This window comes from Reyranella sp. (assembly GCF_004297405.1).
Taxonomy (GTDB): domain Bacteria; phylum Pseudomonadota; class Alphaproteobacteria; order Reyranellales; family Reyranellaceae; genus Reyranella.
The window spans coordinates 111,932-168,405 of record NZ_SCVC01000021.1 but is presented as its reverse complement, the minus strand read 5'-3'; the positions used below and the strand labels follow the sequence as shown (position 1 = coordinate 168,405).

At 64.5% G+C, this 56,474-nt stretch carries 54 protein-coding genes (2 of these 54 running past the window's edge); 32 read left to right on the top strand and 22 right to left on the bottom strand.

Annotated elements, in window-relative coordinates; genetic code table 11:
* The 8 genes from EPO50_RS14445 to EPO50_RS14410 all read left to right on the top strand — a co-directional run.
* On the top strand, nt 1–3,383 hold the 3' portion of the coding sequence (locus EPO50_RS14445; RefSeq protein ID WP_296345145.1) for a Calx-beta domain-containing protein. 109 nt of this gene lie to the left of the window's left edge; only the last 3,383 of its 3,492 coding nucleotides appear in the window; its start codon lies beyond the left edge, outside the window; the stop codon is at nt 3,381–3,383.
* Between the two features lie 78 nt (nt 3,384–3,461).
* The gene (locus tag EPO50_RS14440) at nt 3,462–4,592 is read left to right on the top strand and encodes an acyl-CoA dehydrogenase family protein (protein ID WP_296345143.1); all 1,131 of its coding nucleotides are present in this window, start codon (nt 3,462–3,464) and stop codon (nt 4,590–4,592) included.
* Between the two features lie 13 nt (nt 4,593–4,605).
* Nucleotides 4,606–5,862: an acyl-CoA dehydrogenase family protein gene (locus tag EPO50_RS14435; RefSeq protein WP_296345142.1), complete on the top strand. Its 1,257-nt coding sequence runs from the start codon at nt 4,606–4,608 to the stop codon at nt 5,860–5,862.
* Between the two features lie 96 nt (nt 5,863–5,958).
* Nucleotides 5,959–6,747, top strand: coding sequence for a class I SAM-dependent methyltransferase (locus tag EPO50_RS14430; protein WP_296345140.1), 789 nt, complete (start codon nt 5,959–5,961; stop codon nt 6,745–6,747).
* Nucleotides 6,748–6,799: 52 nt separating this feature from the next.
* Nucleotides 6,800–7,570: a TorF family putative porin gene (locus tag EPO50_RS14425; protein WP_296345138.1), complete on the top strand. Its 771-nt coding sequence runs from the start codon at nt 6,800–6,802 to the stop codon at nt 7,568–7,570.
* 4 nt (nt 7,571–7,574) lie between these two features.
* Complete coding sequence (locus tag EPO50_RS14420) at nt 7,575–9,224, top strand: amidohydrolase (protein WP_296345135.1); 1,650 nt, start codon at nt 7,575–7,577, stop codon at nt 9,222–9,224.
* The gene (locus tag EPO50_RS14415; RefSeq protein ID WP_296345133.1) at nt 9,221–10,168 is read left to right on the top strand and encodes a GTP-binding protein; all 948 of its coding nucleotides are present in this window, start codon (nt 9,221–9,223) and stop codon (nt 10,166–10,168) included. The genes EPO50_RS14420 and EPO50_RS14415 overlap by 4 nt, the downstream gene beginning before the upstream one ends.
* The gene (locus EPO50_RS14410) at nt 10,162–10,749 is read left to right on the top strand and encodes a glutathione S-transferase family protein (RefSeq protein WP_296345131.1); all 588 of its coding nucleotides are present in this window, start codon (nt 10,162–10,164) and stop codon (nt 10,747–10,749) included. Before EPO50_RS14415 ends, EPO50_RS14410 begins: the two co-directional genes overlap by 7 nt.
* Nucleotides 10,750–10,764: 15 nt before the next feature.
* On the opposite strand, the gene EPO50_RS14405 is transcribed toward EPO50_RS14410, so the two are convergent.
* Genes EPO50_RS14405 through EPO50_RS14395 form a run of 3 tightly spaced genes read right to left on the bottom strand, consistent with a single transcriptional unit; the run spans nt 10,765 to nt 14,968 of the window.
* Nucleotides 10,765–13,104, bottom strand: a complete 2,340-nt coding sequence (locus EPO50_RS14405) for a xanthine dehydrogenase family protein molybdopterin-binding subunit (protein WP_296345129.1) — start codon at nt 13,102–13,104, stop codon at nt 10,765–10,767.
* A gap of 31 nt (nt 13,105–13,135) precedes the next feature.
* Entirely contained in the window at nt 13,136–13,774 is a 639-nt protein-coding gene (locus EPO50_RS14400; RefSeq protein WP_296345128.1) for an NIPSNAP family protein, read from the bottom strand.
* 9 nt (nt 13,775–13,783) lie between these two features.
* Nucleotides 13,784–14,968, bottom strand: a complete 1,185-nt coding sequence (locus tag EPO50_RS14395; RefSeq protein ID WP_296345126.1) for a mandelate racemase/muconate lactonizing enzyme family protein — start codon at nt 14,966–14,968, stop codon at nt 13,784–13,786.
* A gap of 61 nt (nt 14,969–15,029) precedes the next feature.
* Here EPO50_RS14395 and EPO50_RS14390 point away from each other — a divergent pair, with 61 nt between their 5' ends.
* The 6 genes from EPO50_RS14390 to EPO50_RS14365 all read left to right on the top strand — a co-directional run bounded on the left by EPO50_RS14390 (nt 15,030) and on the right by EPO50_RS14365 (nt 21,329).
* Nucleotides 15,030–15,707 carry a DUF4286 family protein gene (locus EPO50_RS14390; protein WP_296345123.1) on the top strand — a complete coding sequence of 226 codons (678 nt, stop codon included), beginning with the start codon at nt 15,030–15,032 and terminating at the stop codon, nt 15,705–15,707.
* Nucleotides 15,708–15,761: 54 nt separating this feature from the next.
* Complete coding sequence (locus tag EPO50_RS14385; protein ID WP_296345121.1) at nt 15,762–16,619, top strand: ferric reductase-like transmembrane domain-containing protein; 858 nt, start codon at nt 15,762–15,764, stop codon at nt 16,617–16,619.
* Between the two features lie 12 nt (nt 16,620–16,631).
* Entirely contained in the window at nt 16,632–17,318 is a 687-nt protein-coding gene (modB, locus tag EPO50_RS14380; RefSeq protein WP_296345119.1) for a molybdate ABC transporter permease subunit, read from the top strand.
* The gene (modC, locus tag EPO50_RS14375; RefSeq protein WP_296345117.1) at nt 17,315–18,376 is read left to right on the top strand and encodes a molybdenum ABC transporter ATP-binding protein; all 1,062 of its coding nucleotides are present in this window, start codon (nt 17,315–17,317) and stop codon (nt 18,374–18,376) included. The genes modB and modC overlap by 4 nt, the downstream gene beginning before the upstream one ends.
* Nucleotides 18,377–18,408: 32 nt before the next feature.
* Complete coding sequence (locus tag EPO50_RS14370; RefSeq protein ID WP_296345115.1) at nt 18,409–20,028, top strand: FMN-binding glutamate synthase family protein; 1,620 nt, start codon at nt 18,409–18,411, stop codon at nt 20,026–20,028.
* 68 nt (nt 20,029–20,096) lie between these two features.
* Nucleotides 20,097–21,329: a PLP-dependent aminotransferase family protein gene (locus EPO50_RS14365; protein ID WP_296345113.1), complete on the top strand. Its 1,233-nt coding sequence runs from the start codon at nt 20,097–20,099 to the stop codon at nt 21,327–21,329.
* A 12-nt stretch (nt 21,330–21,341) separates the two neighbouring features.
* Here EPO50_RS14365 and EPO50_RS14360 read toward each other — a convergent pair whose 3' ends face one another.
* From EPO50_RS14360 to EPO50_RS14345, 4 genes are read right to left on the bottom strand one after another with little or no spacing between them, the layout of a single operon-like run.
* On the bottom strand, nt 21,342–21,755 hold the full coding sequence (locus EPO50_RS14360) for a VOC family protein (protein WP_296345111.1): 414 nt from the start codon (nt 21,753–21,755) through the stop codon (nt 21,342–21,344).
* A gap of 15 nt (nt 21,756–21,770) precedes the next feature.
* Nucleotides 21,771–22,967, bottom strand: coding sequence for a serine hydrolase (locus tag EPO50_RS14355; protein WP_296345109.1), 1,197 nt, complete (start codon nt 22,965–22,967; stop codon nt 21,771–21,773).
* Nucleotides 22,968–23,618, bottom strand: coding sequence for a YceI family protein (locus EPO50_RS14350; RefSeq protein WP_296345107.1), 651 nt, complete (start codon nt 23,616–23,618; stop codon nt 22,968–22,970).
* 25 nt (nt 23,619–23,643) lie between these two features.
* Nucleotides 23,644–24,180: an SRPBCC family protein gene (locus tag EPO50_RS14345; protein ID WP_296345105.1), complete on the bottom strand. Its 537-nt coding sequence runs from the start codon at nt 24,178–24,180 to the stop codon at nt 23,644–23,646.
* A gap of 106 nt (nt 24,181–24,286) precedes the next feature.
* On the opposite strand from EPO50_RS14345, the gene EPO50_RS14340 reads away from it, so the two are divergent.
* From EPO50_RS14340 to ychF, 7 genes are all read left to right on the top strand, one after another.
* Nucleotides 24,287–25,924 (top strand): acyl-CoA dehydrogenase family protein, encoded by a 1,638-nt coding sequence (locus tag EPO50_RS14340; protein ID WP_296345104.1) that lies wholly within the window; start codon nt 24,287–24,289, stop codon nt 25,922–25,924.
* 96 nt (nt 25,925–26,020) lie between these two features.
* Nucleotides 26,021–27,490 carry a M81 family metallopeptidase gene (locus EPO50_RS14335; RefSeq protein ID WP_296345102.1) on the top strand — a complete coding sequence of 490 codons (1,470 nt, stop codon included), beginning with the start codon at nt 26,021–26,023 and terminating at the stop codon, nt 27,488–27,490.
* The gene (locus EPO50_RS14330) at nt 27,487–27,972 is read left to right on the top strand and encodes a RidA family protein (RefSeq protein ID WP_296345100.1); all 486 of its coding nucleotides are present in this window, start codon (nt 27,487–27,489) and stop codon (nt 27,970–27,972) included. The genes EPO50_RS14335 and EPO50_RS14330 overlap by 4 nt, the downstream gene beginning before the upstream one ends.
* Nucleotides 27,973–28,120: 148 nt before the next feature.
* The gene (locus tag EPO50_RS14325; RefSeq protein ID WP_296345098.1) at nt 28,121–29,053 is read left to right on the top strand and encodes a ribose-phosphate pyrophosphokinase; all 933 of its coding nucleotides are present in this window, start codon (nt 28,121–28,123) and stop codon (nt 29,051–29,053) included.
* A gap of 87 nt (nt 29,054–29,140) precedes the next feature.
* A complete protein-coding gene (locus EPO50_RS14320; RefSeq protein ID WP_296345097.1) occupies nt 29,141–29,833 on the top strand; it encodes a 50S ribosomal protein L25/general stress protein Ctc in 693 nt (230 codons plus the stop codon).
* 27 nt (nt 29,834–29,860) lie between these two features.
* Nucleotides 29,861–30,484, top strand: coding sequence for an aminoacyl-tRNA hydrolase (gene pth, locus EPO50_RS14315; RefSeq protein WP_296345095.1), 624 nt, complete (start codon nt 29,861–29,863; stop codon nt 30,482–30,484).
* A 3-nt stretch (nt 30,485–30,487) separates the two neighbouring features.
* Nucleotides 30,488–31,585, top strand: a complete 1,098-nt coding sequence (gene ychF, locus EPO50_RS14310; protein WP_296345093.1) for a redox-regulated ATPase YchF — start codon at nt 30,488–30,490, stop codon at nt 31,583–31,585.
* 3 nt (nt 31,586–31,588) lie between these two features.
* Here ychF and EPO50_RS14305 read toward each other — a convergent pair whose 3' ends face one another.
* Complete coding sequence (locus tag EPO50_RS14305) at nt 31,589–33,520, bottom strand: PhoX family phosphatase (RefSeq protein WP_296345091.1); 1,932 nt, start codon at nt 33,518–33,520, stop codon at nt 31,589–31,591.
* Nucleotides 33,521–33,675: 155 nt separating this feature from the next.
* Here EPO50_RS14305 and EPO50_RS14300 point away from each other — a divergent pair, with 155 nt between their 5' ends.
* Entirely contained in the window at nt 33,676–35,046 is a 1,371-nt protein-coding gene (locus tag EPO50_RS14300) for an esterase-like activity of phytase family protein (RefSeq protein WP_296345089.1), read from the top strand.
* Here the strand turns inward: EPO50_RS14300 and EPO50_RS14295 are convergent, their stop codons facing one another.
* The 5 genes from EPO50_RS14295 to EPO50_RS14275 form a co-directional block, all read right to left on the bottom strand.
* Complete coding sequence (locus EPO50_RS14295) at nt 35,047–36,555, bottom strand: tripartite tricarboxylate transporter permease (protein WP_296345087.1); 1,509 nt, start codon at nt 36,553–36,555, stop codon at nt 35,047–35,049. It abuts the gene before it with no gap.
* Nucleotides 36,556–36,559: 4 nt separating this feature from the next.
* A complete protein-coding gene (locus EPO50_RS14290) occupies nt 36,560–37,033 on the bottom strand; it encodes a tripartite tricarboxylate transporter TctB family protein (RefSeq protein ID WP_296345085.1) in 474 nt (157 codons plus the stop codon).
* A gap of 30 nt (nt 37,034–37,063) precedes the next feature.
* A complete protein-coding gene (locus tag EPO50_RS14285; protein ID WP_296345083.1) occupies nt 37,064–38,044 on the bottom strand; it encodes a tripartite tricarboxylate transporter substrate binding protein in 981 nt (326 codons plus the stop codon).
* Nucleotides 38,045–38,120: 76 nt separating this feature from the next.
* Nucleotides 38,121–39,047, bottom strand: a complete 927-nt coding sequence (locus EPO50_RS14280) for a tripartite tricarboxylate transporter substrate binding protein (RefSeq protein WP_296345804.1) — start codon at nt 39,045–39,047, stop codon at nt 38,121–38,123.
* A gap of 143 nt (nt 39,048–39,190) precedes the next feature.
* Nucleotides 39,191–39,814, bottom strand: coding sequence for an FMN-binding negative transcriptional regulator (locus tag EPO50_RS14275; protein WP_296345081.1), 624 nt, complete (start codon nt 39,812–39,814; stop codon nt 39,191–39,193).
* A gap of 87 nt (nt 39,815–39,901) precedes the next feature.
* On the opposite strand from EPO50_RS14275, the gene EPO50_RS14270 reads away from it, so the two are divergent.
* The 3 genes from EPO50_RS14270 to EPO50_RS14260 are packed head-to-tail and all read left to right on the top strand — an operon-like array spanning nt 39,902 to nt 42,700.
* On the top strand, nt 39,902–40,570 hold the full coding sequence (locus EPO50_RS14270; protein ID WP_296345080.1) for a dienelactone hydrolase family protein: 669 nt from the start codon (nt 39,902–39,904) through the stop codon (nt 40,568–40,570).
* Nucleotides 40,563–41,798 (top strand): CaiB/BaiF CoA-transferase family protein, encoded by a 1,236-nt coding sequence (locus EPO50_RS14265; protein WP_296345078.1) that lies wholly within the window; start codon nt 40,563–40,565, stop codon nt 41,796–41,798. Before EPO50_RS14270 ends, EPO50_RS14265 begins: the two co-directional genes overlap by 8 nt.
* Nucleotides 41,795–42,700 (top strand): CoA ester lyase, encoded by a 906-nt coding sequence (locus tag EPO50_RS14260; RefSeq protein WP_296345076.1) that lies wholly within the window; start codon nt 41,795–41,797, stop codon nt 42,698–42,700. Before EPO50_RS14265 ends, EPO50_RS14260 begins: the two co-directional genes overlap by 4 nt.
* Before the next feature lie 30 nt (nt 42,701–42,730).
* On the opposite strand, the gene EPO50_RS14255 is transcribed toward EPO50_RS14260, so the two are convergent.
* The 4 genes from EPO50_RS14255 to petA all read right to left on the bottom strand — a co-directional run bounded on the left by EPO50_RS14255 (nt 42,731) and on the right by petA (nt 45,953).
* Nucleotides 42,731–43,132, bottom strand: coding sequence for a hypothetical protein (locus tag EPO50_RS14255; protein WP_296345074.1), 402 nt, complete (start codon nt 43,130–43,132; stop codon nt 42,731–42,733).
* Between the two features lie 186 nt (nt 43,133–43,318).
* On the bottom strand, nt 43,319–44,101 hold the full coding sequence (locus EPO50_RS14250; RefSeq protein WP_296345072.1) for a cytochrome c1: 783 nt from the start codon (nt 44,099–44,101) through the stop codon (nt 43,319–43,321).
* A 5-nt stretch (nt 44,102–44,106) separates the two neighbouring features.
* Nucleotides 44,107–45,342 carry a cytochrome b N-terminal domain-containing protein gene (locus tag EPO50_RS14245; protein ID WP_296345069.1) on the bottom strand — a complete coding sequence of 412 codons (1,236 nt, stop codon included), beginning with the start codon at nt 45,340–45,342 and terminating at the stop codon, nt 44,107–44,109.
* A 44-nt stretch (nt 45,343–45,386) separates the two neighbouring features.
* Nucleotides 45,387–45,953 (bottom strand): ubiquinol-cytochrome c reductase iron-sulfur subunit, encoded by a 567-nt coding sequence (gene petA, locus EPO50_RS14240; protein WP_296345067.1) that lies wholly within the window; start codon nt 45,951–45,953, stop codon nt 45,387–45,389.
* Between the two features lie 154 nt (nt 45,954–46,107).
* Between petA and EPO50_RS14235 the strand changes: the two genes are divergently transcribed.
* From EPO50_RS14235 to EPO50_RS14220, 4 genes are all read left to right on the top strand, one after another.
* Nucleotides 46,108–46,566, top strand: coding sequence for a tRNA (cytidine(34)-2'-O)-methyltransferase (locus tag EPO50_RS14235; protein WP_296345064.1), 459 nt, complete (start codon nt 46,108–46,110; stop codon nt 46,564–46,566).
* A complete protein-coding gene (hemF, locus tag EPO50_RS14230; RefSeq protein WP_296345062.1) occupies nt 46,563–47,486 on the top strand; it encodes an oxygen-dependent coproporphyrinogen oxidase in 924 nt (307 codons plus the stop codon). Before EPO50_RS14235 ends, hemF begins: the two co-directional genes overlap by 4 nt.
* 119 nt (nt 47,487–47,605) lie before the next feature.
* Nucleotides 47,606–48,610, top strand: a complete 1,005-nt coding sequence (locus EPO50_RS14225; protein WP_296345060.1) for a tripartite tricarboxylate transporter substrate binding protein — start codon at nt 47,606–47,608, stop codon at nt 48,608–48,610.
* Between the two features lie 23 nt (nt 48,611–48,633).
* Complete coding sequence (locus EPO50_RS14220) at nt 48,634–49,407, top strand: crotonase/enoyl-CoA hydratase family protein (RefSeq protein WP_296345058.1); 774 nt, start codon at nt 48,634–48,636, stop codon at nt 49,405–49,407.
* 3 nt (nt 49,408–49,410) lie between these two features.
* Here the strand turns inward: EPO50_RS14220 and EPO50_RS14215 are convergent, their stop codons facing one another.
* The 5 genes from EPO50_RS14215 to EPO50_RS14195 are packed head-to-tail and all read right to left on the bottom strand — an operon-like array spanning nt 49,411 to nt 53,069.
* Nucleotides 49,411–50,565, bottom strand: a complete 1,155-nt coding sequence (locus EPO50_RS14215; RefSeq protein ID WP_296345803.1) for an AAA family ATPase — start codon at nt 50,563–50,565, stop codon at nt 49,411–49,413.
* 2 nt (nt 50,566–50,567) lie between these two features.
* Nucleotides 50,568–50,972, bottom strand: coding sequence for a hypothetical protein (locus EPO50_RS14210; RefSeq protein WP_296345056.1), 405 nt, complete (start codon nt 50,970–50,972; stop codon nt 50,568–50,570).
* Nucleotides 50,969–52,171 (bottom strand): CCA tRNA nucleotidyltransferase, encoded by a 1,203-nt coding sequence (locus EPO50_RS14205; RefSeq protein ID WP_296345054.1) that lies wholly within the window; start codon nt 52,169–52,171, stop codon nt 50,969–50,971. Before EPO50_RS14205 ends, EPO50_RS14210 begins: the two co-directional genes overlap by 4 nt.
* A gap of 19 nt (nt 52,172–52,190) precedes the next feature.
* On the bottom strand, nt 52,191–52,424 hold the full coding sequence (locus tag EPO50_RS14200; protein WP_296345052.1) for a hypothetical protein: 234 nt from the start codon (nt 52,422–52,424) through the stop codon (nt 52,191–52,193).
* An 18-nt stretch (nt 52,425–52,442) separates the two neighbouring features.
* Complete coding sequence (locus EPO50_RS14195) at nt 52,443–53,069, bottom strand: CoA pyrophosphatase (protein ID WP_296345051.1); 627 nt, start codon at nt 53,067–53,069, stop codon at nt 52,443–52,445.
* Nucleotides 53,070–53,136: 67 nt separating this feature from the next.
* Here EPO50_RS14195 and EPO50_RS14190 point away from each other — a divergent pair, with 67 nt between their 5' ends.
* The 3 genes in view from EPO50_RS14190 to EPO50_RS14180 are tightly spaced (at most 31 nt apart) and all read left to right on the top strand, a layout consistent with a single transcriptional unit that may run on beyond the window.
* A complete protein-coding gene (locus EPO50_RS14190) occupies nt 53,137–54,150 on the top strand; it encodes a MoxR family ATPase (protein WP_296345049.1) in 1,014 nt (337 codons plus the stop codon).
* Between the two features lie 31 nt (nt 54,151–54,181).
* On the top strand, nt 54,182–55,078 hold the full coding sequence (locus EPO50_RS14185; protein WP_296345047.1) for a DUF58 domain-containing protein: 897 nt from the start codon (nt 54,182–54,184) through the stop codon (nt 55,076–55,078).
* A gap of 3 nt (nt 55,079–55,081) precedes the next feature.
* Nucleotides 55,082–56,474, top strand: the 5' end (the start) of a protein-coding gene (locus tag EPO50_RS14180) for a DUF4159 domain-containing protein (RefSeq protein ID WP_296345045.1). The gene runs 1,397 nt beyond the window's last position; 1,393 of the gene's 2,790 nt are visible here — the first part of the coding sequence; its start codon is at nt 55,082–55,084; its stop codon lies beyond the right edge, outside the window.

Sequence of the window (56,474 nt, the reverse complement as noted above, 5' to 3'; positions counted from 1 at the left end):
ACGCGGCTTTCGACATCTCCAATCTTTGGGGCGCGGAGATCGTGAGTCGTGTCGGGAACCACTATGTAGTGCGTAATGCTGCCTGGAACGCCGATGTGCCGGCCGGTGGGACCGTCGCATTCGGCTTCCAGGCCACGCCGGGCAGTAGTGGCGGGACGACGGCCACCGGCCTCAGCTTGAACGGCGGGGGCACGGCACCCGTCTTGCCGACGTTCTCGGTCAGCGATGCCACGGTCATTGAAGGTCAAGCCGGCACGGCACAGCTCTCCTTTACGGTGAGCCTGTCGCAGGCGACCGCCGGACCGGTGACGGTCGACTACGCCACCGCCAACGGCACCGCGACGGCGGGCCAGGACTACACTGCGAAGACCGGCACGATCACCTTCGCCGCCGGCGAGACGACCAAGACCATTCAGATCGTGGTCACCGGCGACACGGCCGTCGAAGCCAACGAAACCCTGACGCTCGCGCTTTCCAATGCGGCGGGCGCGACCATCGCCGACGGCTCTGCCACCGGCACGATCGTCAACGACGATGTCACGACGCCGACACCGGGCAGCGTGTCGCTCGACTACGCCGTCACCAGCAACTGGGGTTCGGGCTTCACCGGCGCCATGACCATCGAGGCCGGGTCCACCGCGCTCAATGGCTGGACCGCCGAGTTCAACGCCTCCTTCACCATCACCAACATCTGGAACGCCGAGATCGTGAGCCATGTTGGCGATCACTATGTGATTCGCAACGTCGCCTGGAATGGAAAGGTCGGCGCAGGTGACGACGTGTCGTTCGGCTTCCAGGCGACGCCGGGCAGCACCGGCACCACGGCCTCCGGCTTCACCATCAACGGCGTCGTGACAGGCGGGCCGACTCCAGTCCTTCCCTCGCTCTCGGTGAGCGACGCGACGGTCGTCGAAGGCAATAGCGGCGTTCGCGACCTCGCCTTCATCGTCTCCCTCTCGGCAGCGGCGACCGGACCGGTCACGGTGGCCTATGCCACGGCCAACGGTACGGCCACGGCGGGCAGCGACTATGCCGCCCTCTCCGGCATCCTCACGTTTGCCGCCGGTGAGACCTCGAAGGTGGTCCATGTGCAGGTGTCGGGAGACAGTGCCATCGAGGCCAACGAACAACTGACGCTCGCTCTGTCTTCGCCGAGCGGCGCCACCATTGCCGACGGCTCGGCAGTCGGCACCATCACCAATGACGACGTCGCGCCGGTTCTTCCAACGCTCTCGGTGGGCGATGCCAGTGTCGCCGAAGGCAATGGCGGCCTGCAGGACCTCGCTTTCACCGTGACCCTCTCCGCGCCCGCGACCGGCAACGTCACAGTGGCCTATGCGACGGGCAACGGCACGGCGACGGCTGGCAGTGACTATGCCGCCCTTACCGGCACGCTCACCTTCGCCGCCGGCGAGACCTCGAAGGTGGTCCATGTGCAGGTCTCGGGTGACATCACCGTCGAAGCCAACGGAACGCTGACGCTCACCCTGTCCTCACCGACAGGCGCCACCATCGCCGACGGTTCGGCAATCGGCACCATCATCAACGACGATGTCGTCGCCCCGACGCTGCCGACGCTCAGTGTCGCGGATACTTCGGTGATCGAAGGTGATCCAGGCCACAGTGGCGGCGGGGCGGGTTGGCTCAGCACCTCGGGCAACCAGATCATCGATTCGGCCGGTCACTCGGTGCAGATCGCAGGCGTCAACTGGTTCGGCTTCGAGACCGCCCTGGGGGTGCCGCACGGCCTCTATACACGCGGCTACCAGGACATGATGAACCAGATGGTGGACCTCGGCTTCAACACCATCCGCCTGCCCTACTCCAGCGACATGCTGCATTCGACGGCAACGTCCTTCAACATCAACTACAGCAAGAGCCCGGACCTGCAGGGCCTCACCGCGCTGCAGATCATGGACAAGATCGTCGACTACGCCGGCCAGATCGGCCTCAAGATCATTCTCGATCATCATCGCAGCACACCCGGCGACGGCCCGTCGTCCAACGGCCTCTGGTATGATGCCCAGCACAGCGAGGCGAGTTGGATCGCCGACTGGAAGATGCTGGCAACGCGCTATGGCGACGATCCGACCGTGATCGGCGCCGACCTTCACAACGAACCCTACAATGGCGTCTGGGGCGGCGGTGGCGCCAACGACTGGGCTGCGGCCGCCGAGCGTGCCGGCAACGCCATCGGCGACGTCAATCCCAACTGGCTGATCTTCGTCGAGGGTGTCGGCAGCTATCAGGGTCAGCCTTACTGGTGGGGCGGCAACCTGATGGGCGTCCGCGACCGGCCGGTCGAACTCGACGTCGCTAACAAGCTGGTCTACTCGCCGCACGACTATCCCAACTCGGTCTATGCGCAGCCCTGGTTCCAGGGGCCGGATTTCCCAGCCAACCTGCCGGCCAAGTTCGACCAGATGTGGGGCTACATCTTCAAGGAAGGCATTGCCCCCATCTACATCGGCGAGTTCGGCACCGGCCTCACCGATCCCAAGGACGCTCCCTGGTTCGAGGCCATCACCTCCTATCTCAGTGGCGACCTCGACAATAACGGGACGTCGGACCTAGCCGCCGGCCAGAAAGGCGCGAGCTGGACTTTCTGGTCATGGAATCCCAACTCCGGCGACACCGGGGGCATCCTGAACAACGACTGGAGCACTCCGAACCAAGCGAAGCTTGCCTATCTGACGCCGATCCAGTTCGAGTTCCACGACGACGAGGCAGGCGGCGGCGAGGGTGGGCCCGCAACGACCAACCATGCGTCCTTCCTGGTGAGTCTGTCGGAACCCACGACGCATGCCGTGACGGTGGACTATCACACCGAGATCGGTGATGCGGGCGCCGCCGACTTCACCGGATCGAGCGGCTCCATCACCTTCGCCGTCGGCGAGCAGAGCAAGACGATCTCGATCCCGATCACGCCCGATACGCTCGACGAGGCCAACGAGCACTTCAGCCTCGTGCTGACCAACGCGCAGGGCGCCACGATCGCGCGGGCCACCGCGACCGCCACCATTGTCGATGACGACACGACGGCGACGCCCCCGCCTCCGCCGCCCCCTCCGCCACCGTCTGGCGATGGCGATCTCGAGGCGCTGTTCGCCGTCGTCAATTCGTGGAGCGGCGGATTTCAAGGCGGTGTCACTCTCGACAATGACGGCGCCGGCGCAACGTCCGGCTGGCAGGTCAGAATCGACATGACGAACGAGATCACGGACATCTGGAATGCCGAGATCGTCTCGCACGACGCCAACGGCTACGTGGTCAAGAACACCGCCTGGAATGGCACGATCGCCCATGACGGCGAGACGAGCTTCGGCTTCGTTACCGCAGGCCCGATGAATCCTCTCGCCGTGCACGTCGATCTCTACGCCTAAAGCGCGTCTCGCCCTGCAATCCCCTGCGCTTCCAGCCTTTCCTCCCTGCGCCTAAAATCGGCGCCGGGAGGAATGTCGATGAAGTTCAGCTTCTCCAGCGAGCAGGAAGAGTTCAGGTCCAATCTCCGCCGTTTCCTGGCGGAACGGTCGCCGACCAAGGAAGTGCGGCGGTTGATGGAGACCGACGCCGGTTGGGAACGTGATGCCTGGCGCAAGCTCAATGCGGAACTAGGGCTCACGGCCGTCCGCATCCCGGAAGCCTATAGCGGCCAGGGATTCGGCTTCGGCGAACTGGGTATCGTGCTGGAAGAAGCAGGCCGCGCCTTGCTCTGCGCACCGCTCTTCTCCACCGCCGTGCTGGCGACGGGCGCCATTCTGAATGCCGGTACGGAAGCCCAGAAGCAGGCGCTGCTGCCGGGTATCGCCGCTGGCGACACGATCGCCACTCTGGCCTGGGTCGAGGATCCCGCGCACTGGGACGCCGCCGCCACGGCAATGACGGCAAAAAAATCAGGAAAGCGATACAGACTCGAAGGCTTCAAGAGCTACGTGATCGACGGCCACACTGCCGACCTCATTGTCGTGCTGGCTCGCCGGCCTGGCAGCAAGGGTGAGAATGGCCTGTCGCTGTTCACCGTCGCCGGAAATGCCGAAGGCCTCTCGCGCCACGCGCTCAAGACCATGGATACGACACGCAAGCTGGCGCGCCTCGAATTCAAGGACGTGGAAGCGACCTTGCTTGGCACCGCTGGCGCCGCTGCGGTTCCCTTTGCTCGCACCATGACCGAAGCCGCGATCTGCCTGGCCAACGAAATGGCCGGCGTCGCGGACCGGCTGCGCGAGGATGCGCTGGCCTACGCCAAGATGCGCATGCAATTCGGCCGACCCATCGCCTCCTTCCAGTCGATGAAGCATAAGCAGGCCGACATGCTGATCGACGTCGAACTCGCAAAGTCGGCTGCCTACTACGCCGCGGCGGCGCTAGACGACGGCGACGACGACGTAGCTGCGGTCGCCTCGCTCGCCAAGGCGGCTGCCAGCGAGGCCTGCCTGCAGACGGCGATCCACGCCATCCAGATCCATGGCGGCATCGGCTTCACCTGGGACAACGACACCCATCTCTGGTTCAAGCGCGCCAAGAGCTCGGAGGTGCTGCTGGGCGATGCTCATCATCACCGCGAGCTCATGATGCAGCGCTGGGCGGCTTGAGGGAGGACGGGACATGAGCGAACTGAACGAAGAAAACGTCCGCGCCGAAGTCCGTGCCTGGCTCGAGGCGAACTGGAATCCCGAACTCGGCCTCGTGGAGTGGCGCAACAAGCTGGCTGATTCCGGCTGGGGTGTGCCGACCTGGCCCAAGCAATGGTACGGCCGCGACCTGCCGCAGGCATTGCAGCCGGTCGTCGATGAGGAATTTGCCCGCATCGGCGCGATCGGCGTCGCCAAGGCCGGTATCCGCACGCTCGCCGCCGCGACGATCCTGGCGCACGGCACCGATCTCCATAAGGAGAAGTTCCTACGCCGCATCCTCACCGGCGAGGACACCTGGTGCCAGCTCTTCAGCGAGCCGGGCTCTGGGTCGGACGTGGCCGGCGCGGTGACGCGCGCCGAGATGCGCGGCAACAAGTGGGTGGTGAACGGCCAGAAGGTCTGGACCACCAGCGCTCATCACGCCCATTGGGGCCTGCTGCTGGCACGCACCGACTGGGACCTGACCAAGCACAAGGGCCTCTCCTACTTCATCATCGACATGCACCAGCCCGGCGTGAAGGTGCAGCCGTTAAAGCAGATGAACGGCCATGCCTCGTTCAATCAGGTGTTCATGACCGACGCCGAAGTGCAGCCGGAGTTCCTGGTCGCCAATGTCGGCGATGGCTGGGCAGTGACCACCACGACGTTGATGCACGAGCGCCGCGGCGCCGACGGCCTGCGCACCTGGGCGATGGGCTCCGATCGCAAGGGGCGCATCTACGAGGAAGAGCGGGCCGAGATCGCCACCACGATGGAGCCCTACAAGTGGTATCCGCAGCGCGCCGGCCGCGTCGACCTGATCCTGCAGCGCGCCAAGGAAACCGGGCATCTTACCGATCCCGTGGTGCGGCAGGAGATCGCCAAGCTCCTGACCATGTCCAAGGCGGCGGAATGGACGGCCCGCCGCGCCCGTGCAGCGCAGGAACAGGGCCGGCCGCAGGGACCGGAAGGGTCACTGGGCAAGCTGGTGTCGAGCCATGTCGCCCGCGCCGCGGCTCGGGTGCACACCCAGCTCTCGGGTGCTGATGCGCTCCTCACTGGGGCTGACAGCCCTATGGGCGGCACGATCGCGGAGATCCTCGTTTCCGTACCAGCGACCTCGATCGCCGGCGGCACCGACGAGATTCAGCGCAACATCATCTCCGAACGCGTGCTCAAGATGCCCAAGGAACCGAGCATCGACACCACGAAGCCGTTCCGCGACGTGCCACGCAATACCGTGGGCTGACGGCAGGGAACGCGCAAATAAAGCCAGGTGGCCGCTGGACCGGCGGGGCGAGCGTCTTCTAGGCTCGCCTCGCTTCGTTCACCAGAGACCATCCAGATGGCCGACGTTCAGACTGCGCCCACCCGATCGATCAACTCGGCGACCAACTGGCCCCTCGCCCGTATCGGTATCGACGGAAGTTGCTACACCCATAGCGATCCCGGCTTGTCCGTAGACATGCAGGGCTGGCATTCGGATCACCCTGTCTTCGAGGAAGTCTTCAAGCGGCACCGCCCGAAACTCGTCGCCGAGATCGGCACCTGGAAGGGCGCCTCGGTGCTGCACATGCATCGGATTGCTCAATCGCTCAATCTCGACACGCATTTCATCTGCATCGACACGTGGTTGGGCTCGAACGACACCCTGTGGATCGAGGACGAGCTGCGCCAGCACCTGCGCCTCGACCGTGGCTATCCGAACATGTTCCGGCAGTTCGTCCACAATGTCCGGACTGCGGGCGCGCAGGATCACATCTCGCCCTTTCCCATCACCTCGACCGCAGCCGCCCGGGTCTTCCGCAAGCTCGGGATCACGATCGACGCCCTTTACGTCGATGCCGGACACGAGGAGGAAGAGGTCTATTTCGACCTGGCCCTGTTCTACGACTCCGTCGCCGAGGGCGGCGCGATCTTCGGCGACGACTACAGCGAGGGTTGGCCGGGAGTCATCCGCGCCGTCAATCGATTCTGCCGCGAGAAGAACCTCGATCTGAAGGCCGAGACCGGCAAGTTCTACTTCGTGAAGCGCACCATGCCTCGGACCACAGCACAGGAAGCCCTGTATCGGGCAGCCGTCGCCGGGCGCAGCGGGTGGCGCCGGGCAAATAAAGTACTGTTCGGACGCTGAGCGCCAGAAGTTCAGGCCGGTGTCCAGGATCTCTCTCGGCCTCTCATCCTGTATGGCACTGTGGGCAATGTGCGATGGCGGCACCGCATTCGCGGAGGATTCGGCGACGCGGTGGAACGGCCCGTTCGGTGGCACCTTCTCGGCAAGCTTCACTGTGGTGTCCGAATACTCCTTTGCCGGCATCTCGCAGACCAATCGCCAGCCGGCGATCCAGCCCGGCCTGCATTACCGCACACCGTCCATCAGTGAGGACATCAACCTCTGGGCCTATGTGGCGGCCTGGGGCAGCAACGTCGACTTTCCCGGCACCGGGCCCGGCATCGAAGTCGACCTCCTGAGCGGCATCAAATTCCTCGCCTTCGAGCGGCGAATGACCGTCGACATTGGTTATGTGCGTTACTTTTATCCTGGCGTACCCGGCAGCTTCGCCTACGACTACGGCGATTTCGTCGTTTCCGTCGGCTACGACTTCGACCTCTTCCAGCTCAACGGCCGCGCGCGCTACAGCCCGAACTCGTTCGGCGCTTCGGGTAATGCCTGGAACAAGCGCGCGCTGCTCACGGTGCCGCTGCCTTTCCTGAGGGTGAACGAGAACATCTCATTCAAGGTCTATGGCACGCTCGGCAATCAGTATGTCGATCTGCCCCAGAACTACGGTATTCCCAACAATGACTATTGGTACTGGCAGACAGGACTCGTGATTACCGCTTACGGCTTCGACATGACGTTTGCCTATACTGATACGACCATCGACTATGCGGGCTGCGGCTACACGACAAACTGCCAGAGCCGCCTTATCGTCGGCATCAGCAGGTATTTCTAGGCACATGAGCACCAGCAAGATCACGATCTTCCGCGCCCGTCGCATTCTCACCATGAATCCCGCCCGACCCGAAGCGACGCATGTCGCAGTGCGTGAGGGCCGCATCCTGGGCGTCGGATCCCTGGAGGAACTCAAGGGCTGGGGCGCCCACGACCTCGACGACAGCTTCGCCGACAAGGTGCTGATGCCCGGCTTCGTCGAAGGCCATAGCCACGCCGCCGAAGGCACGTTCTGGCGCTACACCTATCTCGGCCGCTTCGACCGTATGGATCCTGGCGGCAAGGTCTGGCCGGGCGCCACGTCGATCGACGAAGTTGTGGCGCGGCTGCAGGAAGAGGAACGCAAGCTCGCGTCAGCTGACGAGCCGCTGTCCGGCTGGGGGCTGGATCCGATCTACTACGGTGACCGTCGTGTCGTTCGCGCGGATTTCGACCGCATTTCGACCAAGCGCCCCATCGGCGTGATGCATGCGAGCGGCCACATCTTCAATGTGAACAGCCGTGCCCTCGAGCTGGCGGGCTTGCTGCGCCCCGGCGTCAACCATCCCGGCGTGACGCTCGGCGACGACGGCCTGCCGACCGGCGAGCTCAAGGGCCCGGAAGCGATGACGCTGGTCGGGAAGCATATCGGCTTCGACCGCGAAGCACTGGCCAACGACGAGCCCGGCCTGCGCCGCTTCGCCAGACTCTGCGTCCGACAGGGCGTGACCACTGCCACCGACCTTGCGAACCTTCTGCCGGACGACGCGGTCTCGATGATGCAACGCGTGACGGGCGAGGCTCAGTTCCCCGTACGCATCGTGTCGTTCCGGCGTTTCCAGGCTCTGCCCCCCGAGCAGGCCGTCGAGATCGCACTGGGGCTCAAGAAGCAGGCGACCGACCGATTGCGGCTGGGCGCCATCAAGCTATTCGTCGACGGTTCGATCCAGGGCTTCTCGGCGCGGCTGCGCTGGCCGGGCTACTACAACGGCGCGCCGAACGGCCTCTGGTACACGCCACCAGAGACGATTGCGCAGCTCTACAGGCTGGCGCTGCAGAAGGACGTGCTGGTGCACAGCCACACCAACGGCGACCAGGCGACCGAGATGGCGCTGGACTGCCTGGATGGCGCGCTGCGCGACCAGCCGGCGCCCGACCATCGATTCACCCTCCAGCACTGCCAGCTCGCCGATGCCGCGCAGTTCCGCCGCATGAGCCGGCTCGGCATGTGCGCAAACCTCTTTCCCAACCATCATTTCTATTGGGGAGACCAGCACTACGAGACGACTGTGGGCCCTGAGCGTGCCACGCGCATGAATGCCTGCGCCACGGCGCTGGCCAGCGGTGTGCCGCTTGCCATTCATTCCGACGCGCCGGTGACGCCGCTGGGTCCCCTGTTCACCGCGTGGTGCGCCGTCAACCGACTCACCGCCAGCGGTCGCGTTCTCGGCACCAGCGAGCGCATCTCCGTGGCCGATGCGCTGCACACCATCACCCTCGGCGCCGCCTGGACGCTGAAGCTCGACGGGGAACTCGGTTCGATCGAGGTTGGCAAGCGTGCCGACTTTGCGGTTCTGGAAGACGATCCGCTGGAGATCGCGCCTGAGAAGCTGAAGGACGTCCGCATCTGGGGCACGGTCCAAGCGGGCCGCCTGTTCCCTGCCGCTGGAGCATGAAGGGAAACGTTCTGCCGGTGACGGTGGTCGGCGGCTATCTCGGCACCGGCAAGACCACGTTGGTGAACAATCTTCTGCGCGCCGCCGCCGGCCGGCGGATCGCTGTCCTGGTCAACGACTTCGGCACCACGCCGATCGACCGCGACCTGATCGTGGCGACCGATGGCGGTACGCTGGAGATTTCCGGTGGCTGCGTGTGCTGCAGCTACGGCTCCGATCTGATGGAACGGTTGATGACGTTGCCGGCGCAGCGACCGGATGTGGAGCGCGTTGTCCTGGAGGCGAGCGGTGTCGCCCTGCCCGGCATGGTGGCGAATGCCGTGACCCTGCTCGAACCCTATCGAATCGATGCGGTCGTGGTGATGGCTGACGCCGAGACGGTACAGGCACAGGCGGACAACGCCTATCTCGGCGACACGATCCTGCGCCAGCTCACGGCAGCCGACCTGATCGTCCTCAATCGCTGCGACCTCGTGGACGATGCCGCACGCGAGCGAACGATCGCCTGGCTCGCCCAGCAGGCGCCCGATGCGCGCGTCCTGCCGACCACCTATGCAAGCGTCGCTCCGGAACTGCTGATCGGCCTGCGCGACGGGCTGACGCCGCGCCACCACACCACGCTGCAAGCGCCGGGAGCTCCCGACGCGGCTTCGCTCTACGACGCGCTGGAACTCGACATGTCGCCGGACATCGACCTGCAGCAGTTGGGACGGCTGCTCGCCGCACCTAGCACCGGCGTGCTGCGGGCGAAGGGCATGACACGCAATGCAGGCCGCGGCATCGCGGCACTGCACGTTGTCGGAAGACGCTTCTCCATCGATCCTGCCCCACCCGGCACGGCGCCGACGAAACTGGTCGTGATCGGATTACGCGGCCGCCTCGATCGCAACGCAATCAGCGACGCACTTCAAAAGACATCGTCGAAACAGGAGACCCCATGCTGACTCTCTATTTTGCTCCCGGTTCCAGCTCGATGGCGCCGCATATCGCCCTGCATGAGATCGGCATTCCCTTCGAAACGCACGCCTTGTCGCTGGCCGAGAAGCAGACTCACACGCCTGACTTCCTCAAGGTCAATCCGGCCGGCAGAGTGCCGGTGCTGGTGATCGACGGACGGCCGCTGATCGAAGTTGCGGGCATCCTCTTCTATCTGGCACGTCGCCATCCTGAGGCTGGGCTGCTGCCAACAGGCGACGTCGAGGCCGAGGCGCAGGCGGTCTCGTGGATGTCCTACCTCGCGTCGGCTGTCCATCCGGCGCGAGGACAAGGCCTCGACCGCTGCCGTGCGACCTGGACCACCGTCGAGCAGCGCCTGGGCGGCCGCGACTGGGTCGTGGGCAGCCGCTATTCCGTCGCCGACATTCACCTGTTCCGGCTCTACTGGCGCGTCCGCAGTTTTCTCGACTTGCCAGCCGGCACTCTGCCAGCGGTCGAAGCCCACTATGCCCGCATGATGGCGCGGCCGGCGGTGATCAAGACCATCGAGATCGAGAGCAAGGTCGCCGGGCACAGCCTGCCCGGCTGACCATCCGCCGCCTGATCACCTGCCGTTCAGCGCGCGCCAGACCTTTTCCGGCGTCACCGGCATGTCGATATGGGTGATGCCCGCCTCCGAGAGCGCATCGACGACCGCGTTCATCACCGATGGCAGGGCGCCGGCACAGCCCGCCTCGCCGCAGCCTTTCACGCCCAGCGAGTTGGTCTTGCAGGGCACGGGGTGGCTGGAGATGGAGAAGGACGGTGCATCCGAGGCCCGCGGCAAGGCGTAATCCATGTAGGTGCCGGCGACGGGCTGGCCCTGCTCGTCATAGACCGTGCGCTCGAAGATCGCCTGGCCGATGCCCTGCACGACACCACCATGCGCCTGACCTTCGACCAGCATCGGATTGATGAGCGTGCCGAAGTCGTTGACCATGAAGTAACGCACGACATCGATCTGGCCAGTATCGGGATCAACCTCGACCTCGGCAACATGGCAGCCGTTCGGGAACGCCGAAGGCGGCGTATCAGAGATGTGACGCACGTCGAGGGTTTGAGGCACGTCCTCGGGCAGGGTCATCTCATCGCGCAGCTTCGACGCGAGATCGAGCAGGCCGATGCTGCGGTCGGTACCGGCAATCCGGAAGCGGCCGCGGTCGAACTCGATATCGACGGTCGCTGCTTCCAGCACATGGGCGGCGATCGCCTTGCCCTGCTCGATCACCTTGGCACCGGCTTCGAGAAAAGCCTCGCTGCCGACGATCGCCGAACGCGACCCACCCGTGCCGCCACCTGCCAGGAGCTGATCACTATCGCCTTGCAACAGGCGGAAGCGATCGAAGGGGATGCCGAGCTTTTCGGTCAGCACCTGGGCGAAGGGCGAGGCATGGCCCTGACCGTAATCGAGCGTACCGCTCAGCATGGTGACGGTACCGTCTTCCTCGAAGCGGATGCCGCCATATTCCTTGCCGGCGGGCGCCGTCACTTCCAGGTAGCTGCCGATCCCGCGGCCACGCAGCTTGCCACGCGCCTTGCTCTCGGCCTTGCGTGCCTCGAAGCCATCCCAGTCGGAGGCTTGCAGCGCCTTGTCGAGAACGGCGGTGAACTCGCCCGAATCATAGGCCATGCCGGACGGCGCCTTGTAGGGCATCGCCTCGGGCGCGATGTGATTGCGCCGGCGCAGTTCGACCCGATCGATCCCCATCTCGCGCGCCGCCGTGTCGATCAGGCGCTCCATGTAGTAGTTGCCCTCGGGGCGACCGGCGCCGCGATAGGCCGCAATCGGCGTCGTGTTGGTGAAGGCGACCTTGGAATTCACTTCCATCGCCGGCGTCTTGTAGACGTCGATGACGTTCTTCACGGCGTTGGTCGTGGCCGGCATCGGCGGATAGATATAGGCGCCGGCATTGCCGGTACCGGAGAGCCGGACGGCGAGGAAGTGGCCCTCCTTGTCCAGGGCCAGTTCGGCGATGCGCTGGTGATCGCGGCCATGATGGTCGGAGAGGAAGCTCTCCGAACGCTCGTCGGTCCACTTCACCGGCCGGCCGAGCTTCCTGGCCGCCAGCAACAGCGGCGCATACTCTGGATAGGGCGGCGCCTTCATGCCGAACGAACCACCGACATTGCCGGTCAGCACATGAATCCGGTCGGGCTTCACATTCAGCACACCGGCAAGACCGCCGCGCAGGCCGAACACGCCCTGGCAGCCGACATTCAGCACCCAGCGCTCATTGACGGCATCCCAGGAACCGATCGCCGAACGCGGTTCCATCGCATTGACGACGACGCGATTGGATTCGATCTCCAGCCGGGTCACATGAGCTGCTTCGGCAAAGGCCCTCGCCACCGCTTCGGCATTGCCGTAGTGGAAGTCGAGCACCAGGTTGCCCGGTGCATCGTCGTGAATTTGCGGCGCGCCTTCAGCCAAGGCCGCGGCAGGCGTGGTGACCGCCGGCAGTTCGTCGATATCGAGCTCGACCGCTTCGGCGGCATCCTTGGCCTGCAGCGCCGTCTCGGCCACGACACAGGCTACGGCCTCGCCGACGAAGCGCACCTTGCCTTTGGCAAGCGACGGCCGCACCGGTGTCTTCATCGGTGAGCCGTCGCGCTGCGGGATGTTCATCGGGCACTTCAGCGGGTTGAAGCCCGCTGCGTCGAGATCGTCGCTGGTCAGGATCGCCAGCACGCCCGGCATGGCGAGCGCTGCCGTTGTGTCGATCCCCTTCAGGTGACCGTGTGCAATGCGGCTGCGTACCATGACCGCATAGGCCTGGCCGGCCAGGTTGATGTCGTCGGTGTAGCGCCCCTCGCCCCGCAGAAGGATCGGGTCCTCGGTGCGCGCCACCGACTGACCGACCCCGAACTTCATGAACGCAAGGCCGGTGTCGTCGAAAGAATCCATCAACCTGTCCTCAACGCTTGTACTTCGACGCCTACTTCAGCGGCGAATAGTTCGTCGGCAGCAGCAGAGTCGAGTGCATCGCCGCAAGCTTCGCCGGCCCCTTGGCGAGATAGGCCTGCCACGCGGGGTCCTTCATCGCTGCCGCACGCGCCTCGAAACGCTCCTGCAGGTTCTTGTAGCGCCAGAGATGGATCCACTCGTTGGGCTCGGGAACCTCGCCGGTCCAGGCACCCCAGATCGGCGAATACTTCTCACGCGCCTCCTGGACCTCCTTGAAGTCTTTGCCATAGGCCTGAGCGCCACCCATCTGCGTGCGGTAGATGCGCAGTTCGTAGACGTTGCCGGTCGTGCCGTCGCTGGGCTTGATGTCGACGACGGCATTCATGATGCGCAGGTCCTGCCGCTCGATCAGCGGCCGGATCACCGGCACATAGCCCTCGGTCCACGGCTTGTGCTTGGCGAGTTCGCCGCGCAGGCGCGTGCGCTCGTCGAGGCTTTCGTACTTCCACAGATGCCAGATCTGGTTCAGGGCGCCGAACTCGGCTGTCCAGTAGCCGTGATTCTCGCCGAAGTTCTGGCCACGGGCCGGCCGGCCGATCGTCTCGGCGGCCTTGAGATACTCCGGCATCTTGCCGGGCTTCAGCGTGTAGCAGCGAAATTCGTAGACCATTCGTTCCTCTCAGGGATGCGGATTCTTGGGCGGATGAGCCTTCACCGCCTCCTCGTTGATGTCGGCGCCCCAGCCAGGCCGGGTCGGTACGATCAGCTCACCATTCTGGATGACCGGCGGATGAGTGACCAGATCGTCCTTCCAGGGCACGTCGTCGATATCTATTTCCATGATACGGAAGTTCGGCATCGCGGCGCAGAGGTGCGCGCTCATCAGGGTCGACATGTGGCCGTAGAAATTGTGCGGCGCGCAGTTGATCTCGTAGGCCTCGGCCATGGCGGCGATCTTCAGCGACTCTGCAAGGCCGTTCCACGGCACGTCGATGATGGAGACGTCGATGGAGCGGTTCTCGAAATAGGGACGGAACTGGCGCCGGCCGAACAGGGATTCGCAGGAGGCGATCGGCATCGACGCGCGGTCGCGGATCAAACGCAGCCCCTCCGGGTCGTAGGAATCGATCTCCAGCCAGAAGAGATTGAAGTGCTCGCAGGCGCGCGCGACCTTGATGTAGCCCTCGGTCTTGAAGTTGAAATTGGTGTCGAGAAGGATGCCCATGTCGTGGCCCGCGCCCTGGCGGAAGGCCGCGAGTCCGTCGCAGATGGCGGCGATCACGGCGCCATCGGCATTCAACTCCGGTCCACCCGGGCTCCTGCCGAAACCGGGCTGGTACATGTTTGCCGGCGTGAGATCGAAGCGGAAAATGTTGGTCTTGAGCGCCTTGAAGCCGCGCTCCTTCACATGCTTGCCGAGCTTCACCAGATCGTCGAGTGAGCGCACGGGCTCGACGCCCATGACTTCGGCATTGCGGAAGCGATAGCTGCCGCAGTGCGACCAGTAGAGCGGCAGGCGGTCGCGCACCGGCCCGCCGAAGAGTGCGTAGACCGGGATGCCCAGCGCCTTGGCCTTGACGTCGAGCAGCGCGTTTTCGATGGCAGCCATCGCCTGCTGGTTCATGCCGCCCGGCGCCTGACGCGTGATGGCATAGATCGTCGTCATGATGCGTTCGATGGGGCGCGGATCCTGACCGATCAGGCCCTCGGCCATGCGGCGGATCACCGCCGTCAGGCCGGCGCTGCCGTAGCCTTCATTGTATTCGGACCAGCCGACCAGCCCGTCATCCGTGGTGATCTTGAGAAAGGAGAAGTCGCGCCAGCCGGCGTCGCAGTGCAAATCCTCGATCTTGGCAATTTTCATGGTGTTTCCTCCCGCGGGCCCGACAGCATAGACTAGAGGTTGACCACCGCGGGATGAAACAATGCCCCTCTACGGCAAGGGAATGCTGATTACGCTGACGCAGGTGTCAGCGCGCGACGAGCGGGATTTCAACGAGTGGTACAACCGCGAGCATATCGACGAGCGCGTGAACCTGCCGGGCTTCCATCGCGCCCGCCGGTATGTCGCCGTGCGCGCAACGCCGAAGTATCTCGCGACCTACGAATGCGACAGCGTCGCCGATCTCGCGACGCCGGACTATCTGAAGCTGCTGGCCAACCAGACGCCGTGGAGCCAGGCCGTCATGGCCCGCTTTACCCACTTCCAGCGCCTGACCCTGCGCATCCTCGTCGACCAGACGCACGGCGTTGGTGGCGCCATCGCGTGCGTGCGTTTCGTGCCCGATCCGCGACGGCGCAAGGCGCTGGTCGAGTGGCTGACCACCACCGCCTTGCCCAAGGTCATACAGCGGCCCGGCATGCTGGGCGCCAGCGCCGGCGAGAACGATCTCGAAGTCGCGCATGCACCGCTGCACGACAAAAGTATGGACCATCCCAGGGCCGAGGAGGCCGAATGGGCGGTGCTGCTGGAGGGCGCGGATGTTCCGGCCGTCAGCGCAGCCGCACGCCTGATGTTCACGACGACCAAACTGCGGCCCTTTGGTGTCGAGACCGCGCCGACCGTCGGCACCTATCGGCTGCTGTTCGGCAACCAGCGATGACATTTCTTTGACCCCTCGTTGATCGCGAGATCGCTTAGGGTCCGGCCCGTGCCCATGGGACTGTCCACGCAACAAACCATCTTCTGGCTGCGGCTCGCGACATTGGTCGCACTCTGCGTGCCGGCGGTGGAACTCGTCTGGCGCTGGTTCATCGGCGCTCTCGATCCGCGGCCGGTGACGCTCGCCACGCATGCCACGGGCGACTGGGCCGTCGTGCTTCTTCTCGTGTCGCTGGCTATGACCCCGGCCCGCGCCCTGTTCGACTGGATGCCGCTCATCCATATCCGACGGCGGATCGGTGTCGCGGCCGCGCTCTATGCGCTGGCGCATCTGCTGATCTACGTGCTCGACCAGAAATGGAACCTGATCGTCGTCGCTACCGAAATCGTGAAGCGCTTCTATCTCACGATCGGCTTCGTAGCCTTGCTGGCTTTGATGGCGCTCGCCGTGACGTCTACCAACGGCTGGCAGCGCCGGCTGAAGCGCAACTGGAAACGCCTGCACTGGCTGGTCTATCCGGCTGTCGCCGTGGCGCTGGTTCACTTCTTCATCCAGTCCAAGGTCAAGATCGGCGAAGCGGCCTTTGCCGCGGGCCTGTTCTTCTGGTTGATGCTGTGGCGTGTCCTGCCAGTGAAACTGCGCACCAGCTTCGCGGGCCTCTTCCTGCTCGCCGCCGCCGCGACCCTCAGCACCGTCGTGGTCGAAGCCACCTGGTACGGGCTCGTGAACAAGATCGACCCGGCGCGCGTGCTGATGGCCAACATCGACCTCGATCTGGTGCCGCGTCCGGCCCACAAGGTGCTGGCCGTTTCGCTGCTGGTGATCGTGCTGGTCGCGCTCCGGCGCGGCATCGCAGCCGCGAACAGGCTCTGGACGGAGCGCTATATCCGACGGACTATACCGACTTCCTGACCGGAAGAGGATATGACTGCGGAAGAATGGACGGCGGTGCGGCTCAGCCTGCTAGTCGCCACGACGGCGACGCTGGCCAGCCTGCCCTTTGGCATCGCCATCGCCTGGCTGTTGGCGCGGGGCAAGTTCTGGGGCAAGAGCGTGCTCGACACGCTGGTTCACCTGCCGCTGATCCTGCCGCCGGTCGTGACCGGCTACCTTCTGCTGCTCTCCTTCGGACGACGAGGCTTCATCGGGTCTTTCCTCGCCGATGAATTCGGCATCGTCTTTTCCTTCCGCTGGACTGGCGCGGCGCTGGCTTGCGCCATCATGGGCTTTCCGCTGATGGTGCGCGCGATCCGGCTCTCCATCGAGGCGGTCGATCGCCGGCTTGAAGCTGCCGCCGGTACGCTGGGGGCCAATCCGCTCTGGGTGTTCGCCACTGTTACTCTGCCGCTCTGCCTGCCGGGCATCATCGCCGGCGCCATCCTGGGCTTCGCCAAATCGATGGGTGAGTTCGGCGCGACCATCACCTTCGTGTCGAACATTCCCGGTGAAACGCAGACCTTGCCGTCGCTGATCTACACCTTGACCCAGGTGCCGGGTGGCGATGCGGCGGCGATGCGGCTCACCCTGGTATCGATCGCGATCTCCATGGTGGCCCTGCTCGGTTCGGAGTTGCTGGCACGTCGTATCGGTTCACGGCGGCAAACCGCATGAGCCTGGAGGTCGATGTCGAACATGCGCGCGGCAGTTTCCAGCTCCGGGCGCGCTTTACCGCGGCACCCGGTCTGACGGCGCTGTTCGGCCGCTCGGGTTCGGGCAAGACCAGCATCGTCGATATCGTGGGCGGCCTCATCCGGCCGACCCGCGGCAAAGTCATCGTCGATGGCCAGGTGCTGGTCGATACCGAGCGCCGGGTATTCGTCCCCGCCCATCGCCGGCGTATCGGCTATGTCTTCCAGGACAGCCGGCTCTTTCCGCATCTCAGCGTTCGCCATAATCTCCTCTACGGACGCTGGTTTGCGCGCGGCAACGGTGGCGCGGTGGCCGATCTCGGCGCCGTCGTCGATCTCCTGGGCATCGGTCATCTGCTCGACCGCCAACCCGATTCGCTCTCGGGTGGTGAGAAGCAGCGCGTCGCCATCGGTCGCGCCTTGCTTGCGCGGCCGCTGCTGGTGCTGATGGATGAACCGCTGGCCTCGCTCGACGAGGCGCGCCGGGCGGAAATCCTTCCCTATATCGAGCGGCTACGTGACGAAGCCGGCGTGCCGATCCTCTACGTCAGCCACTCCGTGGCCGAAGTCGCGCGGCTTGCCACGACGGTCGTGATCATGGCCGAGGGCAAGGTGACTGCGGTCGGTCCCGTGCTCGACACACTACCATTGGCAGATGCCAACGACGGCGGCTCGGTCCTGGACGCAACAGTCAGCCGCCACGACGAGGCCTTCGAGCTTTCCGTACTGACCACTGCCGCCGGCGAGTTACAGGTGCCGCGGCTCGGCGCACCGACTGGCGCACATGTGCGTGCTTATATTCGCGCACGTGACGTGATGCTGAGTCTGCGGCCGCCCGAAGATATCAGCGCCCTCAACGTACTCGGCGGTCGTGTCGCTAGCGTGACACCCATTTCCGGTGCGCAGGCCGATGTGCGGCTCGACTGCAACGGCGCCCTGCTGATGGCGCGGCTCACGATCAAGTCAGTCGAGCGACTGGCGCTGACACCGGGCCGGCCGGTCTTCGCTGTCATCAAGAGTGTATCGTTCGAACGCACCTGAGTGCGCTATGGTGGCGGCGCGAGGAGAACGCGATGTCACGCCTGCTTATGCCCTTTACGCCCCGCTTCATCACTTTCACGCTGTCGATTATCGCGGTCCCTGTCTTCGGGATCGCCTGGATCGCCGATCCGCATCCGGTGCTGGCGATCTGCTTCATCATCGCGGCCTTCCTGACAGCGGTCGGCATCCACGACCTCAACCAGACAAACCACTCGATCCTGCGCAACTATCCCGTTGCCGCTCATATTCGCTTCATCTTCGAGGAGATCCGCCCGGAGATGCGGCAGTACTTCTTCGAGGGCGACAAGGACGGCATGCCGTTCAGCCGCGACCGGCGCGCCGTGGTCTATCAACGCGCCAAGAAAGTGCTCGACGTGCGGCCCTTCGGCACGACCTTCGACGTCTACAGCGTCGGCTATGAATGGATGGCGCATTCGATCGCGCCGCGGCCGCTCACCAAGGATCCTTTCCGGATCATGGTCGGCGACACCGAATGCGCCAAGCCCTACTCGGCCTCCGTGTTCAACATCTCGGCCATGAGCTTCGGCGCGCTCAGTGCCAACGCCATCCGCGCCCTGAACGGCGGCGCCAAGCGCGGTGGCTTCGCGCACGACACCGGTGAAGGCGGCTTCAGCCCCTACCACCGTGAGAACGGCGGCGACATCATCTGGGAGATCGGCTCCGGCTATTTCGGTGCCCGCAACCCCGACGGCACCTTCAGCCCCGAGAAGTTCGCCGAGGTCGCCGCCTCCGACCAGGTCAAGATGGTCGAGTTGAAGCTCAGCCAGGGCGCCAAGCCCGGACATGGCGGCGTTCTGCCCGCTCCCAAGGTAAGCCAGGAGATTGCCCTGACCCGCGGCGTCCCGGTGGGAGAGGATTGCGTCTCGCCCTCGCAGCACTCGGCGTTTTCGACGCCGATCGAGATGATGCATTTCATCGCCGAGATGCGCCGCCTGTCCGGCGGCAAGCCGGCCGGCTTCAAGCTCTGCATCGGCCACGAATGGGAGTTTCTGGCCATCTGCAAGGCGATGCTGGAGACCGGCATCTATCCCGATTTCATCGTCGTCGACGGCAAGGAGGGCGGCACCGGCGCCGCGCCCATGGAGTTCATCGACCATATCGGCAAGCCGATGCGGCAAGGCCTCTATTTCGTGAATAACGCGCTGATTGGCATCGGCGCCCGACACCGCATCAAGCTGGGCGCCGCCGGCAAGATCATCACCGCCTTCGACATCGTGCGCGCCATGGCGCTGGGCGCCGACTGGTGTAATTCGGCGCGCGGCTTCATGTTCGCCGTCGGCTGCATCCAATCTCAGTCCTGCCACACGGATCGCTGTCCGACCGGCGTGGCAACCCAAAACCCCAGCCGCCAGAAGGCGCTGGTCGTGCCCGACAAGATCGAGCGGGTGGTCAATTTCCATCGCGCCACCCTGCACGAACTCGCCGAGCTGACGGCCGCGGCCGGGCTCGACCATCCGCAGGAATTCAAGCCGATCCACATCTCGCGGCGGGTTTCTTCCAGCGAAGTCCTGACCTATGCCGACGTCTACCCCTCCCTGTCCGAGGGCGAGCTGATCGCGGGCTCCGGCAACCCGCGCTGGCGCAAGCCCTGGGACATGGCCAATCCACACTCGTTCCGCGCGACGGCCTGATTCAGCCAAATCTGTTGCAGCAACACGCCGGTTGGCCCAGCAATGGGCCAACTACGAAAGGAAACGCCATGACTGCTCCGTTCGATTTTGCGTCCCTGCTGGCGCCCGGCACTCCGGCGCCCGCCGTCAAGTGGAACGGATTTCCGAAATACAATTTCATCGGCGGCCACAACGACGCCAAGAACGTGCCGGTCGACGCCCTGATCGCGGCGGCGACGGCTGTGCTGAAGCGCGAGGGCGCCACGCTCGCTACCTATGGCCTGAACAGCGGTCCGCTGGGCTATCGGCCGTTGCGCGAATTCCTGGCCGGCAAGCTCAAGGGACATGCCGGCATCAAATGCTCGCCCGACGAGATCCTGATCACCTCCGGCTCCATGCAGGGCCTCGACCTGATCAACAGCCTGCTGGTCGCCAAAGGCGATACGGTGTTGATCGAGCAGGAGACCTATGGTGGCGCACTGACCAAGCTGAACAAGCTCGGCGCCAACGTAATCGGCATCCCGCTCGACGATGAAGGACTGCGGCTCGACGTGCTGGAAGAGAAGCTCGCGGAGCTGAAGAAGAAGGGCGTGACGCCCAAGTACATCTACACCATCCCGACGGTGCAGAATCCGACCGGCGCCATCATGGGCGAGAAGCGCCGCGCCGACCTGATCGCTCTCGCCGCCCGCTACGGCGTCATGATCTTCGAGGACGAGTGCTATTCCGACCTGATCTGGAGCGGCAAGCGGCCGAAGTCGCTCTTCGCGATGGCGAATGGCGAGGGCGTGATCCACATCGGCTCCTTCTCCAAGTCGATCGCACCGGCACTTCGCGTCGGCTACATCGTGGCCAAGTGGGAAGTTCTCGCACGCATCCTCGGGCTCAAGCAGGATGCCGGCTCGGGCGCACTGGAGCAGATGGTGCTGGCCGAATTCTGCAAGCAGCACTTCGCCGACCACGTGCCCAAGCTCAACAAGGTGCTGGCCGCCAAGCTGCAGACCCTGCGTGAGGCTCTGGCTGAGCAGTTCGGCACCGCCGCCGAGTTCGGCGATCCCGAAGGCGGTATCTACCTCTGGATCAAGCTGCCCGATCAGGTCGACACGACCAAACTCGCGCAGGCCGCACTGGCTGCCGGGGTGTCGCTGAACCCCGGCCAGGAATGGTCGACCAACAAGGACTATGCCCGCTCGCGGCTGCGCCTCTGCTTCGCCAATCCCGAGCCCGAGACCATCAAGAAGGGCGTCGAGGTGCTGGCCGAGGTCTGCCGCCGCGAGTTCGGGGTCCCGCTGCGTAGCGCCAATGTGGAGAAGGGCGCCTAGCGCCCTCCTTCGCTATTTAGGCTCGACGATCACCATCCAGGAGACGCCGAACTTATCGGCGACACAGCCGAAGCGCGGCGAGAAGAAGGTCTTGCCGATCGGCATCTGGATCTGACCTTCCTTGGCCAATGCGTCGAAGGCTTTATCCGCCTCGGCCTCGTTGGCAACGGTGAGCGACAGCGAAAAGCCCTGGAAGTTGGGCTTGTCGTGCTGCATGCCGTCGGAACACATCACCATGGCATCGCCGATCGTGAAGGAGGCGTGCATGATCTTGTTAGTATCCTTCGGCATCATGGCCGCCGCATCGGGTTCGGGATTCTCACTGAAGCGCATCACCATGTCGATATTGGCGCCGAGCGTCTTCTTGTAGAAGTCGAGGGCTTCCTCGCAACGGCCATTGAAGAACAGATACGGCTGAATCGTCATCGCTTCCTCCTCTGGTCAATCGTCGATTGCCTGGTACGCACTGGTCCAAAAGTCAGTGTAAGCACGCGATGGCTGGGGTGAATCCATCATGCGCTGCGTCAGCAGGATACCGATCAGCCCTTCCTGGGGGTCGGTGTAGGCCGAGGTCCCGAGGCCACCATCCCAACCGAAACGGCCAGGCGTCTCCCAGAGATCGGTGCGGCGCACCGTGACAGCGAGGCCGAGCCCCCAGCTCTTGGAATCACCAAAGAACAGTTCGGCCCCCTCCTTCTGCGAAGGCAGAAGCTGGTCCGTCGTCATCAGTTCGACGGTCGGCCGCGCCAGCAGGCATTTGCGGCCATGCCGCCCCTTGGCGAGCATCATGCGACAGAAGGCCAGATAGTCGTCGGCCGTCGAGACGAGCCCACTGCTGCCGGCTTCGAAGACCGGTGGCTGGCTCCATCGCCCCTCTTTACTGTCGTCGACGCAGACGAGCTTGCTCGCCGCCGAGTCGTAGCCATAGGCGCCAGCAAATCGCTTCAGCTTATCGGCAGGCACATGGAAGCCCGTATCCCTCATGGCGAGTGGCTGGAAGAGGCGTTCCTGCAACACCTCGGCCAACGACCGATCGGCGGCGCGCGCCAATAGAATGCCCAGCACGTCCGAACCGGTGTGATACAGCCAGCGCTCACCGGGCTGATGGATCAACGGCAACTTGCCCAGCCGCGCCATGTACTGATCGGGCGTCACCGTGGGCATGAAGGGGCCTGGCGCAACGCCTGCCTCCTCCATCGCCTCCTGGATCGGGTGTCGCGAAGAGAAGTCCATCACTGCGCCGATGCCGAGCCGGAACGTCAGCAGATCGCGTAATGTGATCGATCGCGCCGCCGGTACGGTTTCCTCGAGCGGGCTCGACAGGCACTTCAGGACACGACGATCGGCAAGTTCCGGCAACAGCTCGTCCACTGGATCGTCGAGCCTGAGGCTTCCTTCCTCGACCATCGACATCGCCGCCGCGGCAAGCACCGGCTTTGTGAGTGAGGAGATACGGAAGATCGTGTCGCGGCGCATCTTCTCCTTGCCGCTCGCCGCCAATGTGCCGCCGACCACGACATGCGTATCGCCATGCCGATGAACGAGAGCGACAAAGCCCGGCATGTCGCCTCGCTCCACTCCTGCATCCAGCAGGCTGCGCAGACGCTCGAGCCGCGGTTTGGAAAGGCCGCGTTTCATTCAGTCTTTCCCGAATTCGGTATCGATCACGATCTGAATGGGATCGGTGAAGAACGGCGGCAGGCCATACTCCTGCGGATTGATCGTGGCGACGGCGGTTACGCCGATTCGTGGCTTGCCGCCGAAACCCTTGCCTGCCCCACCCAAGGTGACGTCGAAGGTGACGGGCTTGGTCTTGCCCATCAGGGTGAACTGGCCCTCGACCTTGCCGCGCGTCTTGTCGACTGGCTTGAAGGCGGTCGAGGTGAAGGTCGCCTGCGGAAAGGCTTTGGACTTCAGGAAATTGTCGCCGACCAGCTCCTCGGCAAAACCCTTTACGTTAGTGGTGATCGATGCCGTTTCGACCGAGACTTCGAGCTTCGACTTCTCGATCGCGGCCGGATCCCAGGTGAGCGATCCCTTCACGCGATCGAAGCGGAAGATGCTGTGCGAATAGCCAAGGTGGGAAACCCGGGCGATGACCGCCGTGTGCGACTCGTCGAGCGCATAGGTGCCGGCCGTCGCCAGTGCAAGGTCGCGTTCCGCTGCGAAGACACCCGGCGGCAGAGCCATTGGCGCAGCGGGGGCAGCAGCCGGGGGTGTCGTCTGCGCAAATGCCGTCGCCGAGGACATCGCCAACGCGACGACGAACACCTTCATTCCATTCTTCATGGCTCTTCTCCTCGTTACGCGACGATTATTTCTCGACGATTGTCTTCAGCTTCGTGAGACCAGCGGCGAAGTCCCGACCGATCATCTCGTCCATGTCCATGAACGTGCCAATCAGCTTGGTCATGAACGGACTCGGCCCATACATCGCCCATGTGACAATCGTCTGACCGTCTTTTGGTTGCAGGGTGAGTTCGGCGGTGTTGTGGCCTTCGAACGGCTTGATGAAATCGAGCTTGATCACGACCTTGTTGGGTGCAGCCGCCTCGGTAATCTCCATGCGGCCCTTGCCGACATTATTGTTGCCGTCCCACTCATAGGCGGCACCTTTGCCGCTCTCCGGACCGGCATAGGCGCGCTTCATATCGGGATCGCGCGCCTCGTAGGGCGACCACTCGCGCCAGCGCTTGAGCTCGGTGAGATAGGGAAAGATCTTCTCCGGCGGCGCATTCATGCTCGCCGTGCGCTGCACGCGAAACGAATCGGGCTTGGTCGAGGCGTAGACCAGAACCGCCACGACCGCCGCCACGACGACAATACCCAGGATCGCCAGAGCCCTTCGCATGCGAACCTCGCCTTTGTCGTTTAGTTAACCGAGGAGTTAAGATTTAGGCAAGGACATCGCAGCCGTCAATTGCCTCCGGAGCACAGGAGAGTAGATTCATGAAATTATGACCTCGTCCTTTCTCGAAGATGCCTCCTTCAACCAGTCGCCGGCTTTCGGTGATGTCGATCTTTTCGGCGCCGACCGGCCGTTGGCCGATGCCGCGCAGCGTGCAGGTCTCGATCTCGCTGCGCTCTCAGCCTGCGGCCGCGATTACGGTGCTGCCGATACGCTCGATCTTGGCAGGGTCGCCAACGAAAACCCGCCGAAGCTGCGGATCATGGACGGCAAGGGCAATCGGCTTGATTTCGTGGAGTTTCATCCCGCCTATCACGCCCTGATGGCGAAGAGCATTGGCCACGGCGTCCACGCTTCTACGCATGATAGCAGTGACAGCATCGCACCAGTGTCCGCGCGGGCAGTGCGGCTTTACCTCGCGACGCAGGCCGAGAGCGGCCACATGTGTCCGATCACGATGACCCATGCGTGCATCGGTGCGTTGCGTTCGGAGCCAGCAGTGCTGGCAAAGTGGCTGCCCCAGATCAGTACGCGCACCTACGATCCGCGGCCGCTGCCGTGGTGGGAGAAGAAGGGCGTGACCCTAGGCATGGGCATGACCGAACGCCAGGGCGGCACCGATGTTCGCGCAAACATCACCCGCGCGACGGCGCATGGCGACCACGTCGAGATCAGTGGCCATAAATGGTTCATGTCCGCACCAATGTGCGATGCCTTCCTGGTGCTCGCGCAGGCCAAGGGCGGCCTCACCTGTTATCTGATGCCACGCCACCGGCCCGACGGGTCGCAGAACGCCATCCGCTTCCAGCGGCTGAAGGACAAGCTCGGCAACAAGTCGAATGCTTCTTCCGAGGTAGAGTTTCACGGCGCCTATGCGGAGCGAGTTGGCGCCGAAGGCGCAGGTGTGCGCACCATCATCGAAATGGTGAACCTGACACGGCTCGACTGCGCCATCGCATCGGCCGGCCAGTCACGCATCGCGCTCACGCAGGCAATACATCACATCCGCAACCGTTCGGTCTTCCAGCGGCGATTGGCGGATCAGCCCTCGATGCGCGCCGTCGTTGCCGACATGGCGCTGGAACTCGAGGCGCAGGTCGCGCTGGTGTTCCGCCTCTGCCGCGCCGTCGAGCATGCCGAGTCGGATCCACGCGAGGCCGCCTATGCGCGCCTGCTGACGCCGGCGATCAAATACATGGTGTGCAAAAGCACGCCGCAGCTCGTCTACGAAGCCCTCGAATGCCTGGGCGGCAATGGCTACACCGAGGACCTGCCGTTGGCGCGCTATTTCCGCGAGTCGCCGCTGAACGCGATCTGGGAAGGCTCGGGCAATGTCATGGCGCTCGACGTCCTGCGCGCGGCCGGCCGCCATCCCGACGCCGCGACCGACACGCTGTCACGCCTGGTGCGCTCGGCCGCACAAGCCTTCAACGTCGGCCCGTTGGCGCAATCGCTGGAGCGGACCTTGAAATCGGGCGACGCCGAGCGCCGCGCCCGTTTCCTCTGCGAAGGCCTCGCCAAGATCGCCGCGGTGGCGGCTCTCGCCGAGGCAGGCTCGCCCTTCGCCACGATCTATGCCGACTCGCGGCTCGGCAGCACCCGCTTCGCACAGTACGGCGCCGCCGATCTGGGCGATGCCGAGACCGGGCTGATGGACCGCGCGCTGGCTGCGCAATGTCCTCACTGATCGAAGGTGCTTGCGGTCGCCCGGCGCGCCACTAGACTTTCGCACCATTGCCGGAGCCCGACGTTCCGGACCTGTCGCAGCGAGTATACTTTCCTGATGAAAAAGATCTTCACGGCGTGCCTCGGCACCGAGACCAATACCTTCGCCGCCATCCCGACCGGTCATCAACTCTTCGAAGAAACCTGCCTCTATCGCAAAGCCAGCTACGGCAAGAACGTGCCGATGTTCGGCTCGCCCCTCGCCGTCTGGCGCGGCCGCGCCGAGGCCAAGGGTTGGGAAGTGGTCGAAAGCCTCTGCGCCTTCGCCCAGCCGGCCGGCAAGACGGTGAAGAAGGTCTATGAGGCCTTCCGCGACGAGATCCTGACCGACCTCAAGGCGGCCCTGCCGGTCGACGGCGTGCTGCTCTCGATGCACGGTGCGATGGTGGCTGAAGGCTACGACGATTGCGAAAGCGACCTCGTCGCCCATGTGCGCAAAATTGTCGGCCCGGACGTGCCGGTCGGCGCCGAGCTCGATCTCCACTGCAACATCGGCGAGAGCCTGCTTCGCGATGCGACGGCGCTGGTGCTGTTCAAGGAATATCCGCATGTCGACGTGCCGGAGCGCGCCGACGATCTCTTCACGGTGATCGAGGGCGCGATCGAGGGCCGCACCAAGCCCGTCATGGCGGCCTTCGACTGCCGCATGATCGGCGTGTTCCACACGACGCGTGAGCCGATGCGCGGCTTCGTCGACAAGCTGCAGGCGATGGAAGGCAAGGACGGCGTGCTGTCGCTGTCCATCGGCCATGGCTTTCCCTGGGCCGACGTGAAGGAGATGGGCACGCGCCTGATCGCCATCACCGACAACGACAAGGCGAAGGCCGAGAAGTTGGCGCGCGAACTCGGCATGGAATTCTTCGCCATGCGCGAGCAGACGCAGCCCCCCTACGTGACGCTCGACGCCGCCATGGCGCGCGTCAGCTCGCACAACCTGCCCAAGCCCATGGTGCTGGCTGACGTGTCGGACAATGCCGGCGGCGGTGCAGCCTCGGACTCGACCTTCATCCTGAAGGAGCTGCTCGACCGCAAGGTGAAGGACGCGGCACTGGCCATGATCTGGGATCCCGGCGCGGTGAAGCTCGCCTTCGAAGTCGGCGAAGGGGCCGAACTCGACATCCGCCTCGGCGGCAAGCTCGGGCCGCAATCCGGCCTGCCGGTCGACGCACGCGCCAAGGTGCTGAAGGTCGAGAAGGACGTCACCATCGAGTTCGGCGGCGAGCGCAAGAGCGTGGGCTCGATCGGCGATGCAGCGGCCCTTGAGATCGAGGGCGTGACGGTGATCGTGAACTCGCGGCGCACGCAGTGCCTCAGCCGCGACTGCTTCACCAAGCTGGGCGTCGATCCCTCGACCAAGAAGGTGGTCGTCGTGAAGTCGATGCAGCACTTCCACGCGGCCTATGCACCGATCGCCAGCGAGGTGGTCTATGTCGCTGCCCCCGGTGCCCTGGTGCCGGACTGGTCGCTGCTGCCCTACCAGAAGGTAGACAAGGCGCAGTGGCCGTTCGTGGCCCAGCCGCACGCGTGAGCCGCTTCGCCTCCTACGGACTGGTCGCAACGGTCGCCGCGATGTCGATCGGCATCGCCGCTGCGCAATCGTCCGCACAATCGCCCAATGGCGTGAAAACGCTCGATCCGCCGGGCGCCATCAAGGTGGAAGGCACTTGGAGCCTCGGAACACGCGCGGGCGACCTCGTCTTCGTTGCGGGCATGCAGGGCGTCGATCCTGCGACCAACAAGCTGGTGCCGGATGCCGAGGCGCGCGTCCGGCAGGCGTTCCTCAACATCAGGACGATTGCCCAATCGGAAGGCGCCAGCCTGCAGGACTGCGTGCGGCTCACGGTCTATGTCAGCGACCTCAAGCGGGTGGCGCCGCTGGTCGACAAGGTGCAGGCCGAACTCTGGGGCAAGCCACCCTATCCGCCGCGGACCATGGTCGAGGTCCGTCGATTGTTCGATGACGACCTGATCGAGATCGACAGCGTCTTCTACGCCCCGCAGAAGAAGTGAATCGGGCGCGCTAAAAAGCCCGTATTTCAGGGCGTTTACAGCGGCGGGACTCATTGGTATGTTCCGCCCCGTCGCGGCCGGGGATGGCCGTTTTGTCGTTTTATATCAACGGCTTAACGAGGTCCCGTCCCGGCGCAAGGGGCGCGATATGAAGATTCTCACCGGCAACAGCAATAAACCGCTGGCGGAAGCCATTTCCGCGAAGCTGGCTTTGCCGTTGGTCAAGGCCAACATCCGGCGGTTCTCGGACAACGAGATCTTCGTCGAAATCCTGGAAAACGTGCGCGGCGAAGACGTCTTCGTCATCCAGTCCACGAGCTTCCCGGCCAACGACCACCTGATGGAGCTGCTGATCACCATCGACGCCCTGCGTCGCAGCTCCGCCCGGCGCATCACCGCGGTCATACCCTACTACGGATACGCCCGGCAGGACCGCAAGACCGGCTCGCGCACGCCGATCTCAGCCAAACTGGTCGCCAACCTGATCACCAATGCCGGCGCCCATCGCGTCCTGACGCTTGACCTGCACGCCGGCCAGATCCAGGGCTTCTTCGATATTCCACTCGACAATCTCTATGCCGGGCCGGTCTTTTCCAAGGACATCAAGGACACGCTGAGCAACCGCAAGCTCACCGTCGTGTCGCCGGACACCGGCGGCGTAGTGCGCGCCCGCGCCATCGCCAAGCGCATCGACGCCGACCTCGCCATCATCGACAAGCGGCGCGAGGCTGCCGGCGTCAGCGAGGTCATGAACGTGATCGGCGACGTGAAGAGCCGCGACTGCATCCTGATCGACGATATCGTCGATTCGGCCGGCACCCTCTGCAACGCCGCAGTGGCGCTGATGGATCAGGGCGCCAAGTCGGTCTCGGCCTATGTCACGCACGGCGTGCTGTCGGGCGGTGCGGTCGCCCGCGTCGCTGCCTCGCCGATGGAAAAGATGGTCATCACCGATTCGATCATGCCGACCGAGGCGGTGCGCGTGTCGCCCAACATCCGGCCGCTCAGCATCGCCACGCTGATGGCCGAAGCGATGAAGCGCATTGCCGACGAGACGTCGGTTTCGAGCCTGTTCGACTAAGAGTTTCTAGGAGTTTCAAGAGATCCGGCGTTGGGCACCCCTGGAGGCCACGCCGCGATAAAAGAGAGCAACCCAAGGAGAAGTGAGATGGCAGAGACGACAAAGGTCGTCGCGAAGATGCGGGATCGGGCCGGCAAAGGGGGCGCCCGTTCCAGTCGTCGCGAAGGACTGATTCCCGCCGTGATCTACGGCGACAAGCAGCCTCCCGTCATGATCGCGGTCGAACCCAAGACGATCGAGCGCGAGCTGCAAAAGGAAGGCTACTTCAACCACCGGCTCAAGATTGCCGTCGACGGTACGGACTTCGACGTCCTGCCGCGTGACGTCCAGGTCGATCCGGTGACGGACAAGCCCCTCCATCTCGACTTCCTGCGGATCGGGCCCGACTCGATCATCACCGTGCAGGTGCCCGTTCACTTCAGGAACGAAGTGGCATCTCCCGGCATCAAGCGCGGCGGCGTGTTGAACGTCGTGCTGCACGAAATCACCGTGCGCACCAAGGCCGACAAGATTCCGGAGTTCTTCGAGGTCGATCTGACCGGCCTCGAGATCGGCCACTCGATCCACATGTCGACCCTCGCCATTCCCGAGGGCGTGCGCGTGGTGACTCGCGACAACAACGCCACCGTGGCGTCGATTGCCGCACCGACCGTGGTGCGCGAAACGACGACGGATGCGGGCGCGGCAGCGCCGGCCGAAGGTGCAGCAGCGGCTCCGGCGGCTGGTGCAGCGGCGGCTCCGGCAGCTGGTGCCAAGGCACCGGCTCCGGCCAAGAAGTAAGCAGCGGGCGAAGGTACCGCTCGGTCGATGCTCCTGCTGGTCGGGCTCGGCAATCCCGGGCCACGCTATGCGGGGCACCGGCACAACGTTGGATTCATGGCGGTGGACGAGATCGTCCGCCGCCGTGTTTTCTCGCCATGGCGCACCCGCTTTCACGGCGAAGTGGCCGAGGGACATCTCGGCGGCGAGCGCGTCATCGCGCTGAAACCGATGACCTTCATGAACGAGTCGAGCAAGGCGGTAGGCGAAGCCGTGCGCTTCCTCAAGGTCCCGCTCGACCGCGTCGTGGTGTTCCACGACGAACTCGATATTGCACCCGGACGGGTACGCATGAAGAAGGGCGGCGGCGCCGGGGGCCATAACGGCCTGCGCGACATCGACGCCCATGTCGGCAAGGACTATCGCCGCGTTCGCATCGGCATCGGCCATCCTGGCCACAAGGATCTCGTGCTGCATTGGGTGCTGCGCGATTTCGAGCCCGACGAGCGCGACTCCAAGACGGGTTGGCTGCCCAAGGTACTGAACGCACTCGCCGAGGAATCGGCGCTGCTGGTCGAAGGTGGCGCCAAGGCCGACGAGAAATACATGAGCCGGGTGGCGCATCTCGCGCCGCCTCCTAATCTTCCGCCCAGGCTGGACATCAAAGAGTAGATCATGGGTTTCAACTGCGGAATCGTCGGGCTGCCCAATGTCGGCAAGTCGACCCTGTTCAATGCGCTCACGGCCACGCAGGCAGCGCAGGCGGCCAACTATCCGTTCTGCACCATCGAGCCGAATGTCGGCCGCGTCGCCGTGCCCGATCCGCGGCTGGACAAGCTCGCGGGCATCGCGAGCTCGGCCAAGATCATCAATACGCAGCTCGAATTCGTCGACATCGCGGGCCTGGTGAAGGGCGCCTCGCGCGGCGAAGGGCTGGGTAACCAGTTCCTGGGCAATATCCGCGAGGTCGACGCCATCGCGCACGTGCTGCGCTGCTTCGAGGACGGTGACGTGACGCACGTCTCGGGCAACGTCGACCCGGTGCGCGATGCCGAAATCGTCGAAACCGAGCTGATGCTCGCCGATCTCGACAGCCTCGAGAAGCGCCTGCCCGCCCTCGAGAAGCGTGCCAAGGGCGGCGACAAAGAAGCCGCCGCCGAAGCCCCGGTCGTGAAGAAGGTTCTGATCAACCTGCGCGACGGCAAGGCCGCCCGCGAGACCGAGATCAGCGACGACGAGCGGCCGGTCTTCGCGCGACTGCAGCTCATCACGGGCAAGCCGATGATGTACGTGCTGAACGTCGAGGAAGCCTCGGCTGCCACCGGCAACGAGCACAGCGCCAAGGCCGAGGCCTTTGCGAAGTCACGCGGCATGCCATCGGTCGTGATCTCGGCGGCCATCGAGGCCGAGGTGGCGCAGCTGCCGGCGGAGGACCAGAGCGACTATCTCGCATCGCTCGGCCTCAAGGAGACGGGCCTCGCGCGCGTGGTGCGGGCGGGCTATGGGCTGCTCGACCTCGTGACGTTCTTCACCGTCGGTCCAAAGGAAGCGCGCGCCTGGACGGTGCACCGCGACGCCAAGGCGCCGGAAGCGGCCGGTGTCATCCATACCGACTTCGAGAAGGGCTTCATCCGTGCCGAGACCATCGCCTACGACGACTACGTCACGTTGAATGGCGAAGCGGGCGCGCGCGATGCCGGCAAGCTCCGCCTCGAAGGCAAGGACTACGCGGTCAAGGACGGCGACGTCTTCCACTTCCGCTTCAACGTCTAGATATCAGGACCCGATCGTCCCGCCGCCCTTCCTAGTGATAGCGATCACCGAGGGGCGCGGCGGCGTGTTGTCCTTGAAGTCGGGCCAGCGCGTCGAGGGCTTCTCGAACGTCGATCCCCTGTCCTCGCCGGGATGCTGGATGGCGAGGAAGAGCGTGCTGTCGTCCGGTGTGAAGATCGGCCCGCACACCTCGGCACCAGTCGGAGCCTGATAGAAGCAACGTGTGAGGGCCCGTCCGAAGCCCGTCGTATCGGCGCCATAGACGCCGTCGGCGACACCCGCGGCGCTCGGGGCACCGTCGGTCACGATCCAGATACGCCCTTTGCTGTCGAAGGCGATGTTGTCGGGGCAGCTCAACCAGCCGTTATCAGACGTCGCGCGATGGTAGCGCGCGCCGGCATCCTGCCCGGGCTTACCGGCCAGCAGGAAGATCGACCACGTCCCTTCGGCGGACGCGTGGTCGCCGTCCTTGGGCGCGATCTCCAGAATGTGGCCGTGATCGTTGACCGCTCGCGGATTGGCCCTGTCGACCTGGTCGGCTTTGCGCAGACCGTTATTGGTCAACACGACGTAGACGCGGCCGTTCACGGGATTGGTTTCGATGTCCTCCGGCCGGTCCATTGGTGTGGGCTTCAGGAGATCGGCGGCGAGCCGCGTCTTCACTAGAACATCGCCTTGAGTCGCAAAGCCATTCTCCGCGGTCAGTGGCCCCTGCCCCTGGACAAGCGGCAGCCATTCGACTTTTCCGTCAGCGTTGAAACGTGCGACCGACAGCGTGCCGTCGTCCAGCAGGTTCTTGTTCGCGGCTCGGTCGTTGGGATTCCACGGCCTGGAAGTGACGAACCGGTAGACATACTCGAAGCGCTCGTCGTCGCCGCTGTAGAAGACCACCCGCCCATCCTTGGCGAGAGCGTAGGTGCAACCCTCGTGCTTGAAGCGGCCGAGTGCGGTGCGCTTGATTGGCGTCGAGGTGGGATCGTAGGGATCGATCTCGACCACCCAGCCAAACCGGTTAGGCTCGTTCGGCTCCTTGTCGAAGTCGAAGCGATCGACATGCCTGCTCCAGGCATTGGCCGCCCGGCCGACGCCATAGCGCTTGGCGAGTTCGGCATCCGCCAGCTTCGCCGGGTCGCCGCCAAAGTAGAAGTTGAAGTTTTCCTCGCAGGTCAGCCACGTGCCCCACGGCGTGCTGCCGCCCGCACAATTGCCGAACGTGCCGAAAACCTTGGTGCCGGCCGGATCGGCCGAAGTCTTGAGCTTGTCGTGACCGGCGGCCGGACCGGAGAATTCCATCGCTGTCGTGGCGGTGATGCGGCGCGCGAACTTGCTGTCGGGCACCACCTTCCAGCCACTGCCGTCGCGCGCGATCTCGATGACCGCGCCGCCAACGGACGCCATCTCGATGGCGACCTGTTCCTTCGAGGCCTTCAGAGCGGCATCTCTGCCGCTGCCAAGGCCCGCGAACATCAGGTTGGGATTAGTGTATTCGTGGTTGGCGACCATCAGGAAGCGGTCGCCGCTGCCGCTGCCGGCCGGCACCGGATAGAGGCCGAGATAGTCGTTGTTGTAGCCGAACTGCTTTTCCTGAGCCGCAGCCGTAAGCTCCGCTGGATCGAAGGCCGGCGCACCGGCGAGGATTGGATCGCCCCAGCGGATCAGCACCTGCATGTCGTAGCCTTCGGACACGTGCTGCGTCGCGTCGAGCGTGTGAGCCAGCTCCTTGAAGGTGAGCGACGACGGACCGGCCGCCTGCGCCTCCGCCGTCGACACGCTGAAAGGATTGCCGAGTGCGGCAACCGCGCCGAGGCCGGCGAATCCGCGTAGCGCATCGCGCCGATTGAGACGCCGCTCGATCAGCTCGCCAATCGAGGGCTCGCCGCTGACATTCACGCCGACATCGTCGGGATCGATGAAGTCGTCCTTGGGGGCACTCATGCAATCTCCTGGACAGCAGGCCATCTGGGTAGCGGCCAAAGATGTCGTTTCCATTACGATCTTGGCCGCCACGCGGCACGATCCACAAGGACCGTCAGCAAACCGTAGCGCGATGTCTGTAGCAGGCAGACGTCACATCCTCTGAAGAGAAAAACATGCGAACAAACCTGCTTCTCGGCGCCTCCCTGGCAGCTCTCATGCTGGCCGCCTTCCCCGCGTCAGCTCAGACCAAGTTTCCGGCGACGCTGGAAGGCCATGTTGTGCTGCCGGCGATGACCCTGGTGCCGGCGCCGGCCGATGCGCCGCAGGAACTGCAGATTTCCGGCCGCTATGCCGGGCCGGCAGGACAGCGCGTGGACACGCCCGAGAGCGTCCAGGCCTTCTCCGCCCTGTCGGACAAGGCCGCGCCCCGCCCCACCGGCCTTAGCCTGCCGCTCAAGGGTCAGCCGGTGCAGGGCCTGTCGGGCATCAAGAACCTGAAGGACGGCAGCTTCCTCACGCTGACCGACAATGGCTTCGGGTCCAAGGCCAACTCGCCCGACGCCATGCTGATGTTCCATGTGCTGAAGCCCGACTGGAAGAGCGGCGCCGTCGAGCGGGTCTCCACCACCTTCCTGCACGATCCCGATCGCAAGGTGCCGTTCCGCATCGTCAACGAGAACACGCCCAAGCGTTACCTGACTGGCTCGGACTTCGACATCGAGTCGATCCAGCCGATCGGCGACACGCTGTGGTTCGGTGATGAGTTCGGCCCGTTCCTGATCAAAACCGACCGCAACGGCAAGGTCCTGCAGGTCGTCGAGACCAAGGTCGACGGCAAGCCAGTGCGGTCACCCGATCATCCGGCAGTCGTCATGCCGGGCGCGCCCGGTCCGGTAAAGTTCGAGGTCCGGCGCAGCAAGGGCTTCGAGGGCATGGCCGCCTCGCCCGACGGCAAGTTCCTCTATCCCCTTCTCGAAGGCCCGCTGGTGACCGAGGCCGGCGAACTCGAAGCGAAAGACGGCAAGCGCTACCTGCGCATCCTCGAGTTCGACACCGCCAAGGGCGAGTACACCGGCAAGAGCTACAAGTACGCCCTCGACGCACCGACTAATTCGATCGGCGACTTCAACCTGATCGACGCCAATAGCGGCCTGATCATCGAGCGCGACGACACCGAAGGCGATGCGGCGCAGGCTTGCCCCGCGGGGGCGCCGAAGCCCGATTGCTTCAACGTGCCAGCGAAGTTCAAGCGCATCTACAAGGTCGATCTTGGCCAGGCCGATGCCGACGGCTTCGTGAAGAAGATGGGCTACATCGACCTGATGGATATCCAGGACCCGAACAAGGTCGCCCGTCAGGGCGGAAAGGACGGCAAGCTCACCTTCCCGTTCTTCACCATCGAGAATGTCGACATCATCGACGGCGACCGCATCATCGTCGGCAACGACAACAACCTGCCCTTCTCGTCGGGTCGCGCGCTCGGCAAGTCGGACGATAACGAGCTCATCCTGCTGAAGGTCACCGACCTCCTGCAGGCGAAGTAGCTACTCGGTCACGTCGAGTGCCACCTTCTCGCGCTTCTTGCGGAGCGCGGGAAGGAGCGGCGCCAAGAGCAGCAGGGCCGCTACGGCCAGACAGGCCAGCGAGATCGGGCGGGTGACGAAGATGTCGAAGTTGCCCTCGCTCAGGATCAGCCCCTTGCGCAGGTTGTTCTCCAGCATCGGGCCAAGCACGAAGGCCAGCACCAGCGGCGCCGCCTCGTAGCCGAACTTGCGCATCAGGTAGCCCAGCACGCCGGTGGTGATCATCACGAACACGTCGAACACCGCATTGCCCGACGCGAAGACGCCGACGATGCAGAACATCAGGATCAACGGGAACAGGATCTTGTAGGGCGCCTTCAGTACCTGCACCCACATGCCGATCAACGGCATGTTCAGCACCAGCAACATGATGTTGCCGACATACATGCTGGCGATGATGCCCCAGAAGATCCCCGGATTCTGGCTCATCATCAGCGGCCCAGGCTGCAGGCCGTGGATGATGAAAGCACCCAGCAGCAGCGCCATGATGACGTTGGGCGGGATGCCGAGCGTCATCAGCGGAATGAAGGCACCGCCGGCCGCCGCGTTGTTGGCCGCTTCCGGTCCCGCCACGCCTTCGATGGCGCCCTTGCCGAACCGCTCGGGCGTGCGCGAAAGCTTCTTCTCGATGGCGTAGGAGGCGAAGGAGGAGATCACCGCGCCGCCACCCGGCAGCACACCCAGCAGGAACCCGAGGAGCGTCCCACGCCCGATCGGACCGGCGCTCGCCTTCAGGTCCTCGCGCGAAGGCCACAGGCTGCCGATGCGCGACTGCACGATGTCGCGGCGGATCTGCTGCTCGATGTTGCTCAGGATCTCGGCGACGCCGAACAGGCCCATGACCACCGGCACGAGGCCGATGCCGTCGACCAGCTCCAAGCGATCGAAGGTCAGACGCGGCATGGCATTGATCTGGTCCAAGCCCACCAGGCCGATCACCACGCCGACCGCCGCCATCAGCAGCGCCTTGGCCATCGACCCCTGCGTCAGGAACGACAGGATGGTGAGACCGAGCACCATCAGACTGAAATATTCCGGCGGACCGAACGCCACGGCGACCTTGGCCAGGATCGGCGCCACCAGCATCAGCGCGATGATGGCGAAGGTGCCGGCAGCGAAGGAGCCGAGGGCGGCGATGCCCAGCGCCGGGCCGGCGCGACCGCGCTTGGCCATCTCATGACCATCGAGGCAGGTAACGACCGAGGCCGCCTCGCCCGGAATGTTCACCAGTACGGCCGTGGTCGAGCCGCCATACATGGAGCCGTAGTAGATACCGGCCATCATGATGATGCCGGACTCGGGCGTCCCGGAGAGCGTGACCGGTAGCAGCAGCGACATGGCCGAGATCGGCCCGATGCCGGGCAGCACGCCGACCAGGGTGCCGATGAAGACGCCGATGAAACAATAGAGAAGGTTAATGGGGTCGAAGGCGACCGCGAAACCCTGAGCCAGGCCAGCAACAACTTCCATGTGTTCAGCCCAGCAATGGCAGGCCTTCGAGCCAGCTTCCCTTCGGAAGCTGGACCAACAGGACCTTTTCGAGGACGTACCAGACGCCGACCGCCGCCACGATCGAGATCGGGATGGAGAGCACAGGCTTCACGGGATCGACGAATGTCATCAGGAAGAGCAGCAGCGCCAGGCTGCAGATGACGAAGCCCAGTTGCTCGAACAGGAAGCCGAAGGCAATGAGCGCCAGGATCACGAGGAGCACGTTGCGCCAACGTGCCCCCTGCCACAGCTCACCGAGCAGCGGTCCTTTGCCCCGCACACCGTTAAGGGCGATCGAAATCGCCAGGGCCGAGATCAGCAGGCCGAGCCAGAAGAAGACGAAACCCGAACCCGGCTCGCGCAGGCTACCGAGCTCGAGCAGCCAGCCTTGCCAGGTGACGAAGACGCCGAAGGCCAGCCAGAACAGACCACCCCAGAACTCAGCACGCCGCACCATCGTCAGGACGTCTTCCTCTCTTCTCTCGATCTAGCTCTTCTTGGCGAGCCCGAGCTGGTCGACCACCACACGCTGCTCGTCATATTGCTGCTTGGCGAACTTGGCATAGTCGGCCGTGTTCATGTAGCGCTTGGGATAGTCATATTTGACGCGCAGCTCGACCACCTTGGGATCGTCGAGCGCCGCCTTGAACGCATCGTGCAGTTTCTGCACCACGGCCGGATCCATGCCCTTGGGACCGGCGAGGCCGAACGGCGAATCGAGCGTGAGGTCGAACCCGACTTCCTTGAGCGTCGGCACATTGGGCCAACGCGCGTTGCGCTCTTGCGTCCAGATGCAGAGCAGGCGGAACTTGCCCGAATCAACCATCGGCGCCCAGCCGGTGGCATCGGCGTCGGCCATGACATGGCCGCCTTCGAGGGCAGCCCAGCCCTCGGGACCGCCCTTGAACGGCACGTGGGTGAACTTCACGCCGGCCTTCTGCGCGATCTGCTCCATGCCGATGTGCAGCGAGCTGCCCGCGCCCGGCGTGGCGTAAGTGAACTTGCCGGGATTGGCCTTCGCGAACTCGATCACGTCGGCGAAGGTCTTGATCGGCGAATCCGCCCGCACCACGACGCCGAACGTGTAGGCCGAGGTATGAAGGATCCAGGTGAAGTCCTTCATCGGATCGTAGGGCGTCTTCTGCATGTGCGGCAGACGGAAGATCGTCACCGGCATCTGCGAAATCGTGTAGCCGTCGGGCTTGGCGCCGGCCGCCATGCTGGCAGGGCCGCTCGTGCCGGAACCGCCGGTGCGGTTGTCGATGATCACCGGCTGACCGAGGATCTTGGCGGCCGCATCCCCCATGGCGCGATGCCAGAGATCGACACCGCTGCCGGCCGGCCACGGCATGATCAAGGTGATCGGCTTGTTAGGGAAATCCTTCGCGCCTTGCGCGCGAAGGATGGACGGGGCGAAGACGCCGGCGGCGACCGCGCCCGATGAGACCATAAGTGAACGACGACGCATGATGGTTGGCTCCTCCCGGGGCCGTTTCGTTGTTATCGCGATTAGTATTTTTGTTGTCGTTGTTCGCCCTCGCCGTTCAGCTCTTGGCTGCGAGGCCGAGCTTCTCGATCACTGCCTTTTCCTCGAGATAAAGCTGGCGGGCGAACTTGTCGTAGGCGGCCGTCGTCATGTAACGCGGGATCATGTCGTACTTCTCGAGGGTGGCGATCACGGCCTTGTCCTCGAGCGCCACCTTGAAGGCATCGTCGATCTTCTTGACCACGGCCGGGTCCATGTTCTTCGGACCGCCGATACCGAACGGCGAATCGAACACCATGTCGAAACCCAGCTCCTTCAGCGTCGGCGCGTCCGGCCAGTTCTTGGTGCGCTTCTCCGTCCAGACGCAGAGCAGCCGGAGCTGGCCGCCATCGACCAGCGGCTTCCAGCCGGTGGAGTCAGCCTGCAAGGTCGTGTGCTTGCCCAGCACGGCGGCATTGGTTTCCGCGCCGCCCTTGAAGGGAACCTGGGTCCACTTGATGCCGGCTTGGGCAGCGATCCGCTCCATGCCGATATGCAGGGACGTACCGGCGCCCGGCGTGCCGTAGGTCACCTTGCCCGGGTTGGCCTTGGCGAACTCGATGACTTCCTTGAACGTCTTGAAGGGCTGGTCGGCCGCCGTGGTGACGCCGAAGGTGTAGCCGCTGAGATGCGAGATGTAGGTGAAGTCCTTCATCGGATCGAAGGCGGTCTTCTGCATCACCGGAAGACGGAACACCGAGATCGGAAGCTGGGCGATCGTGTAGCCGTCGGGCTTGGCGGTGGCAGCCATCGTTGCCGGACCGAGCGTGCCTGCTGCGCCACCTTTGTTGTCGACCTGGAAAGGCTGGCCCAGCACCTTGCTCGCCGATTCACACATGGCGCGCAGGGTGATGTCGCTCGAACCACCGGCCGGCCACGGCACGATGAAGGTGATGGGCTTGCTGGGATAGGTCTGTGCGCGCGCCGCTGGCAGGTAAAGCGGCATTCCGACACCGGCAGCGATCACCGTGCCCAGGCCACCTTTAACGATACCGCGACGACGCATAGCCATTTTGTTTCCCTCCAACTGAAATCTTTCGGCAACCTGTACGATGGTTTGGTCGAAGTAAAGGCATCGCAGTCCGACTGCTACGGTAAGACGCGCTTCATCCACGCCGCGGTCGCCTGCGCGTCCTGACTCTCGCTCGTTTCGAGTTTCTCGATCACGCGTTTACGATCTTCAAGGTCACGATTCTGGCTGAGCTTGATCTTCGTTTCGACCCGCGACAGCGCCATGCGAAACGCGACGATGCCTTTGGTCTGTGCTTCGGCATTGCCCGGCGGCAAACGGCGCAGGCTCCAGGAATCATCGCCTGCGCCTTCATAAGCTGTAGCAAGCTTGGTGAGGACGTCGAGTGCGCCTTGGGTATCCTCGATCACCTGCGGCCGACCATAGGCGTGGACCGTGACGTAGTTCCATGTCGGCACTTTCACACCCGGCGCATACCAGGTGGGTGAAACATAAGCGTGCGGCCCCCAAAACAACGCCAGCGAATCGGCGTTGCGCTCGAACAGCTTCCAATGTGCGTTGGCACGCGCCATGTGTCCGACCAACGATCCATGCGGTGTATCGTCGTTCTGCCAGAGCAGAGACAGATGCGTGGCCACAGGCGCGCCGTCGTCGCCGGCGGTCATCAGTAGCGCCCAGCTATGAGCCAGCATGATCTCGCGGCCGATGGCATCGTCGCCTTCGAAATGTTTCGGGATGTACATGGCGCGCCTCTCCGGCGGGTTCGGCTGAATGGTTGAACCCGGTCGCATTACCATGTCCAATGCCGCCCGCAACGAGGAGGAATTTTCATGGGCGAAGATATTCGACTTAAGTCAGCCGCCGGCGAAATCGGCGCCTATCTCGCGACTCCGGCCGGCACCGCCAAAGGTGGCATCGTCGTCATCCAGGAAATTTTCGGCGTCAACCATCACATCCGCGCCGTGACCGACAAGTTCGCGGCCGACGGGTATATCGCGCTGGCGCCGCGTTTCTTCGACCATATCAAGACCGGCGTCGAGCTCGGCTATACGCCCGACACGATCGCCGAAGGCCGCAAGTACGTGACGGAACTCGGCCTCGACAAGCCAGTGCAGGACGTCGACGCCGCCATCGCCGAGCTGAAGAAGCGCGGCGCCAAGAAGGTCGGCGTCACCGGCTTCTGCTGGGGCGGCACCATCACCTGGCTGTCGGCGACGCGGCTCAAGCCGGATGCGGCGATCGCCTACTACGGCGGCGGCATCCATGGCACGCGGACCGAAAAGCCCACCGTGCCGACGATGATGCATTTCGGCGACAAGGACATGCACATCCCGATGGAGCATGTGAACGAGCTGCGCAAACTTCATCCCGGCGTGCAGATCTTCGACTATCCGGCAGACCACGGCTTCCATTGCGACGAGCGCGGCAGCTACGACGCTGCGGCCTCCAAGCAAGCCTATGAACGCACCCTGGCGTTCATGGCCAAGCACGTTGGCTAGGAAACCTTCCCAAAAGACCTTCGAGCCCGGCGCACGCGGCCCCCTGAACGGGGTCCGCGTCGTCGATCTGTCTCGGCTGGTCGCCGGCAATGTGCTGACCTTGCAGCTCGCCGACTTCGGCGCCGAGGTCATCAAGATCGAACCGCCGGAAGGCGACACCTTGCGCTCCTGGCGGGTCAAGGGCGTCGAGACGGCGTGGAAGGTCTATAGCCGCAACAAGAAGAGCGTGGCCTTGGATCTGCGATCCGACGCCGGCCGCACCATCGTGCGCGAGCTGGCGAAGTCGGCCGCGATTCTGGTCGAGAGTTTCCGGCCGGGCGTCATGGAGGATATGGGGCTCTCGCCCGCCGAGCTGCACGAGATCAATCCCAAGCTGGTGATCCTGCGCATTTCCGGCTGGGGCCAGGACGGCCGCTACCGCCACAAGCCGGGGTTCGGCACCCTGATCGAAGGCTACAGCGGCTTTGCCTCGATGAATGGCTTCGCCGATCGAGAGCCGGTGCTGCCGCCGATGTATCTCGCGGATTGCATGGCCGCCCTCAACGGCTATGGCGCCGTGATGGTGGCGTTGCGCGAGGTCGAGATGAACGGCGGCAAGGGCCAGACGCTCGACCTGCCGCTGTTCGATCCGCTGTTTTCGATGCTTGGCCCGCAGGCCGCCAACCACAAGCTCACCGGCGACGTGAAAGTGCGCACCGGCAGCCGCTCGACCAATGCGGCGCCGCGCAACGTCTATCAAACGAAGGACGGCCACTGGGTCTGCCTCTCGGCCTCGACGCAGGGCATGGCCGAACGCGTGCTGGTGAAGATCGGCCGGCCCGAACTGGTGAAGGATCCACGCTTCGCGACCAACATCGAGCGCGTAAAGAACGGCATCGAGCTCGACGAGATCATCGGTGGCTTCATCGCCGCGCGCGATCTCGAGGAGAACCTGAAGTACTTCGACGAGGCTGGCGTTACCATTGGCCCGGTCAACGACATCTCGCAGATCGTGCAGGATCCCTACGTGCTGGAGCGCGAAGCGCTGATCGAGATTCCCGACGAGGATATGGGCGAACTGCCGACACATTCTGTCGTGCCGCGGCTCTCCGGCACACCCGGTGCGTTGAAGAGCGCCGCGCCGAGGATCGGCCAGCACAATGAGGAGCTGCTGAAGCCACTGCTGGGGGCAGCCGAGTACGATCGGCTTTGTGCTTCGGGCGCCATCTCCAAAGGAAAGAAGAAGTGACCGTCCACCGCCCCGCTCCACCTGTCTGGCGTTCGATCCTCTATGTGCCAGGCAATGTGCCGAAGTTCATCGACAAGGCGCATGAGCGTGGCGCGGACTGCGTGCTGGTCGATCTCGAAGACAGCGTCCAGCCAGCGCAGAAGCCGGAGGCTCGTGCCATGCTGGCCGAGACGATGAAGAAGGTGGCGCAGAGCGGCGCCGACGTCGCGGTGCGCATCAACCGGCCGCTGCGTCTCGCCATTCCCGACATCGAGGCCGCCGTCCGGCCAGGTCTTTCGGCGCTCTTCATTACAAAAACCGAAGGCGTGCAGCATCTGCGACTGCTCGACGAGATGGTGACCGAGCTGGAGCGCGAGCGCGGCATGCCGGTGGGCAGCGTGGGTTTCGGCGCCATGATCGAACATCCGCGCGCTCTCACTGAGCTGCACGACATTGCCGAGCGCGGCCCCCGCGTTATCGTCATGATGCTGGGCGGCGAGGACTTCGCCCTGGAAACCGGGTCAGTGCCGGGCGACGAGACGCTCGAGATGCCCAAGCGCATGGTGGCTTTCGCCGCGCAGGCACACGGCGTTGCCATGATCGGCATCCTGGGTACCGTCGCCGATTACTCCGACCCCGAGGCCTACAAGAAGAGCGCCGTCCGGGCGCGCCGTTTCGGCTTCTCCGGCGGCACCTGCATTCACCCCGGCCTCGTGCAGGCGCTCAACGAGGCTTTCACGCCGGAGGCCGAAGAAGTGGCTTATGCCCGCAAGCTGATCGCGGCCGACGAGAAAGCCGCAGCTGAGGGCCGCGGCTCTTTCTCAGTCGATGGCAAAATGATCGACATCCCGGTAATCGACCGGGCTCGTCGCCTGATCCAACGCTACGAAGCCATCGAACACCGCCGGCTCAGGAAGGCTTAGATCGCCCTCCTGAGCTCATAGGGTGTTTGCTCAGGCGTCGACCAGATCGGCTGGCGACCGCCAACGACGGACTTCGGTAACGTCCGTAAGATCAGATGTGAAGGCAATGACCTCGGCCGTGACGCCGGCATTGAAGCTCTGAAGCAGAACTTCCCTACCGTTCGAGAACTTCACGGCATCCTTGTGCGCGTAGGCGCCGCCTTCCACGCGTGTCATCACCACTTCCTCGGTCTGCCCTACAGCGTAGGCCTGCTGCACGGCCTCACCGATACCTTCCAGCCGCAGCCGGGCATCGGCTGGGATGCACACGGCGGTTTCGCAGTCGCGGGCGGCCGTGAAGCCCATGGTGCCGCTGGGGAAGCGGCGAAGCGTGTATTGCTCGTCTTCAGTCGCAGGACGTGAACGATAAAGCTCCAACGAGTAGTCACACATGACGCCCTCCTGGGTAGTGGACGTCACTTGGAAGTAGGATGAACACCCCGGCGATCAAGGGTGTAGTCGCACGATCGGTGAATTATCGGTTCGCATGGTTTCCTCATCCTTCGATAAGGACCGACACCCAAAGAAAAAGCCCCATACCTGAAGTATGGGGCTTTGCTATTCGAGAGGTGCTGAACCTCAGTGCTTGTCGGACCACACCATACGCTTCACGGCGTACATGAATCCCGCCAGCGCCAGCAGGAACAGGATGACCCGCACGCCCGTGCGCTTGCGGTCTTCCATGTGCGGCTCGGACGCCCAAGCCAGGAACTCGACGACGTCGGATGCTTCCTGGTCGGTCGTTGCCTTGGTGCCGTCGGCGTAGGTCACCTTGTCGTCCGCCAGCGGCGCCGCCATGGCGATCTTGTGGCCCGGGAAGTACTTGTTGAAGTTGTCGTCCTTGGTGACTGCGAACTCCTTGATCTGCTCGGGCGTCAGCTTGTCGTAGGGGACATAGCCGGTGAGCAGGCCGTGGAGGTAGTTCGGGCCATCCGCGCGCGCCTTGACGATGACGCTGAGGTCGGGCGGCGCCTTGCCGTTATTGGCGGCAGCGGCGGCAGCCTGGTTCGGGAACGGCTTCTTGAAGCGGTCCGACGGGCGGGCGGGCCGGTCGATCGGCTGGCCGTCATCGTTGAGATCGGGGACGGTGATGTCCTTGATCAGATCCTTCACCTGGTTCTCGGTAAGACCGAGTTCCATCAGGTTGCGATAGGCCAGGAGCTGCAGCGAATGGCAGGCCGCGCAGACCTCTTGATAGACCTGATAGCCGCGCTGGGCGGCCGCGCGATCGAACGTGCCGAACGGCCCCTGGAAATGCCACTTCTTCTGTGGCGGCTGCTCCGTCGTGCCGGCCGCGATAGCGACCGCGCCGGTGGCGAGGGCTGCGAGTGCGATGGCACCCGTGGCAAGTAGCTTACGCATGGCTCTTACACCGCCTTCTTCTTGAGCACCGCGTCGGCGATGCTGGGCGGCAATGGCAACGGCCGTTCGATCTTGCCCAAGACCGGCAGCAGAATGAGGAAGTGGAAGAAGTAATAGAGCGTGGCGAGCTGCGACAGCGGCACCCAGAAGCCTTCCGGCGGGTTGGCGCCGCAGAAGCCCAGGACGATCACGTCGACCACCAGCACCATCATGAACCACTTGTAGATCGGCCGGAACGTGGCCGACCGGACGCGCGAGGTGTCGAGCCAGGGCAGGATGAACAGCACGGCGATGGCGCCGAACATGGCGAGCACGCCGCCGAGCTTGTCCGGAATGGCGCGCAGGATCGCGTAGAACGGCAGGAAGTACCATTCGGGCACGATATGCGCCGGTGTCACCAGCGGGTCGGCCGGGATGTAGTTGTCCGGATGGCCCATGTAGTCGGGCGCGAAGAAGACGAAGGCGGCATAGATGATCAGGAAGACCATCACGCCGAAGCCGTCCTTCATCGTGTAGTACGGATGAAAGGGAACGGTGTCCTGCGGGCCCTTCGGGTCGATGCCGGTCGGGTTGTTCGAGCCGTGGATGTGCAGCGCCACGACGTGCAGCGCCACGACGGCCACGATGACGAACGGCAGCAGGTAGTGCAGGGCGAAGAAGCGGTTGAGCGTCGGGTTGTCGACGGCGAAGCCGCCCCACAGCCAGGTCACGATCGACTCGCCGACCACCGGGATGGCGGAGAACAGGTTGGTGATGACGGTGGCGCCCCAGAAGCTCATCTGGCCCCACGGCAGCACGTAGCCCATGAAGGCCGTGGCCATCATCAGCAGGAAAATGACGACACCCAGGATCCACAGCAGTTCGCGCGGCGCCTTGTAGGAGCCGTAGTACATGCCGCGGAAGATATGAATGTAGACGGCGATGAAGAAGAACGACGCGCCGTTCATATGCAGGTCGCGGATCAGCCAGCCCTGCGGCACGTCACGGTCGATACGCTCCACCGAGTCGAAGGCCATCAGCACATGCGGCGTGTAGTTGGTCGCCAGCACAATGCCCGTCGCGATCATGAGGACCAGCATCACCGTGGCGATCGCGCCGAAATTCCAGAAGTAGTTGAAATTCCGGGGCGTCGGGAAGGTGTGATACTCCTTCTCGATATACGAGAAGATCGGCAGGCGGTGATCGATCCAGGCGACCACCTTGTTATTGAAGACCGGCGGCGTGCCGTGTGACGAAGCCATTGCTGTGAACTCCAGCGAGATCAGTGGCGGGCGATCGACGTCGATCAGCCGATGCGAACGAGGCTATCGGTCGAGAACAGGTACTCTGGAACCACGAGGTTCTTCGGTGCCGGTCCCTTACGAATGCGTCCAGACGTGTCGTAGCTCGAGCCGTGGCAGGGGCAGAACCAGCCACCGTACTCGCCCTTCGGGTCGCCCGGCTTGTTGCCGAGCGGCACGCAGCCGAGATGGGTGCAGACACCGATCATGATCAGCCATTCCGGGCGGACCTTCTTGGCAGTGTCGGTGACACGCGAATTGTCGGTCTGCGGATCTGGCAGGGCCGACAGCGGCACCGCCTCGGCTTCCTTGATCTCTTCCGGCGTGCGGTGCCGGATGAATACCGGCTTGCCGCGCCACTTCACGGTGACAGCCTGGCCGACCTGGATCGGGGTGACGTTCACCTCGATGGTCGACAGCGCGAGCGTGTCGGCGGCGGGATTGAGGTTGTTGATGAAGGGCCACGCGGTGGCCGCTGCACCGACGCCGGCAAGGGCGCCCGTCGCGACCATGAGGAAGTCGCGCCGGGTCGGGTCGCTGTGCCCGCCAGCTGGAATGCTTGAAGACGCCATGATTTCTCTCTTCCATCCCCCCGAGGAGATGGGGCCTTTAAACCGCGAAAGCCCCTTATGTTTCAAGGCTCTGTTGGTCGCAGTCCCGAAAGGCGGCGTTCTGTGACAGCGTGCCGCATCGGGCTTCCGCGACGCGGACGAGGATACAAGGGCCATGCAACTGGCCCTCTTCGAGCCCGACATCCCGCAGAACCTTGGTGCCTTCATCCGCCTCTCGGCGTGCCTAGACGTCCCACTGCACATCATCGAACCCTGCGGCTTCCCGGTCGACGACAAGCGGATGCGGCGGGCGTCCATGGACTATTACGATCTGGCGACCCTGGTTCGGCACGCTTCCTGGGCGGCGTTCCAGCGAGATCGGCCCGGCGGACGGCTCGTCCTGCTGACCACGGCTGGCGCCGTCCCCCTGCCTCAGGCCCGCTTCGAGGCTGACGACATCCTGCTGCTCGGCCGCGAGAGCGCCGGCGTTCCGGCCGACGTGCATGACGCAGCCGGGCTCAGGGTCCGCGTGCCGCTCAAAAAGGGCGCACGTTCGCTCAATGTCGCGCTGGCAGGCGCGATGGTATTGAGCGAGGCGCTTCGCCAGACCTCGGGATTCCAAGACCTCGCATGACCCAGCCCGCCCGCCACGCCACCGGCCCCCAAGGCCCCTCTCCGCTGCCCGACGACCTGACCGTGACCCAACGCAAGACCGAGGCGCGGACCTGGTTCGAAGGGTTGCGCGACAGGATCTGCGCCACCTTCGAGAAGATCGAGGCTGAACACGAGGGCACGCATCGCGACAAGCCGGCAGGCCGCTTCGAGCGCAAGCCCTGGCAGCGCGACAAGGGACCGAACGGCGAAGACCGTGGTGGCGGCACCATGGCGCTGATGCGCGGCCGAGTCTTCGAAAAGGTGGGCGTCAACGTCTCGACCGTGTTCGGCGAGTTCAGCCCGGAGTTCCGCAATCAGATCCCCGGCGCCAACCAGGATCCGCGCTTCTTCGCCTCCGGCATCTCGCTGGTCGCCCACATGCAGTCGCCCAAGGTGCCGGCGGTGCATATGAATACGCGGTTCATCGTGACCACGCGGAGCTGGTTCGGTGGTGGCGCCGATCTGACGCCGATGGTGCCGCATGCCCCGGATACAAGAGATTTCCACACCACGCTGCGCGCTGCCTGCGACGCGCACGACGCGACCTACTATCAGCGCTTCAAGGAATGGTGCGACGAATACTTCTTCCTGCCGCATCGCAACGAGGCGCGCGGCGTCGGCGGCATCTTCTACGACTATCTCGACAGCGGCGACCATGCGCGTGACTTCGCGTTCACGCGTGATATCGGTACGGCCTTCCTCGATATCTATCCCAAGCTGGTACGTCGCCACATGAACGAGTCCTGGACCGAGGCCGAGCGTACCCATCAGCTCACGCGGCGCGGACGCTACGTCGAATTCAATCTGCTCCACGATCGCGGCACCAAGTTCGGCCTTATGACCGGCGGCAATGTCGAGGCGATCCTGATGTCGCTGCCGCCGGAGGTGCGCTGGCCGTAATCGCGCCCCGCCGAACTGAAAATTGCCACAAGGCGGAACAAATCTCTCATCGAGCGTGCCATGTCGCTTCGACCGGCGCATGAGAAGAGCAACGAGAAAATGACAACGGGAGGAAATCAATGACTCGTCACCTTACACGTCGTGCTGCCCTGGTCGCAGCTAGCGCACTGCCGGCCGCCGCGCTGCTACCAGCCAGCTCGCGCGCACAAGCTCCTTGGACACCGACTCAAGGTGTGCGCGTCGTCGTTCCGGCTGCACCGGGCGGCGGCACGGACATCATGGGCCGTCTGCTGGCCGCCCATCTCCAGGAAGCGTGGGGCCAGTCCTGTGTCGTCGACAACAAGTCGGGTGCCGGTGGCGTGATCGGTTCGACCGAAGTCGTGAAGTCGAAGCCCGATGGCTACACCATCCTGATGGGCAATATCGGCCCGCAGGCGATTGCTTACTCTCTCTATCGCAACATGCCCTATACACCGGCGAGCCTGATCCCGGTGTCGAACGCCATCACCGCACCCAACGTGCTGGTCGTTCACCCATCAGTGCCGGCCAAGACCATTCCAGAATTCGTCGCCTGGCTGAAAGCGCAGAACGGCAAGGCCTCCTATGCCTCGTCCGGCACCGGCCAGTCACCGCACCTCAGCGCCGCCTGGTTCCTCCAGCTCACCGGCACCAAAGCCGAACACGTCCCCTATCGAGGCGCCGCACCGGCGCTCGCCGATTTGACGGCGGGGGTGACGCAGTTCTTCTTCGACAATCTCACCACCTCCATCGAGTTCATCCGCGCAAACAAACTCCGGGGACTGGGTCTGACGTCGGCACAACGGAGTCCTGCGGCGCCCGAGCTGGTGCCGATTTGCGAGACCATGCCCGAGCTGAAGCCGTTCGACGTCTCGACCTGGTTCGGCGTCTTCCTCCCGGCTGGCACGCCGAAGCCGATCGTCGATTCGCTCAATGCCCAGATGAAGGTCTGGCTCGACAGCCCGAAGACCAAGGAGCGCATCGCGACCATGGCAAGCACACCGGCCTATGGAACGCCCGAGCAGTTCGCCCAGTTCGTCACCGCCCAGATCGCGCAATGGAAGGGTGTCATCGACAAGGAAGGGCTGAAGCTCGACGTCAACTGATCGCACGTAAAGGGAGTTGCGGCATGACAAGCAATGACGTTCTGGTCGAACGCAACGGCCCGGTGACGACCGTGATCATCAACCGGCCGGCGGCGCGAAACGCCTGCACGGTCGCGACAGTGAAGGCGTTGCACGATGCCTTCATGGCCTTCGAGGCCGACGAGACGGCTAAGGTGGCCGTTCTCACCGGCCAGGGCAGCACCTTCTGTGCTGGCGCCGACCTCAAGGAGCTGGCGAGCGGCGCCGCGCTCGGCTTCTGCTGGGCGGGCGAAGACAAGGGCGTCACCCAGCGCATGTTGAAGAAACCGGTCATCGCCGGCGTCTCGGGCCACGCGGTCGCCGCGGGCCTTGCACTGGCTGTCTGGTGCGACCTGCGTGTCGCCGACGAGACGGCGGTCTTCGGTGTGTTCTGCCGCCGCTATGGTGGTCCGATGCCGAATGGTTGCACGGTGCGCCTGCCGCGTCTGATCGGCCAGAGCCGCGCCCTCGACATGATGCTGACGGGCCGCGCCGTCGACGCCAAAGAGGCACACGCGATCGGCCTCGTGAACCGCCTCGTGAAGGCAGGCGAAGCGCGCCAGGAAGCCGAGCGGCTGGCGCACGAACTCGCCGGACTGCCACAGATCGCCATGCTTTCAGATCGCGACTCGCTGATCAAGCAGTGGGACTTGCCGGAAGACGCTGCCATTCGTCTCGAGATCGAAGGCAGCAAGGCCGCTTTCGCGCAGGGCTTCCAGTCCGGTGCAGGACGCTTCGTGCAGGGTGTCGGCCGCCATGGCGAGGCCGTCGGCCAATAACTGTCAGCGTGTCGGCCAGTTCCAGGCCGGTCGTTCATCGTCGGGAACGACCGTCTCGCCCAACTTCTTGGTAAGCACGATCTGGCGAGCGCCTGCCTTGTGCAAGGCGGAAACCAGCGTCGCTGCGTGCGAGACGACAATGACCTGGGAATGCTCGGAGGCCTTGGCGATCAATCGCGCCAATGGCGCCAGCAGATCGGGATGCAGGCTGGTCTCCGGCTCGTTGAGGATCATCAACGGAGACGGCCGCGGCGACAGCAGAGCAGCAACCAGAAGAAGGTAGCGCAAGGTGCCGTCCGAGAGTTCGGAGGTCCTGAGCGAGCGCAGCAATCCATGCTGGTTCATCTCGATCTCGAAAAGTCCCTCGGCGTCGCGAACGTCGATCGAACCGCCCGGAAAGGCATCCGCAATCGCCGCGTCGAGTTCGTCGTTCGCACCCACTTCCTGAATCGTCGCAATGGCAGCCGCGAGGTCGGCGCCATCGGCCGCCAGCACCGGCGTGCGCGTGCCGATCTGCGGCCGTCGCGCCGGCGCATCGCTGTCGGTGCGGAAGTGATCGTAGAAGCGCCAGCCGCGCATATGCTCGCGCATCAACAGCAGCTCGGCGCCATCGTCGGGATTGCTGCAATGGGTCAGCATGCTGTCATAGGACGCGAGCTTGTCGTAGGCCGCCCGCCAGCTTCCTTCCTGATCACGCAGGCTCACATACGGCCCTTTGCGCTGCGCAAAGACATTGGCGCGTCCCAGGACGACGCCGGTCCACAAAGCCTCTGACTTGATCTCGGGATCGCGGCCGAAGCGCGATCTCGGCACGGGCACTGGAATGCCGAGATCGATGGCATAACCATATTCTTCAGAAGCGAAACCCAGCTTCAGGCTGACCGGCCCTTTGCGCACCAAACCTTGCACCGGCTGATTGCCCGCCTTCATGGCACGGGAGAACGCCTCCGGCCCGGCCCACAGTGCCGAAGGCAGACCGCCTTCGATCGCCAGCGATTGGATGATCCGGCCTTGCGCAACATCGGCCAGCAGCCGCAACGCGCGATAGAGACTGGATTTGCCGCTGCCGTTCGCGCCGGTGACGACCGTGAGCGGTCCCAGCTCCAGCCGAACATCGCGCAGGGAGCGATAGCCCGAGATGCAAAGCCGCGTGATGATGTTCATCGGCGGCGAGCAAAGACCTTGCCGGCAAGAAGCGGCGCGGCGAACAGCAGAAGCACCAGCAGGAGATAAGGCGCACCCCACCAGAATGCGAAGCGATCGAGGAAGGATGCCGGATCCTCGTCGTACGTCACGCGTGCATAGAGAAAGTCGACCAGCACCGTCGACGTCGGCCACAGCAGCGCCGCGAGAAGGGCCGCCTCGAACCAGTTCGGTCCCCTCGTCCGCCGCGCATGGATGATGGCCATCATCACGACGTAGGGCGCCGGCACCAGCACCTTGTACCATTCGACCGTACGCACCGAGAGCGTCGCAGCGATCCAGGTATCGCCGACCAGGTCGTTCAACACGACGAAGGCCGCGATCGCGAACCACAGAAGGAAGGTCAGACCGGGACGGATCACGACGATATCCGGACGAGTCGTTCGAGTTCGGCGAGGCAAGCCGCTCGGTTGGCGGTGAAATCGCCAGAGATCCACCACTGCTCCACCGCTTCGATCAGCGCGCCGACGCGAGGGCCGGGCTTCAGGCCGAGCTTCAGGGCATCGCCGCCGCTTATCGGCAGTTCCGGCGGCGTCCAGGCGCGCGCCATCGCCAGCGCAGCGCGCCAATCACCTGAAGCTTCCGCCGCCAGGAGCAGCCGGTCGGCATAAAGGTTACCGCCCAGGCGATAGATCCCGGCACGCCATGCCTTCGGGCCACCGGATATGTCGATCGCGGGTTCAGCCGCCAGCATCACATCGAGCCGCAGTGATTCTTGCGTGGAAAGCTTCAGCCGCTTGCCGATCGCCGTCGCGTCGGCGCCCATCGGCAGGATCGCCGCCAGCCGGCGCAGCGGATCGGGCCTGTCCTCACGGGCGATCAGCGCGCGCAGGCATGCAGCACCGACACATTCCGGCAGCCACTGATCGAGAATGGCCGCTTCGACCATTGCGGCAATCGTATCCGCAGGATCGGGCGCCTTGAGAAGGCGCAGCAACTCCTTCGACACGCGCTCGCCCGAGAGGCCACGCAAGGAGCCGGCATTGCGGCGGCAGGCATCGAAGCTCGCCGCATCGAAGGGTGGCTTGCCGTACCAGGCATGAAAGCGAAAGAAGCGCAGCACGCGCAGCCGATCCTCGGCGATGCGCGTCTCGGCATCGCCGATGAAGCGCACGCGCGCTTCGGCGAGATCACGGCGGCCGTCGAATGGATCGTACAGCGTGCCGTCGCGGTCGGCGTAAAGTGCATTGAAGGTAAAGTCGCGCCGGCTGGCGTCTTCCAGCCAATCGTCCGTGAAGGCGACGACGGCACGGCGACCATCGGTTTCGACATCGCGCCGCAGGGTCGTGAGTTCAAACGGCCGGCCGTCGATCACCGCCGTCACTGTCCCATGCTTGATGCCGGTCGGCACGACCTTGAGTTTTGCCGCTTCCAGGGCGCGCATCACGGCTTCCGGCTTGGTATCGACTGCCAGGTCATAGTCGTCGATGGCACGACCGAGCACGCTGTTGCGCACGCAGCCACCGACGAAGCGCGCGACGATGCCCGCCCCATCGAGGGTGGCAAAGAGGGTCTGCACCGCAGGATCATCCGCCCACGGCACGGCCTCGAGACGACCCATTGGTTTCATCGGGCCAGCTTCATGATGCGAAGAGCCCGCCGTAACCCTGATCCTGCGTGAAGAACATGACGATGAAGCCGATGATCGCGCAGGTGCAGCCGGCGATGCCGAGCCAGGTCATCGGCAAGTCCTGCCAGGACGGCAGGGTGCCGGCGAGCTGCCGGTCCTGCTTGATCTTCACGGCCCACGCCCAAAGAAAGAAGGCAACGGTCGGCGCCAGCACGAGGCCCAGGACCAGAAGAACGATACGCATGATGGCTCCAGCCCTGCGTCAGTCGGCAGCGGTCAGGACGAATTGCAGGTTCTTCAGCATACCGGCCGTCGCGCCCCAGATGTAGCGCTCGCCATAAGGCATGGCGTAATAGCGCCGCTCCCGCCCCTGCCAGACCCGGCTGTCGATACGGTGATTGCGTTCGTCGAGAAAATGGTCGAGCGGCACCTCGAAGACGTCGGCCACTTCGCGTGGGTCTGCACGGGTCGTGAATCCGGGCGTGACGATGCCGACGATCGGCGTGATCTCGTAGCCTGTGCCAGTGCGATAATGATCGACCGGGCCGATTACTTCGATGAAATCGCGCGTGAGGCCCACTTCTTCCTCGGTTTCCCGCAGAGCGGTCGCGATTTCGTCGGGGTCGTCGGCCTGACGCCGACCGCCTGGAAAGGCGATCTGGCCGGCGTGGCTTGGCATATCTTCCGTACGCTGGGTCAGCAGGACGGTAAGTCCCGGTTCGCGACGCACCAGCGGCACGAGCACAGCCGCCGGTCGCCAGACCTCGGGTAATGGCACCACACCGCTTAGGGAGAAGTCGCTACCGAGAGGTGCCTGGAGAACGGGCAATCCGGATGCCAAACGCCGGCTGCGTTCGCCGACCCGCCGCACAATTTCGTCAACCGTCATGCCCTTGTTCCGGCCTCATTTCTGGGCTTCCCTCAATCATAATTCCCCTGACGACAGGAGCGCCCTGGTGGCCCCCGACACATCCACTGCTACCGACGCCGACGCCCAGGCCGCCCTCGCCGATATCGAGCGGTTGGGTGGACAGCTCCGTGCTGCCCGCGCCGCCATTGGCCAAGTCATATATGGCCAGCAGGACGTCATCGATCAAACGTTGGTTGCGCTGCTCTCGGGCGGCCACCTGTTGCTGATCGGCGTGCCGGGCCTCGCCAAGACCAAGCTGGTCGACACGCTGGGCGTCGTGCTCGGCATGGACGCCAAGCGCATCCAGTTCACGCCCGACCTGATGCCGGCCGACATTCTGGGCTCGGAGATCCTCGAGGAAAGCGACGCCGGTCGGCGCTCCTTCCGCTTCCTGCAGGGCCCGGTCTTCGCCCAGCTCCTGATGGCGGACGAAATCAACCGCGCCAGCCCACGTACGCAATCGGCGCTGCTGCAAAGCATGCAGGAAAAGCACGTCACCGTCGCCGGCAAGCGCTACGACCTGCCGGCGCCCTTCCATGTGCTGGCGACGCAGAACCCGCTCGAGCAGGAGGGCACCTATCCGCTGCCCGAAGCGCAGCTCGACCGCTTCCTGCTGCAGATCGACGTCGGTTACCCCGACGAGGCGGCGGAGCGCCAGATCATGATCGGCACCACGGGCGCCGTTCAGGTAACGCCGGTGCAGGCACTGACGCCGGCCGATTTGATGGCAGCGCAGGCACTGGTTCGCCGCTTGCCGATCGGCGAGAGCGTGGTCGACGCCATCCTGAAGCTGGTCCGCGCCGGCCGGCCCGAGCACACCGATCTCGATATTGTCCGCCAGCGCGTCGCCTGGGGACCCGGTCCGCGCGCCAGCCAGGCCTTCATGCTGGCCTGCCGCGCGCGCGCCATCATCCAGGGCCGCATCGCGCCATCGGTCGATGATGTCGTGGCGCTGGCCGGCCCCATCCTGCGTCATCGCATGGCGGTGAATTTCTCGGCACGCGCCGAAGGCGTGACCGTGGAGTCCGTGATCGCCCAGATGTGCGCCCGCCTCGCCTGATGCCGGCTTGAGCATTGCACCGCGGGAGCCGATGGCCGCACCTTCAACCCTCAACCGATCGCTGGAACTCGCCGGAACGCTGCCTGCCTTGATGGTGGCGGCCGATCGCGTCGCTGCGACCGTGATCCAGGGCGTGCACGGTCGACGTCGTGTCGGCCAGGGCGATGCCTTCTGGCAATACCGCCCCTATCGCGACGGTGACAGCGCCAGCCAGATCGACTGGCGCCAGAGCGCGCGCAGCCGCAACCTCTTCGTGCGCGAGACCGAATGGGAGGCCGCCGCCAGCGTCTGGCTGTGGCGTGATGCGTCGCCCTCCATGCAGTACGCCTCGCTGCGCAACATCGATACCAAGGCGGTCCGCGCCGAGGTGATCACGCTGGCACTGGCCAGCCTGCTGACCGACGCCGCCGAACGGGTCGCCGTGCTGGGCACCGGCATGCGCCCGATCACAGGCCGTCTCGCCGTCCGGCGTGTGGCTGAAACCCTGTTCGACGAGACACGCGACAGTACGCGTACGCCTCCCAGTCTGCCGCCAATGGTGCCCCTGCCGGCACACGGCACCGTGGTGCTGGTCTCCGACTGGCTCGACCCGCTGGAGAAGATCGAGGACATCATCCGCTACTACGCGAGCGTCGGCGTCCGCGGCCATCTCGTGCAGGTGCTCGACCCTGCCGAGGAAGACTTGCCCTTCGACGGGCATGTGAAGTTCGAAGGGCTGGAAGCCGAGGGCCAGCACACGATCCGTCGCGTCGAAACGGTGCGCACGGCCTATGGCGCACGCCTCGCCGCCCAACGGGAGGGCCTTCAGCGGCTCGCCCGCCCCGCCAACTGGACAGTGCACCTGCACCGTACCGACCGGCCCGCGCAGACCGTCCTGCTTTCCCTTTACCTCGCCATGGCCGACCTGCGTCGGCTGACGGTGGCCTGAGCCATGCTGAGTTTCGGCGCTTTCGCTTTTGCCGCGCCCGGCATGCTGGCCCTGCTGCTGGCGTTGCCGGTGATCTACTGGCTGCTGCGGCTGATCCCGCCGCTGCCCAAGCTAGTGCGCTTCCCCGCCATCCGCCTGCTGATCGGCCTGGAGCCTGCCGAGCAGACGCCGATGAAGATGCCGTGGTGGCTGCTGCTGCTGCGCCTTCTGCTCGCGGCGGCGCTGATCCTGGCGGTCGCCCGGCCGCTTCTGAACCCGCAGGCCGAGCTGCCGGGCCGCGGACCGTTGATGCTGGTGATCGACGACGGCTGGTCATCGGCGCCAGGCTGGGCGACACGCATCGCCCATGCCGAGCGCCTGATCCAGCGCGCCGAGCGCGCCAATCGACCGGTCGTGCTGACCGGCACGGCGCCGGCGCCGCTCGATGCCCCGACCGTGCGTCGCGGCGCGATGCGGCCGGACGAGGCCCGCACCCTGTTGCGCGCCTTCCGGCCCAAGCCCTGGCCGACCGATCGCGCGGCCGCCGTCACCGCCATCGACCAGATGCAGGTCGATCCGGCCGCCTATGTCGTCTGGCTGAGCGACGGGCTGGAGGACGAAGGCGCCCCACGCCTGACCGAACGGCTCCGCCGCTTCGACGGCCTGCAAGTGTTGCTGCCCGACCAGGCGACGACGCCACTGCTGCTCCTGCCGCCGGCCGCCGAAGGTCGCGACCTCAAGGTGCGTGCGCTGCGTCCCGTGGCCGACGGGCCGCGCAAGACGGCGATCCAGGCATCGGACGAGCAAGGCCGTGTCGTGGCCCGCATCGATCTCGACTTCGCCGCCTCCGCCACGCAAGGTGAAGGCGTGCTGGCCATTCCCGCTGAACTACGCAACCGCATGGCGCGCCTCGACATCGAGGCTCAAGGCGGTGCCGGCAGCACCATCCTGCTCGACGAACGCCACCGCCGCCGTCCCGTCGCCATCCTGGGCGAGCGCGCAACGGCTGGCGGGCAACCGCTGTTGCAGGAGATCTACTTCCTCGAGCGTGCGCTCGATCCCTATGTCAGCCTGAGCATTGGCGATCGCGAATCGGTCCTGACGCGCAACACAGCGGTTCTGTTGATCCCCGATGGCGCCGCGCCGTCGGCCAACGATCGCGAGGAGATCGCCAAGTGGATCGAACGCGGCGGCATCGCCGTGCGCTTCGCCGGCCCCAACCTCGCCCAAGGCAGCGACAATCTCGTGCCGACGCCGCTGCGGCTTGGCGACCGGGCGCTGGGCGGCGTGATGAGCTGGGGCGAACCGAGTGCGCTCGCCGAGTTCCCGCCCAACAGCCCCTTCCTCGGCATTCTGATCCCCAAGGACGTGCGCATCTCGCAGCAGGTGCTGGCCGAGCCGACACCCGATCTCGCTG

Bases quoted from the DNA above. Each gene is read 5' to 3' on its own strand.
- EPO50_RS14370 (WP_296345115.1), top strand. From the start codon at position 18,409: ATGTCACGCCTGCTTATGCCCTTTACGCCCCGCTTCATCACTTTCACG.
- EPO50_RS14195 (WP_296345051.1), bottom strand. From the start codon at position 53,069: ATGACGGTTGACGAAATTGTGCGGCGGGTCGGCGAACGCAGCCGGCGT.
- pth (WP_296345095.1), top strand. From the start codon at position 29,861: ATGCTCCTGCTGGTCGGGCTCGGCAATCCCGGGCCACGCTATGCGGGG.
- EPO50_RS14395 (WP_296345126.1), bottom strand. From the start codon at position 14,968: ATGAAAATTGCCAAGATCGAGGATTTGCACTGCGACGCCGGCTGGCGC.
- EPO50_RS14435 (WP_296345142.1), top strand. From the start codon at position 4,606: ATGAGCGAACTGAACGAAGAAAACGTCCGCGCCGAAGTCCGTGCCTGG.
- EPO50_RS14250 (WP_296345072.1), bottom strand. From the start codon at position 44,101: ATGCGTAAGCTACTTGCCACGGGTGCCATCGCACTCGCAGCCCTCGCC.
- EPO50_RS14300 (WP_296345089.1), top strand. From the start codon at position 33,676: ATGCGAACAAACCTGCTTCTCGGCGCCTCCCTGGCAGCTCTCATGCTG.
- EPO50_RS14365 (WP_296345113.1), top strand. From the start codon at position 20,097: ATGACTGCTCCGTTCGATTTTGCGTCCCTGCTGGCGCCCGGCACTCCG.
- EPO50_RS14410 (WP_296345131.1), top strand. From the start codon at position 10,162: ATGCTGACTCTCTATTTTGCTCCCGGTTCCAGCTCGATGGCGCCGCAT.
- EPO50_RS14295 (WP_296345087.1), bottom strand. From the start codon at position 36,555: ATGGAAGTTGTTGCTGGCCTGGCTCAGGGTTTCGCGGTCGCCTTCGAC.
- EPO50_RS14270 (WP_296345080.1), top strand. From the start codon at position 39,902: ATGGGCGAAGATATTCGACTTAAGTCAGCCGCCGGCGAAATCGGCGCC.
- EPO50_RS14235 (WP_296345064.1), top strand. From the start codon at position 46,108: ATGCAACTGGCCCTCTTCGAGCCCGACATCCCGCAGAACCTTGGTGCC.
- EPO50_RS14425 (WP_296345138.1), top strand. From the start codon at position 6,800: ATGGCACTGTGGGCAATGTGCGATGGCGGCACCGCATTCGCGGAGGAT.
- EPO50_RS14400 (WP_296345128.1), bottom strand. From the start codon at position 13,774: ATGGTCTACGAATTTCGCTGCTACACGCTGAAGCCCGGCAAGATGCCG.
- EPO50_RS14405 (WP_296345129.1), bottom strand. From the start codon at position 13,104: ATGGATTCTTTCGACGACACCGGCCTTGCGTTCATGAAGTTCGGGGTC.
- EPO50_RS14420 (WP_296345135.1), top strand. From the start codon at position 7,575: ATGAGCACCAGCAAGATCACGATCTTCCGCGCCCGTCGCATTCTCACC.
- EPO50_RS14350 (WP_296345107.1), bottom strand. From the start codon at position 23,618: ATGAAGAATGGAATGAAGGTGTTCGTCGTCGCGTTGGCGATGTCCTCG.
- EPO50_RS14340 (WP_296345104.1), top strand. From the start codon at position 24,287: ATGACCTCGTCCTTTCTCGAAGATGCCTCCTTCAACCAGTCGCCGGCT.
- EPO50_RS14440 (WP_296345143.1), top strand. From the start codon at position 3,462: ATGAAGTTCAGCTTCTCCAGCGAGCAGGAAGAGTTCAGGTCCAATCTC.
- modC (WP_296345117.1), top strand. From the start codon at position 17,315: ATGAGCCTGGAGGTCGATGTCGAACATGCGCGCGGCAGTTTCCAGCTC.
- EPO50_RS14220 (WP_296345058.1), top strand. From the start codon at position 48,634: ATGACAAGCAATGACGTTCTGGTCGAACGCAACGGCCCGGTGACGACC.
- EPO50_RS14355 (WP_296345109.1), bottom strand. From the start codon at position 22,967: ATGAAACGCGGCCTTTCCAAACCGCGGCTCGAGCGTCTGCGCAGCCTG.
- EPO50_RS14385 (WP_296345121.1), top strand. From the start codon at position 15,762: ATGGGACTGTCCACGCAACAAACCATCTTCTGGCTGCGGCTCGCGACA.
- EPO50_RS14275 (WP_296345081.1), bottom strand. From the start codon at position 39,814: ATGTACATCCCGAAACATTTCGAAGGCGACGATGCCATCGGCCGCGAG.
- EPO50_RS14225 (WP_296345060.1), top strand. From the start codon at position 47,606: ATGACTCGTCACCTTACACGTCGTGCTGCCCTGGTCGCAGCTAGCGCA.
- EPO50_RS14415 (WP_296345133.1), top strand. From the start codon at position 9,221: ATGAAGGGAAACGTTCTGCCGGTGACGGTGGTCGGCGGCTATCTCGGC.
- EPO50_RS14290 (WP_296345085.1), bottom strand. From the start codon at position 37,033: ATGGTGCGGCGTGCTGAGTTCTGGGGTGGTCTGTTCTGGCTGGCCTTC.
- EPO50_RS14335 (WP_296345102.1), top strand. From the start codon at position 26,021: ATGAAAAAGATCTTCACGGCGTGCCTCGGCACCGAGACCAATACCTTC.
- EPO50_RS14305 (WP_296345091.1), bottom strand. From the start codon at position 33,520: ATGAGTGCCCCCAAGGACGACTTCATCGATCCCGACGATGTCGGCGTG.
- hemF (WP_296345062.1), top strand. From the start codon at position 46,563: ATGACCCAGCCCGCCCGCCACGCCACCGGCCCCCAAGGCCCCTCTCCG.
- EPO50_RS14200 (WP_296345052.1), bottom strand. From the start codon at position 52,424: ATGCGTATCGTTCTTCTGGTCCTGGGCCTCGTGCTGGCGCCGACCGTT.
- EPO50_RS14430 (WP_296345140.1), top strand. From the start codon at position 5,959: ATGGCCGACGTTCAGACTGCGCCCACCCGATCGATCAACTCGGCGACC.
- EPO50_RS14390 (WP_296345123.1), top strand. From the start codon at position 15,030: ATGCCCCTCTACGGCAAGGGAATGCTGATTACGCTGACGCAGGTGTCA.
- modB (WP_296345119.1), top strand. From the start codon at position 16,632: ATGACTGCGGAAGAATGGACGGCGGTGCGGCTCAGCCTGCTAGTCGCC.
- EPO50_RS14255 (WP_296345074.1), bottom strand. From the start codon at position 43,132: ATGTGTGACTACTCGTTGGAGCTTTATCGTTCACGTCCTGCGACTGAA.
- EPO50_RS14360 (WP_296345111.1), bottom strand. From the start codon at position 21,755: ATGACGATTCAGCCGTATCTGTTCTTCAATGGCCGTTGCGAGGAAGCC.
- EPO50_RS14245 (WP_296345069.1), bottom strand. From the start codon at position 45,342: ATGGCTTCGTCACACGGCACGCCGCCGGTCTTCAATAACAAGGTGGTC.
- ychF (WP_296345093.1), top strand. From the start codon at position 30,488: ATGGGTTTCAACTGCGGAATCGTCGGGCTGCCCAATGTCGGCAAGTCG.
- EPO50_RS14185 (WP_296345047.1), top strand. From the start codon at position 54,182: ATGGCCGCACCTTCAACCCTCAACCGATCGCTGGAACTCGCCGGAACG.
- EPO50_RS14320 (WP_296345097.1), top strand. From the start codon at position 29,141: ATGGCAGAGACGACAAAGGTCGTCGCGAAGATGCGGGATCGGGCCGGC.
- EPO50_RS14285 (WP_296345083.1), bottom strand. From the start codon at position 38,044: ATGCGTCGTCGTTCACTTATGGTCTCATCGGGCGCGGTCGCCGCCGGC.
- EPO50_RS14325 (WP_296345098.1), top strand. From the start codon at position 28,121: ATGAAGATTCTCACCGGCAACAGCAATAAACCGCTGGCGGAAGCCATT.
- EPO50_RS14345 (WP_296345105.1), bottom strand. From the start codon at position 24,180: ATGCGAAGGGCTCTGGCGATCCTGGGTATTGTCGTCGTGGCGGCGGTC.
- petA (WP_296345067.1), bottom strand. From the start codon at position 45,953: ATGGCGTCTTCAAGCATTCCAGCTGGCGGGCACAGCGACCCGACCCGG.
- EPO50_RS14280 (WP_296345804.1), bottom strand. From the start codon at position 39,047: ATGCCGCTTTACCTGCCAGCGGCGCGCGCACAGACCTATCCCAGCAAG.
- EPO50_RS14205 (WP_296345054.1), bottom strand. From the start codon at position 52,171: ATGGGTCGTCTCGAGGCCGTGCCGTGGGCGGATGATCCTGCGGTGCAG.